Origin of the sequence: Kitasatospora sp. NPDC052868 (genome assembly GCF_044547105.1) — a bacterium.
GTDB lineage: Bacteria > Actinomycetota > Actinomycetes > Streptomycetales > Streptomycetaceae > Kitasatospora.
Window position 1 is genome coordinate 1 of sequence record NZ_JBITZW010000026.1, and the last position, 52,140, is coordinate 52,140.

Here is a 52,140-nt window from a genome sequence, read left to right on the forward strand (position 1 = left end):
CCCGCCCGGCCGGGCGGGACATCGAGGCCGTCATCACGGGCGCCACCGCGCGCGAGACCACCGTGCCCCTGTGCCTCGCAGGCGCTCTCCAAGGCGAGTACGAGGCCCTGGAGCGCCAGCTCACCGACTCCGCGAGCCTGGTCGGCGAGTCCCTCGCCGGCAGCCCGCGAGTGCAGGTCGCCTCCCGCATGGAGGAGCTGCGCGCCGAGATGGCCGGACACCTGGTGTCGTTCCGGCTGCGGGCGATGGAGCCTGAGGCCTGGTCCGACCTCCTCGCCGCCCACCCCGGCGCCAACGGCAAGCTGTTCGACCCGGCGACCTTCGGGCCTGCCGCAGTCGCTGCGTGCGCACTGGACCCGGCCATGACGGTCGAGCAGTACCAGCGCCTGGAGAAGCGGCTCAGCCACGGCCAGCGCGAGGTCCTTCTCGACGCCGTGTGGAACCTCAACACGGCGGCGGCTCAGTCCGTCCCTTTCTCGTTGCTCGCCTCCGCGACCGCCGCGGGCCGCACCGGCGAGAGCTAGAGGCGGCCCGTGCCTGGGGCGTCCCCCGTTCCGTCTTCCTCGGCCGGGCCCCGGCGCCCGGGGAGCCGCTGTGGACGGATACGGATCGCGCGTGGGCCCTCGCCCTGCTCCAGGTCGAGGACGAGACCTGCCGCGGGTGCGGCCAGCCGCTCAGCGAGTCCACCGACCCCGACACCGAGGAAGCGTGGACGGCCGAGGTGATCCGCTGCCACGCCTGCACCACCGCCCAGCAGCACAGCGACCGGTTCCAGAAGGACGGCGGCGAACCGGGCGGCGTCCACATCCACGTCCACCGCAGGGAGGCGCGCCGTGACTGAACGCACCGTCAACGTCCGCCTGGACCTGTCCACCACCGGGTTCCGCCGAGGAGCCCAGCAGGCCGAACAGGACAGCCGGCGCATCGCCGCGACCGCCACGTCGGCGGCCGAGCAGACGGAGCGCTCGTTCAACTCCGCGTTCACCGGCACGGCGGCCGCGGCGACCGAGGCCATGCGCGTCCAGCAGGGTGCGTTCGAGCGCGGCGCGCAGACCGCGGTGGCAGCCGGCCGCACGGTCGCGGAGGCCGGCCAGGCCGCGGCTGCCTCCACCGAGCGCATCGCTGCCGCGGCGGCGGACATCCCCGCGACGTTCCGGGCCGCCGGTGCGTCCGCGGCGTCGTCCCTGACGGAGATCTCCAGCTCGGCGCTCGGCGCTTCGCAGGCTCTGTCCCGAACCGGCGCCACCACCGTCTCGATGTCCTCCGCCGCCAGCGAGGCCCTGGCCCGCCTCGCCGGCGCGGCGGGCGGCAGCCTCGGCGAAGTGACGGCCGCGTCCGGCGAGGCGGCGGCCTCGACCCGCTTCGTGGCTACCGCAGCAACCGACATCCCGCCCGCGTTCCGTGCGGCCGCCACCGCGGCCGCCGCCTCCATGACGGAGATCGCGGCGGCGAGCACCCGCTCCTCCTTCGCCATCGGCCAGACCACCACCGCCCTCACCTCCTCCAGCCTCGCCGCCGCGACCGGCGTCGAGCGGCTCTCCCTCGCCTCGCGCCTCGCCCTGTCCGAGACGGCCGCGGCGGCCGGCGTCGTCACCGCCGAGGTCGCCGCCGCGCAGTCCACGATCTGGGGCCGCGCCGGCATGGCGGTCACCGGTTGGGCTGCCGCCACCCGCGCCGGCGTGGGATCCACCGCCAGCGCGATGGTCACTGCCAGCGAGCGCGGCGAGAAGGCGTTCGGGGCCCTGCGCACCGCGGGCCTGGTCATGATCGGCGTGTTCGCCGCGGCCAGCCTCACCGCCGCCAAGTTCGAGAAGTCGATGAGCGGTGTCGCGGCAGTCGCGGACGCCACCGCCGAGCAGATGGGCCAGCTGAGGACCGCCGCGCTGGAGGCGGGTCGGGACACCGCCTACAGCGCCAGCCAGGCCGCGAACGCCGAGGGCGAGCTCGCCAAGGCGGGCGTGAGCGTCGACGACATCCTCGGCGGCGCCCTGCGCGGCAGCCTCGCGCTGGCGGCAGCCGGACAGCTGGACCTCGCCGAGGCCGCCACCATCTCCGCCCAGTCCATGAACACGTTCGGCCTGAAGGGCAAGGACGTCGGACACATCGCCGACGTATTGGCGTCAGGTGCAAACAAGTCGGCGGCCGACGTCCACGGGCTGGGCGAGTCCCTGCGCATGGGCGGCCTGCTCGCCCACCAGACCGGCCTGTCCCTGGAGGACACCGTCGGCACGCTGTCCGCTTTTGCCGATCACGCGTTGATCGGCAGTGATGCTGGGACCAGCCTCAAGACGATGCTGCAGAGGCTCGTCCCGCAAAGTGATGAAGCGCTCCGCATGATGCAGAAGCTGGGCTTCTCCGCCTACGACACCAGCGGCAATTTCGTCGGCCTGACCCAGCTCGCGGGCAACCTGAAGAGCAGCTTCTCGAACCTCACCCCCGAGGCCCGCAACGCGGCCTTCGCCACAATTTTCGGCTCGGACGCGGTGAGGTCCGCGACGATCTTGTACGAGCTCGGCGCCGACGGCATCGACAAGTACCGGACGGCCGTGGACGATTCGGGAGCCGCCTCCCGCATGGCCGCGACTCAGATGGACAACCTGGCCGGCGACCTCGAAGCGCTCAAGGGCTCGCTGGAGGTCGCGCTGATCAACGGCGGCACCGCCGCCAACGACGTCCTGCGCGACATGGTCAAGTGGGTCACCGACCTGGTGAACGCCTACAGCGGGCTGCCCCCGTGGCTGCAGACGACCACCGGCGCCGTGCTGGCCGTCGGGGGCGCCATCACCATCCTGACCGGCAGCCTGATGCTGGCCCTGCCGCGGCTGGTGGCGTTCAAGGCCAGCATCACCGCACTGGCGGAGACGATGCCGCGCATGGCCGCCGCAGCGTCCACCACCATGACCATGCTCGGAGGGATCGGCCTCATCGCGGCGGTCGCCGGCGCCGCCCTGGCCATCTACAGCAGCCACAACCAGAACGCCAAGCAGACCGTCGAAGCCCTGACCGAGGCGGTCAAGAGCGACAGCAACGCCATCGGTGAGAACACCCGCAAGTGGGTGGTCCACAAGCTAGAGACCGACGGTGCCCTCGCGGCAGCCCGGTCGCTCGGCATCAGCACGACGGACCTGACCGACGCCGTCCTCGGCAACGCCGATGCGATGGCGCGCGTGACCGCCGCCTACGAGCCGCTCAAGGAGAAGGCCCTGGCGGCCGCCAAGTCGATGGACGCCAACAAAGTGGCCGGGGAGGGCTGGCTCCAGAACACCCAGAAGGTCGGCGCCGCGATCAACCAGCTGAGCGGCGACGTCCAAAAGGGCGCCGAGGCCGCCCACCGGGAGGCCGAGGCCGCGGGATCCGCAGCGGGCAACACCACCAAGCTCGGCGACGCGGCCAAGGTCACGGCCGGCGACATCGCCGACACCCGCACCGAGGTCGAGAAGCTCAACGACAGCCTCAACTCGCTGAACGGCGCCAACATCAGCGCGACCAAGGCGGCCATCGGCATGCAGTCATCGCTGGCCGACCTCAAGAAGGAGATCAAAGACAACGGCCGAAACCTGGACATCACCACCGCGAAGGGCCGCGAGGTCAAGGGAGCGTTCCTCGACGCGGCGTCGGCCGCCCAGGCCCACGCCGAGGCGGTGATGAAGCAGACCGGCTCGACCGAGCAGGCGATGATCGTCCTGGGCCAGGACGTCGACGCCCTCAAGAAGGTGATGGAGCAAGCCGGCTTCACCAAGGATCAGATCGACAGCCTCACCTCCGCCTACGCCCAAGTCCCGGCAGCCAAGACGACACAGATCACCGACCCGGGCGCCCTGCAGACCATCAAGGACCTGCAGGACGTCAAAGCGAAGATCGAGGACGTCCCGCCCGGCAAGACGATCACCGTGAAGGCGCCGTCCTCAGCTGCCATCCAGGACCTGGCGGCTATCGGGTTCACCGTCGAGGCGATCCCGGGCAGCAAGGACGTCAAGGTCACCGTCCCGGCCAACGACGCGGTGAACGGCTCCACCCGGATCCAGCAGCTCATCAACGGGATCCAGGGCAAAGCCGTGACCGTGGACGTCAACTACCGCTTCCCGGCAGGCCTGCACCGCGCCGGCGACCTGCTGAGCGAGCAGGCCGAGGGCAGCGTCACCCGGTACGCCGCCGGCGGCATCCGGGCAGCCGCCGACGGCTTGTCCACCCGGCAAGCCGGGATCAGCGACCGCGCGATCCTGTGGGCGGAGGCCGGAAGGGAGGCCTACATCCCGCTCGACCCATCCCGGCGGCGGCGCTCCATGATGCTGCTCGGCGAGGTCGCCTCGATCTTCGGCCAGCAGCTCATCCCGGTCGGGCCGACCGCCCGGGACCTGATCCCGGCCCGGTCCCTGAGCACTCCGACTGCCCCGGCGACCGGAGTCGGCGGGGGCCGCGGCGACACCACCATCCACCTCCACGGCGCCCGCCAGTCCAGCGAGGAGCAACTCGCCGACCTGGCGCGCAACCTGCAGTTCGTCACCTGAGAGGAGGTGGGCAGTGGCAGGCTACGTCCCGGGGCAGGCCCTCGGCCGCGCAGTCACGCTCGGCACGCTGCAGCTGGGCCGGGTAGACGCGGCCGGCGTCGCCTGGACGGTCGCCAAGGACGGCCTGCGCGGCTGGGCTGGCGCCGCGGTGCGCACCCAGTACACGGAGCGGGAGGGCGGCCACGGCGTCTGGGCGGGCCCCACCTACCTCGGGGCCCGGGTCATCACCCTGGCCGGCACGATCACCGCGCCGTCCCTCGCAGCCCTCGACGCGGCCGCCGAGCAGCTGTACGCGGCCGTGTCGCTGACCGACACCACCCTGAGCGTCGCCGAGACGATCCCGAAACAGGCCACCGTGCGGAGGTCGGGCGAGCCGCTGGTCGACTACGAGACCGACCGGATCGCCCGGTACTCGGTGATGCTGACGGCCGAGGACCCGCGCCGGTACGCCCTCAACGAGCAGGGCGGGAACACCAAACTGCCGGTCAGCTCGGGCGGGTTGACGCTACCGCTCACCCTGCCGCTGACCATCGCCGCAGGCAGCAGCTCCGGCACGGTCACCCTCCAGAACCTGGGCACGATCACCACGCCCCCCAGATTCATCGTTGGCGGGCCGCTGCCCGGTTTCACGATCCTCGTGCAGTACCCCGACAGCACGGTCCGCCAGCTCACCTACACCGACACCGTGGGCGCGGCCGATGTCCTCGTCATCGACACCGGCGCCCGCACCGTGGTCCTCAACGGCACGGTGAGCCGCCGCCGTTACCTGTCCGGCCAGTGGCCGGACATCCCGCCCGGCCAGACGGTCACGGTCCAGTGGTTCTCCGCCGGGTCCGACCCTGCCGCCCTCCTGTGGGCGTTCGCCCGCTCCGCCTGGATATAGGGAGGACCGACTCCATGGTCTCCACCGACCCGCTCTGGCAGCCCACGCTCACCTACGACGAGGGCGAGCTCCGCCGAATGGACTCGGCCCTGGTCATGGCCGACGGGACCGCGCTCGGGTCCCGCCCCGGTATCCGTCCGGGTGACCCGGGACTCGCCGTCAGCCTGGCCGGTACAGCGGTCAACGTCTCGGCGGGCACGGCCGCCCTGTACCGCTCGGGCCAGGGCGTGTACCGGGCCCAGCTGGCCGCCACGTCACCGGGCTCGCTGGCCGCCGCCAACGCCTCATTCAGCCGCATCGACCTGGTGTACCTGCGGGTCTGGGACACCAGCATCGACGCCAGCGGCTTCCGCAAGGCGGACACCGTGCTGCTCACCGGGACGGCGTCGGCGAGCCCTGCCGTGCCGACGCCTGGCGGCACCGAGATCTTCATCCCGCTGGCCACGATCAACGTGCCGTCAACGGGCGGCGGCGGCACGGGTGCGGCCACCGTCTCCAGCACGATCCGGCAGGTCACCGTCGCCCCGGGCGGGATCCTGCCCGTCTCCAGCGCCGCGGACCTGGCGCTGCCCGGCGTCTATGGCGGCCAGGCCCGCTGGAACGGCAGCCGCTCCGTGGTCGAGTACTGGAATGGTTCGGTGTGGATCGCCCCCGGTGACGCGATCGCCTACACGCCGACCTGGACCGCGGTCACCACCAACCCCACCCTCGGCAACGGGACGTTGGCCGCGACGTACACCAAGGTCGGCGGTCTGGTCACCTACCAGGGCAGCCTCGTCCTCGGCTCGACCTCAAACGGGGGCACCGGCATCTGGGCGATGTCATTGCCGCTCCCGCCGGTCACCGGCGTGGCCGGCGTCCGGGGCGTCGCCAGCTACACCAAGCCGGGGGACAACGAGTACGTAGGCGTGTCGGTCATCACGCCGGCCAGCACCGTCCTGGGGTTCGTCGTCAAGACTCAGAGCACCTACTTCTTCTCCGACGTGAGCAACACCGGCCCGGTCGCCGCCGCGAGCGGCAACACGTTGCTGTGGACGATCCAGTACTGGACGACCAGCTGATGGCGGCCGGGCCGTACGTCCTGAGCTGGTATGCCTGCGACCTGCGGACCGGCGCCGTGGTGGAGGAGCTCCCCGCGCTCGCGCCGACGCAGCCGCTCCAGCGCAGGCTCGGCGCGCCCACCAGCTGCGCCCTCGCCCTCGCGTTGGCCGGTGCGCCGCTGGAGTGGGAGTCGGCCACGGACCAGGGCCGCACCATGCTGGTCGCGACCGATACGACGAGCGGCCAGCCCGTCTGGCCCGGCCTCACCCTCGTGCGCGACGGTGGCTCCGACCCCGTCCTCGACCTGGCGGCCGCCAGCCCCGAGGCCTACCTTGACCGGCGCTACCCCGGCGACTACACCGCCACCGCGACGGACGCCACCACGGTGATGGCCGCTCTCGCCGCGCCGCTCCTCAGCGGCGGCCCCCCGATCAGCATGGACACCGCCCCGTCCGGCCTGCTGATCGACTACGCCATCGCCGACACGGAGGACAAGTCCGTCCTGTCCTGTCTGCAGGAGATCGCGGCGATGGCCGGCGCCCCGGAGTGGACGATCGACGCCGTGTGGGCGGACGCCGCGCAGACCCGGTTCCAGCTGGTCCTGCGCATCCGCCCGACGATCGGCGTGCAGAGCACCAACCCTGGGGCGGTTTTCGACATGCCCGGCTGCATCAGCCGCTACCGGCTCACCGAGTCCTACGAGCGGGGCCGCGGCGCGACCCGGGTCATCGCGCGCGGCGAGCAGACCGCGGGCGGGCGGGCGACCAGCAGCGTGCACACCGACACCGTGCTGACCGCCGCGGGGTGGCCGGTATGGGAGCACCGGTGGACCCCGGCCGCAGGCCTGGCCGACGTCAACCAGCTCGAGCGGCACGCGGCCGAGGCCCTCGCCCTGATGGGCACCGGCTCCCGCGCCTGGTCCCTCGAGGCGGCCGCATCCAGGGCGCCGCGCCTGGGCGCCGACTGGGGCCTGGGCGACAGCGTGCACGTGCTGATCGACTCCTCGCCGCGGCACCCGCGCGGCGCCGAGGCCGTCGCCCGGGCGTACGCCTGGACGCTCGACCCGGGCGCGGACCGAATCTCGCCGATCCTGCTGGAGGACTGATGACGACCCGTCGCGACCAGCTGCCCGACGGGCCGGCTGACCTCGCCCGCAGGATCGGCGTCCTCGAGCGGCGGATCTCCGAGCTCCGCGCCCAGCCCGTCGACCTCACGGCCGCCGACGCCCTGCTGCCGCCGCTGGACGCGGACACCACCCGCTGGCCGCAGACCACGTCCGGCGCGTACACCACGATCTCCCGCTGCTACCAGCTGCGGTGGGGCTCGCAGCTGAGGCTGTGGCTGGCCACCGCGGTCGGCGGCGGCACCACCGGTACCGTCCGCGTCCTCATCGACGGCACCACTCAGTTCGGCCCGGTCGTCGTCGCCGGCCAGGCCTTCGATTACACCGGCCCGCTGCCGTCTTCCATTCCCATCGGCGGCCAGTACCAGATCAGCGTCCAGGCGATCCGCTCCTCCGGGGGCGGGATCGTCAGCGCCCAGGCCCAGCTCATCCGCTCGATCATCTGAGGAGACTCCTTGCGTACCGTCGCCACCCTGTCCGCCCCCGACGTTCCCACCCTGGTCCCGTTCCTGGATGGCTACGCGCGGGACGAGTACCGCGCTGGCCGGGCCGGCGCGATGTCGCCCGACCTGTGGGGGACCTTCGGCGAGCTGTGGCTCCTCGCCGTCGCCCGGCCGCTGCGGGACAGCCCGACCATCGAGTGGGTCGTCTACGCGATCACCAGCGAGGAGGACATCCCGGGCTGGCCGTCCCGCGAGGACGACTACAGCGGCGGCATCCGGGAGGCCCGCGACATCGCCCAGCCCCTCGCCGACGCAGGCTGCACCGTGGTGCTCCGCCACTACGCCAACCTCGGCCTGGCCGCGACCATCACCAACGTCGCCCTCGCCTGAAGGCAGGACCGCCCCGACACGCCCCCGCGCCGCTCGGCCGGGGGCTCTCGCACACCTGGAGACCTGATGCCCCATGCCCGCGGCTACGACCTGTCGGACTACCAGTCAGGCCTGCCGGCGGATGCCGAGTTCGTGTTTGTCAAGGCCAGCGAGGGCGCCCGGACTGAGCAGTCCGGGTACGCGGCGAAGGTGGCGGAGGCCCGGCGGCGCGGGATCCCCCTGGGGCACTACCACTTCCTGCACGCCGAGAACCCGGTCGCCGGTGAGGTCGACCACTTCTGCCGGGTCGTCGGCAGCGTCCCGCCCGGCGAGCTGCTGGTGCTCGACTTCGAGCCGTACGGCCAGCCGGTGTCCGACGCCCAGGCCACCGCGGCCAAGAACACGTGGCTCACCGCGGTGAAGGCCCGCTACCCCGCCAACAGGGTGGGGCTGTACACCAACACCGACTGGTGGCGCCGCACGGACGACAACGCAGGCGACTTCCTGTGGATCGCCGACTACAACGCGCAGGCCGGCTCCCCGCGGATCCAGGCGCCCTGGCGGTTCCACCAGTATGCGGACAGCCCGATCGACACCAACGTCTACAACGGCACGGCCGACGACCTCCGGGCCTGGGCTGGATCGACCACCCCGACAGCCGGGCCCGCGGCCCCCTCCGCTTGGCCCGGCCTGCAGCTGGTCACCCGCGCGCAGTGGGGCGCCCGGCCGTGGCGCGAGCCGAACGGCTCCATCCCGTACTCCCGGCCCCGCGCGGGGGTGAAGGTCCACTACCTCGGTGACGCCTACACGGTCGGGGACCACTCGACCTGCCCGGCCTACGTGCGGAAGCTGCAGGCGTCCCACATGGACGGCAACGGCTGGTCCGACATCGGCTACAGCTTCGTCGTCTGCGAGCACGGCCTCGTCTTCGAGGGCCGCGGACTGTCCCGTCTCAACGGCGCCAACGGCAACACCGACCTGAACCAAATGCACTACGCCGTGTGCCTGCTCGTCGGATCCTCAGGATCCACCGAACCCACCCCCGAGCAGCTCAACGGCGCACGCGACGCCATCGAGTACTGCCAACAGCGCGGCCCCGCCGGACCCGAGATCAGGGGCCACCGCGACGGCTACCCCACCGACTGCCCCGGCGGACCCATCTACGCCTGGGTACAGCACGGCGCCCCCCGACCGAACACCACCACGGCGCCCACGGCGCCCGCACCCGAGGACGACGACGTGCCCTTCAGCGAAGAGGACCTCAGGAAGATCATCCGCGAGGAGGTCGCCCAGACCGTCACCAGCCAGCCGGTGCGCGACAGCATCGGCTACGCAGCCTGGTACCAGCTCCACCCCGAACTCCAGGCCATTCCGGACGCGGTGTGGCAACGCGGACTTCCGCAGGTCGACGGCGACTGGCGGCAGGACCCGGCCGCACCGACCGTGCCCGCCGAGTGGCTGCTCGCCGGCCTGCGGGTGGCACTGATCCGGCAGGCCGCCCAGGACGCCGCCCTCCAGGCGATCACCACCGCCACGGCCGGCATCGACACCGCGGCCGTCGAGGCAGCCGTGAACCAGGCCGTCGGCAGGGTCGAACAGGCCATGGCCGCAGGCGTCGAGATCCACATCACCACCCCCACCACCCCGAAGGAGACCAGCTGATGCCCAAGATCCTCGGCCGCGAGCCCGCCCTTCTCCTGGCCCTGATAGCAGCCATCGTCAACGGCGCACCCGCATTCAACATCAACCTCACCGCCGGCCAGCAGGCCGCCATCAACAGCGTGGCGGCCATGGCCGTCGGCATCGCCGTCGCCGTCATCGTCCACGACGGCCTCGGCGCAGCACTCCTCGGCCTGATCCAGGCCGGCGGTTCACTGATGATCGGCTTCGGCCTCCACTGGAACACCGGACAGCAGGCCGCCGTCATGCTCGTCGCCACCGCCGCAGTCGCCATGTGGACCCGCACCCAGGTCACCGCCCCCCTACCGCCCAAGGCACCCGCCATCACAGCCGGATGAGGTGCGCACCGCTGCGCCGCGGCCGCAAGCGTCTCGGCCGCCGCGGCGCAGCCCTCTCGATCCTCGGCCTCGGCCAGATCTCCTTCGGCGCCGGATACCTCGTCCAGCCGCCCTCCGGAACCGGCCTGGGCCTGCTCCTTGGCCTCGCCCCGATCAACACGTGGGCATGGCTCTGGATCCTCGCCGGCTCCACCACGGTCGTCAGCGCCTGGTTACGGATCGGCCGGGACTGGGCCGGGTTCTTCACGGCCTGCGTGCCGCCGCTGCTGTGGGCCACCGCCTACGGCGTGGCGGCCGCCACCGGCGAGTACGAGCGCGGCATCTGGATCGTGGCCTGGTACCTGACGAACCACGTCGGTATCACCCTGTGGGCGGCGGGCGTGCCGGAGCACTCCCTGCCACGCCGCCGCACCCGACGAACCGGTGGTGATCAATGAGCAGTAGTGACCTGTGGGGCCTGGCCGGGGCCCTCGCGGGCGGGACGACGATGGTCCTCGCAGCCGTTGCCACCGCCCGGGCCACCCGCCACGCCGCCGCGGCCACCGCCGAGGCGCAGCGTGCCGCCGCGCAGGTCGCGGCGGAGCCCGCCCAGCGCCAGGCCGACCTGGAGGCCTTCAAGGCGATCAGGGACGACATGCAGCAGGAGATCGCCGAGCTGCGCAGCAACCAGACCAACCTCACCACGCTGGTGCGCGGCTTCGTTCTCTACGTCTCCGACCTCACCAGCGTGATGCGCCGTCACGGCCTTGAGCCGCCGGCGCCGCCCGACCGGGTGGACGAGTACAACCGAACTGGAGTGTGAATCGTCCGGCCGTGAAACCACCGCGCCCCCGCCCAGCCCGTGCTGGCGGGGGCGGTTTCGCGTGCCCTCAACCCCACAGGCCTGCCTGGTCGTCGGATCAGGGCCTACATCCGGTACAGCAGGGAGCCCCCGTCGCCCCGCACCACGGTGCGCTCCACGTGCACGGGCCGGGCGCCGTCGTCGAAGTAGGTCCGGGTGGCCTCGAGGACCGGTGCGCCGGTCCCGCCGCCGAGCAGCTTCCCCTCCTCGGCCGCGGCCGGGCGCGCCACGACCTCCTCCTCGACGCTGCCGATCGCGATGCCGAGCTCCGCCATCCGCTCCACCACGCCCCGTCCGGCCAGCGGGCCGTCCTCGGGCAGCATCACGGCCGTCTCCCCGACCACCGTGTACGGCTCCCAGCACGTCGTCAGCCGCACCAGCGCCCCGCCCGCCCGGTACTGGTAGAGGCTCTCCACCACCCGCTCGCCGGGCTCGATCCGCAGCGCCGTGGCGACGACCCGTTCAGCGAGGACGGGCTGGCTGCGCACGGCCCAGTCCCCCAGCCGCCCGGCCGACCGCTCCTGGTCGCGTAGCAGCACCATCTGCGCCCCGCCGTCGCCCCGGTCGACGCGGGCGATCCGCCGGCGGTCCGTGGTGCGGCGCACGAACATCCCCGCGCCGGGGTGGCTCTCGAGGAGCCCCTCGCCGATGAGGATGCGGCGGGCGGCGTGCAGGACGCTGTCGGAGGCGCCGTAGTGGGCGCACAGCTCCTTGTGACCGGGGATCCGCTGGCCGGGGAGCCACTCGAGGTCGTCGACGATGCGGTGACGCAGGTCTGCGGCGATCTCCACGTACCGATGAGAGGACGGTCGCTCGATCGGCACAGGCAGCCCCCTACATCCTGCGATGTCCCTCAAGTGGGGACAGTTTTCCCATGTAGTTGGACAGCATCACCGCTGGTGCGAGAAGCTGCAAAGCGTTGCGCAACAGCTCACACCTTGTGATGATCTCGTGTGCTCAGTGTCGGCTCTGGAGTCCCAGCCCAGACACCGGCCGCAAGGTAGCCGGGTGATCGTATCGGAGGGGGCCGGTGGACACAGGGGACGTCGCTGAGGAGCTGCTGCTGCAGTGCACGGCGGAGTCGGTGCGCCTCGCCCGGGAGTTCGTCCGCCACTGCCTGGCCGTCCTGCGCCCGGCGACACCTGCGGAGAAGGTCTACGACGCCGGGCTGGTGGCCTCGGAGCTCGTCACGAACGCGCTGCGCCACCGGCCGCGTTCCATGGCGATCCGCGTGGTGATCTCGGCCTCGAGATGCCGCATCGAGGTGGCTGACGACGGGCGCAGCGCCGCCTCGCCGCCGGAGGCCAGGGTCCGGAGGGAGCCGCGGCTGGGGTTCGCGGTGATGGCCGGGCTCGGCACCCTGGGGCACGCCCTGGACGCCGACGGCACCGTGTCGTGGGTGGACCTCGCACTGGGCGGCGGCCGGACTACTTTGACGAATGCCGGGCCTACGTCAAAGTAATGTCTTGCTCTTGATCGCTAAGCGGCTCGACGCCGCGTGCAGTCCCTGCCGAACCTCTTGAGCCAGGCCTCGCCGTGCTGCCGCGCCCGCCTTCTTCCTCAACTACAAGCCCTTCTCCTGTTGTTCGGCTCGCCTGAGTGCCGCGTAGACGGTCGGTCGGCTGACGCCGAGCGACGCGGCGACCGCGGTGAGGGTCTCGCCCTGGTCCAGGCGGCGGTGGATGTCGGCGGCGTCCTCGTTGGTGAGTGCCCGCTGGCCGGTGGCCGGCTCGGTGCCGCGGGCGATCGCGCCGCCGCGGCCGAGCCCCTGGAGGGTGGTGGGCACGGGCCAGCCCTGCTGCCCGCGGTGCTGGGCGTTGAGGCGCCGGGACCAGGTGGCGTAGCTCAGTTCCAGGCCCCTGCGGGTGATGCGCATGCCCGGCGGGATGAGCCGGGAGCCCTCGGGGAGGTCTGCGGTGGTGGGGTGGAGCGTGATGAGGAGGGCCTGGTTGGCGGCCGCGTCCGCGCCGGCGCTGAGGTGTTCCTGGATGACGGCCCGGCGGACGGGTAGCCAGAGACCGAGCGCCGCGCGGACGTTCTCGGAGAGCGGGAACGTCTCGGTCCACGCCTCGGTGCGCCCGGGCAGGTTGATGGTGAGGGTGATGGCGCGGTGGTCGTCGGCGAGGTCGGTGGTGTCGGCTGCGGCCAGGCCCTCGCACGTGGAGCCGGTGGCCCAGAGCAGCTCCACTGCGAGCAGGTTGCGGAGCCTGAAGGGCTCCCAGCGCGGGTGGGAGGCCGGGTCGCCGAGGGCGCGGCGCAGGACGGTGTGGCCCGTCTGGTCGAGGGGGGTGCGGGTGTGCTTGGTCCAGGGCTTCTTCCCGCGCTCCTGCCACCAGTACGGGGGGTGGCCGGCGATGCGGTTGACCTCGGCAAGGCCGTCCATGAGGTGGCGCTGGGTAGCGGTGGTGAGGGGCCGGCCGTAGGGGGCGCTGGTGCGGTAGGCGCCTGTGACGGCGCGCCCGAGGACCGTGTCCGGCTGGTCGGGGTGGCCGATGACGTCGGGTGCCATCAGGGCTTGCAGGCTGCGGAGTTGGGCCGGGGTGCAGTCCCGGCCCGCCCGCTTGAGCAGGCTGATCACGGTGCCGACGCGGTTGATCCGGGTCAGCGAGGTGGCGACGGTCGGATCCTGGGCGGCCCTGCGGTGGAGGGCGTCCAGGTCGGCCAGGATCGGGTCGGGTACCTTCGTCGTCATGCCCACCAGGGTAGGCCCGGGGTCTCAGCCAGCGTGCTGCCGAGCGCGGACGTAGCGCTCCCTGGCCTCCTGGAAGTCTTCACTCGTCCCACCCCGGTCGGGGTGGGCATCAGCCATGGCCCGCTTGAGTTCGCACAGGTCGTCCGGCTGCTCCCCGATGCGCTCCGGCAGGGGAGGCGGATTGAGGTGGAGGCGGAAGTCGTCCTCCCACCAACCGCGGCTGCGGTTGGCCACCTCCCCCGCCGATTCGATCGCCTGCCGGTCGACGTAGCGGAGGCGGTCGCGCCGGTCGAGGTAGTAGATCCGCCGGTCGGTCTTCTTGGTGATCGCGAAGCTGACCAGCTTCTGCTCGCCGTCGCGCAGGACCAAGGCGTACAGGAACTCCCGTACCGCGCCCGGCCCGGCCTTCCCGGGGCGCTGCTCGCGCTTCGCCGTGTTGATGCGGCGCAGGGCGTCCGAAGCGACACCCTCGACGCGGAACGCGAGGGTCGGGCCTTCGGATGCGAGGGCCGCGGCGGCCGCCCGGGCGGCAGCCACAGCACGGTCCTCGGTGTCCTCCCACCCGTGGGCCGGGTCCTCCTGGCCGAAGGCCTTCGCCGCCCAGAACCAGCGCTTCCCGCTTCGGCACCGACCCCAATGGATCAGCTCCCAGGCGTCGTTGGCGTGCGCCGCGCACTCCGGATCCCGCTCGTGTCCGCGGGGGTGATCCCAGCAGATCATCGCGCCCGCCCGGGGTTCTGTGGTGGCCATGGTCAGCTTTCGTCGGTGAGGCGGTAGACGGCGCGGTCGGGGTCGGTTTTGACGATGAAGCCGGTGGCGGCGATCCGCCGCAGCACGGCGCGGGTGCGCTTCTTGTCGACGTGGTGCTGGCTGGCGCTGTGGAAGGCCTTCATCGCGCGGTCGGCGTCCCAGGTGCCGCCTTCACTGTCGATGGCTTCGGTCAGAGCGGCCTGCTGGGTGGCGTCGACTATCGCTTCTTCGAAGACCTCGATGAGGTCGGCGGGCATGGTGTAGCCGGCGACCTGGCCGAAGCCTGGGCCTTGGGCTTCGATGGGGGGCTGGATGGTGTCGGGCCACCAGCCGAGCCGGATGCCGCGTTCGAGGGCGGTGCGCAGGGGGCCGCTGTGGCCGCGCAGTCCCTTGCCGTCTTCGCGGAGGAGGCTGGCGGGGACGGTGCCCATGTGGAGGACGGCCTCGCGGACGATCTTCTGGGCGCGCGGCGGCAGGATGTTCCAGTACTTCTCGGCGCGCTCCAGGGTCCAGGTGTTGTCGACGTGGACCTCGACGTGGGTGTGGTGGTTGGCGAGGAGGGCGAGGAGATCCTCGCGGAACTCGGGGGTGGGGTCTTCGACGATAAGCCTCACGAGCGCTCCCGTTACATCAGACGTGTATAGACGGCGGACAGACGTTAGCGCGCTGACCCCACGTCAGTCCACGTCTATCACTCGTTTGTGTAGACCGGCAGGGCCAGCCTGCCTGTAGGAATCCACAAAGACTGCGTCGTGTATCGAATCGATACACGTGAGGGTGTACCGTTTCGACAATCAGAAATCTGACGTGGGAGGGGCGGAATGGAGCACGACGGCGACGTCATCGAGGCGGAGTTGACGGACCACGAGCACCGGGTCGGCGGGGAGGTCGCGGCCCGGCCGGTCGCCGACGTCCACCGGGCGGCCGCCGAGCACTTCAGCGACCAGCGCGAGCGGGACATCTACGGCGAGCAGGGCCACGCCCGCAACCAGGAGCACGCCCGGCGCGCCGAGAACCGCCGCAGGCTCCTCGTGCCGGCCAACACCACGGCGGCCTACGCCCAGGGCGTGGCCGCGTGGAACCGCTTCGCCGAGGCGGAGGACCTGCCCGCGTCCACGGCGGCCTGGCCCAAGCAGGCGACGCTGGCTCTGTACGTGGACTGGCTGCTCGACCACGGCCGCATCCTGCCCGGCCGAAACGGCACCACGGGATACAGCGCCGAGACCGCGTCGAGCCTGCTGTCCGGCGCGATCCACGGCCTCACGGAGTCGGGCCGCGCCGTCGGCTACCGGCCGGAGACCAAGCCCGCGTGGAAGCACCTTGCGCAGCGCACCGCCGCCACGCCGGACGGCGACGACGAGGTGAAGCCCGTCGCTCCCGGCCGGGGGCAGGCGAAGGCCATCTCCGAGGCGGCCATGCGGGAGGCGTTCGAGCAGCTGGACGCCACCACGGTCACGGGGCGCCGGGACCGGGCGATCCTCGCGGTGGGGTGGTGCGTGTTCGCCCGGTCGGTGGAGCTGGCCGGCATGCGGGTGCGGGACATCCAGCTCGGAGAGATGGACGGCTCCGTCACCCTGGGAGTCCACATCCGCACCGGCAAGACCCGGTTGTCCGTGCGCGACGTCCTGCTGGAGCCGTGGACCCACCCGGTGGAGCGTCTGGCCATCGAGGCCTGGGCCGCCTACCGCCACGACCTGGCGGCCGCCGGCCCCGCGCCGGACAGCCACGCCTTCCGCGGGCTCTACCGGGGCACCGGCCTCACCCGGTCCGGCATCTCCTCCGAAACGATCAGCAACGTCGTGGAGGCGGCGTGCGGCACCACCCAGCACGGTATCCGCGCCGGGGCGGCCACCGCCTACTACGCGGACGGGATGGAGCGCGAGGAACTGGCCCGGCGGGGCGGATGGACGGTCAACTCCGCCGAGATGGCCAAGTACATCCGCCAGGCCGACATCCTCACCCGGATGCGGGCCAGCCGCGCGGCCGCCCAGCAGACTGGTACCGACCAGAACCAGTAGGGGGACCAGCCATGGCCGGTGCACACGAAGAGGCCGCAGCGGCCTGGTACGAAGGCCGAGCGCCTTGAGTACCTGTTTCTGACCATCAGAAGCAGGCCATGACCCACCATCAACCACATCGAGGGGAACCGATGACGACCTACCAGACCACCGCCGTCCCGGGGAAGCTCCAGCCGGCCGCGCCGCTCGACCCGGCCGCGCTGCGGGAGCTGTCCCGGCACGCGAGCGAGGTGCTCTCGCCCGCGGGGCTGATGGAGGACGCGCCGCCGCTGGCCGAGGCGGGCGCGCACCTGTCGATCGCGCTCAGCGCGTTCAACGCGCTGCTCACGCCTCGCGCGGACGCGAACCGGCTTGCTGACGCCGAACACGCGCTGGACCACCTGCACCGGACCACCAACCACGTGCGCGAGCACCTGGTGGAGAGCGTGCCCGAGGTGAAGCGCGAGGCCCGGCACCAGGGGAGGGTCAACTCCTGCCGCGAGGAGGGCCTGGCAGTCGTCGCCTCTCTCACCGCGGAGTTGGTACTCGGCCCCGGGCGCCGGATCACGGTTCGCCTGACCGACGGCGATGCCTACCAGAGCGTGCGGATCGAGGAGGAGGGGCAGCCAGTACGGACATGGCGGCTGTCCGGCCGGGACCGGCTGGAGCTGCACCACGGCATGCACGAGATCGGCCGGATCGTCCGGCTGATGCTGCGGGCGGAGGAGGGCCGGTGAACGCCTGCTCCTGAACCCCCGGCGCAGTTCCGTTCGGCGTACGTATGCCCGGCCCGCAACCGCCCCTTTCGACCCGTTCGTCGCGGTGCGGCGGCCCGACGGCTGGGGCTCTATGCCTCGTCAGCAGGCGGGTCGAGCGGCTGGGCAGCCGCCCAACGCCGGACGAACTCGTTGCCGACCGGGGTGAACCGGAAGACCTCCAAGGCCTCGACGGGCCCGAACGACATTTGCCGCCAGGGAACCTGCTCGAGATAGCCGTCCTGGAGCAGGTACATCAGGTGGAACGTCGACCCGGGCCCGAGCGCGAAGGCGGGCGGATCGGCAGGATCAGGGACGGAGCCAATACGCAGGCCCCGGGCATGAACCTCGATGAGGCGCCGTTCCAGATCACCGTAGCGGCTGTTGAGGATGGCGAGGTTCGCCTTGTACTGACGCAGGGACCTTCGGTCGATCTGGTCGGGACCGTTGCCCTTGCGACGGTGGCACGTTGGGCAGAGCGCGATGAGGTTCTCGAAGCGGTGTTCCTGCACCTTGGCCCAGTCGTCGATGTGCTCGATGTCGACAGGGTGCTGGCGGCAGGAGGGTATGGCGCAGCGGTGGCCGGCTTCGACGAGGACCCGGCGGCGGAGTTCTGCGGGGATGGCGGGGCGTCCTTCGGGCATGGCGGAAGCCTACGGTCCGTGGGCGTGTACGGGGGGGCCGAACGCTTAGGCGTCCGACTCTCAGCGCCGGCTTGTCCGGGGGCCTGGATGGCGTTGCTGGCCAGGGTCCTCTGCGCGGTCGAGATCTTGACTGTGCTGCGGGCTGGACGGATGCTTGGCGTCCCCCGATGCGCTGGAGGGCATATGCCGCAGAAGTTGTTCACGTTTCTGACGAGCGCCGAGGCGGAGTGCGGGCGCTGCCAGGGCGCTGTGCTGCTTGCCGTGTCGGTACCGGTCGGTGACGGGGTGGAGCTGAGGCTGTGCGCCGGCTGCGATGCCGGAGCCGGCGCGGGCGGGGAACTCGTTGCCTACTACCTGGCCGAGGACTTCTCCGATGGCCGGCTGGGCCCGTTGACCGTGGCGTGGATGTGCGAGGCGATGGCTGCTCAGGGTTGGCGCCAGATCCCGCACTCGGCGCCGTCTCTTAACTGATCCCGATCGGGACGCCGAGGAAATCGCCGCTGCGCAGCATATGGACTCCAACGTTCCGCAGGCGTAGCGTTCGGCGCCATGAGGGTGGTCGCCCCGGCGTCAGGCTGTTGGGGTCGGGTCCCGCAGGTGGCCGGTGCGCCCGCCGGCCACCATGGTGCCCCGCCGTGTCCCAAGCGTGGCGGGGCATCTTCATGTGCGTGCTGATCTGCAGGTTTCCGGCTACAGGGGCCTTGTGGGGCGTGGCCGGTTCGGCCTAGGGTCTCGACCATTCCGGTTGTCCTCCCACGGCTGCGCCCCCACCGTCGTGCCGGTGGGGGCGCAGCAGCCAAGGCCGTGGCCGCCCGTTCTTCCGGCTCCGCTCCCCTGTCGACTGCTGTCCCTTACTTGGCGAGGTGGTCCAGGGCGAGGTGCAGCAGGGGGCGGTGTGCGGTGTAGAGGGTGCGTCCGGCGGCGGTGATCGCGGCGTCGAGCTGGTCGAGGGAGCCGAACGGCCACCAGGCCGCGCCGACGGCGTCGTCGGCGGCCACCGCTGTTACCTGGGCGGGCAGCTGGTACGGCTTCGGGGGGCGCACACCGACTTTCCTTGTTTGTCAGGCTCAGCCTGACAAAGGGGGGTAGCGTAGAGACATGACCGACACGAAGCCTGCGACGCCCCAGCTGTCTCCCCACGACGAGGCGGTGGTGGCCGTGGCCGAGTCCGCCCGCGTCGTCGCCGAACTCGCCCGCGGCTTGGTGCCCGCGGTCTACGAGGAGCGCCGCTCCGACCCGGCCTGCTACCTGCGTGACGTCCTGACGATCCGCGACCAGTTCCTCCCCACCCTGCTCGCGCGCGCGGTGGTCGCCAGCCGCGAGTGCGGAGCGACCTGGGAGCAGATCGCTGAAGCGGCCGGGATGAAGCGCCAGTCGGCGCACGAGAAGTGGGCGCCGGAAGAGGCGGCGTGGGTGGAAGGCGGCCGACGGGGGCACAGCCGGGGCGAACCCGTGGACGCGCTGTGGACCGCGGCCCGGTTGGACGAGTGGTACGCCCGCGGCCGCGACGGCGGTGACGGCATCGTCACCGGCCCGCGCGGGGTGCGCGCGGTCACCGATGGCCTGGACGCCACGGACCGGCCGGAGCGGGAATGGGAGGAGGATCGCCCCGAGCGTCCGGCGACCGTGGCCGCGATGCGCGCCGCACTCGCCCACTACAGCGACCACGAGTGGGGCGACCGGCCTCTGCGGTACCTGCTCGCGTACCCGCCGGCGGATCTGCTGGCCGACGCGATGGAGTGGGGGTGGTCGGATCCGCGCGTCCGCGACCACCTCGCCGACGCCCTCGCCCGGCACCTGACGTACGGGCGGCACGGGTGGCCTGTCGATGGGGACGACATCGCCCGAGACCAGGTGCTCGCGGAGATGATCGCGGGCGACCGCAGGCACCCCTAGTTCTCCTACTCGTCGGGTTCGTCGCCGTTCCCGGCCTCGGCCGGGTCGCGCAGCGGACGCAGGCTGCCGCCGGCCGGGGCGGAGTGCCGCAGCGGGGAGAGGCGGGCGACGTCCTCGTCCGGCACCGGGTGCTCGCGCTGGTCAGCGGGCAGGGTCAGATGTACGGGGTGATGGGCGTCGCGGATGGCGTTGGCGACGCTCGCCAGGTTGTCGGTCTGCGGGCGGACGTCGAAGTCGTACGGGTCGCCGTTTGCGGCTGGTGACAGCGCTCCTACCGGCACCCCGGGTTGTCGGCGTGCCGTGCGATGGACTGCGGTTCGCGGGACCGCTCCCCCCTCCACATTCGGGTCTTCCGGTTTGCCGGAGGGTTTGGCTATGCTGGCCGCCTACGTTCGGACCGTCACCTGATCAGGGGTGTCGGTCCTTTCGCGTTTTCGGGCCGGGTAGGGTGCCACCCTACCTATTTGATATTGCTTAAGCAATAGACTTGTGGGATGGTGATGGTCGGCTCCATCCGACCGAACCCCCTTGCTTGAGCAATAGACAGATGGGAGACACTGGCGTGGACACACCCCGCTCGCGCCCGCCCGGCAGGCCCAGGACCCCGGAACGGCGCTCCCCGCCGAATCGAGGACACCACGTGCCCAAGGGCCCGACCGACCCCCGTACCCTGCGCGCGAAGGTCAAGCTGGCCGTCGCCGCCCTGCGGGAGCACGACCAGGACGAGCTGGCCGACGCGGTGGCGGAGTTTCTGCAGCTGAAGACCACCAAGCCGCAGGACAAGCCGAACCTGCCGATGTACATGTCCAGCGCCACGTGGGAGCGGGCGAAGGCCGCCGTGGCCGCCGAGGGCCGCACCATGGAGGACGAGGTCGAGGCCGGCTACACCGCGCTGCTGTCCGGCCGGTGGGTCCCGGACCGCCACCCGCGCGCCCGGCACGGCTCCGGCGCCTCCGCCGCGAAGACCACGAAGAACGTGCGGGTGGCCACCGAGCGCACCGAGCAGGTCGCCGCGTACGTGGCCGCGCACGCCGAGGCATGGGGCTGGTCCCCCTCCCCGGCGCAGGTCGGCGCTGCATGGCTGGAGGCCAAGCACGGCTCGCCCAGCCGGGACTGACCCGCCCGCACCCTACTCAGGGCCCGCACCGAGCTCGTCCCGGTGCGGGCCCTTCGCGTTCCCCGCGACCACCCGCGCCCGTGGAGGTGTCCCATGGCACAACCCCAGCCCGCCGCCGACCCGCGCCCCTCCCCCGGCCCGCGGCGCCGCCGCCCCAGGCCGGCCGACACCCGGTCCGCCCGCCCGGCGCCCGACCCGCAGCAGCAGGCGCTCGCCCGGCTGCGCGCCCCGTTCCCGCCCGCCGAGGTCTCCCAGCGGCCCGAGATCACCTGCGACGCCTGCCGCGCCGCCCGCTACCGGGTGTGCCCGCGCCACGAACGCACCCACTGCGGCACCTGCAACGCCCTGCTGACGGCCGCCCACACCCACCTCGACTACGTCGGCCACGCCGCCGCGACCGCCCGCCTCCTGGACGTCGACCCGCTGTGGGACTGGGAACCCCTCGCCTACACCGAGGACGGCCTGCCCAGGATCGACCGCTTCGGCGGGCTGTGGATCCGCCTGACCGTGTGCGGCATCAGCCGGCTCGGCTACGGCGACGCCACCGGCCGGCCCGCAGGGACCCGCGCCGTCAAGGAGCTCGTGGGCGATGCGATCCGCAACGCCGGAATGCGCTTCGGCATGGCCCTGAACCTGTGGGCCGGCGCCGCACCGCGCTACCAGGAGGAGCCGTCCCCCGGGGACATCCTGGCCGCCCGCCTCGGCGACGACCCCCGCCTGTGGCGCTCGGTGCGCGGCCTGACCCGGCTGCGCACCGAAGCCCAGGAGCAGGGCCTGCTCGGCCACGTCGTCGCCGAGTACGACTGGCGCGCCCTCGGCGAGATCGTCGACACCCAGATCGAACTCCTCAGCGCACCCCCGGCCGCAGCCGCCCGGCCAGCTGCACCGGACCCGCGCGCCCTGCCGCCGTCGCTGCGCCCGCTGCCCACCCCGGCCGCGGGCGCGCCGTCGTCCGGCCCCGGCTCCCCGGGCGGCGCCGAGGACGCCCTGGCGGCGTTCCTCGCCCGGATGCGCAACGGCTGGTGGCAGCTGGAGCCCACCCGGATGGCCCTCGCCGAGGCCAAGGCGAAGGCCCTGCTGGACGAGACGGTCCCGCACCCGGCCAACCCGCAGCAGCACGGCCGCGTCGAGGACCTCCTCACCGACCAGATCCAGCTCCTCACCGACCGCCGCCAGGCACTGCAGGAGGAGGCGTGATGGACGACGCCACCGTCTGCCGGCTCGTCACCGCCGGCGCCCTGGCCGTCGTCGCCGCCATGGCCGCGGCCACGGTCGCGTTCTGCCTGCTGTGCCGGGCCTGGCGCGCCCTCGCCCGCGGGGACGCCGCCTGCCGCACCGCCCTCGACGCCTGGGCCCGCGAAGAGCTGCTCCTCCTCGAGCAGAAGGCCCTCGGCATCGACCCGGCGCCCGACCCCGCACCGCCGGCCAGGTACGCGCCGCTGCTCCCCGAGGAGCGCTACGCCCACTTCCAGGTCGTCCGCGAGGCGTGCGCCGTCGTCGAGGACCTCCTGCCGCTCGTCGGCCCGCTCTACCTCCACGGCGAGCGGCTCATGGCCGCCGACGACCGCTGACCACCCCGGCGCCCGGGCGCCGCCGACCGCCGACAGGAGGAACGCCGTGCGCCTGACCGCCGCGCTGCTGGCCGTCCTCCTCGCGGGCACCACCCTGCTGTGGCGCTGGGAACGCGAGCGCTGGCGCCGCGCCCTGACCACCGAACAGCTCCACCGCGCCCGCGAGCGCCTCACCGCCCAGGCCCAGGCAGCCGAACTGCACCGGGCCATGGACGAGTGGGCGACCGCCGCGAGCGACGCCATCGAAGCGCACCGGCGCCCCGGGGAAGGCCCCGACCTGGAGCGGCTGCACCTGCTGCTGTGGGAGCGCCAGAACGGATGGGAGGACCCCAAGTGACCCACCACACCCACACCCACGCCGGCCCCGGCGGCAGCAGCGACCAGGACCAGGGCGTCCCGCCCGACCTGCCGGAGCTGGCCGAGGTCGACCGGGCGGGCCGGCGGCTGCTCGTCGGCTCCGCCCAGATCCTCGCCGGCCTCATGACCGCGGGCCTGCTGGAGCACGTGCGCACCCCCGACGCCCTGACCGACGTCCTCGCCCCCCACGTCCCGGCCGGACCCGAGCGCGACCGCCTCGTGTTCACCGCCGGCGCCGCCGCCGGACTGTGGGCCGGACAGCGACGGCGCCGCGGCCACTGGGACCCCGACGAGCTCCAGCACGCGGCCGACGACCTGTACGCCAGCGGCTGGGCGGCGATGGGGCTGCTCGCCGCCGACGCCGCGCACCTCGCCGGCGGCGGCCGGTGACCCCCGCCGGCCAGCCGCCCGCGCGCCGCGGCCAGCCGCCCAAGCTCACCGCGGCCCGGCGCCGCACCCTCCTCGACGCCCTGGCCGGCGGCTCCACCCTCACCGCGGCGGCCGCCGCCGCCGGCGTCACCCGCGCCACCGTCCACAACACCCGCCGCCGCGACCCGCTGTTCGACGCCGCCGTCACCGAGGCCACCGCCCGCGCCCGGCGCGCCGCCCAGCCACCCCGGCCCGCCTGTCCGGCCTGCACCGAACCCGCCCTGGAACTCACCCCCGGCGGCGCCGCCTGCCGCAGCTGCCACACCGACTTCCACCTCGTCCCCGCCCGGCGCCTCCCGGCCCCGAGCGGGATCTGGCCCGCCCTCACCACCGCGCCGCTGGCCCACGCCGGCTGAAACGGAGACCCCTCATGCACACCGCCCCGCACCGCCGCCCGACACCGGTGCCCGCCCCGGACCCGGCACGCGACTACGACCTCCTCGTACGCCGGCTCCTCTCCCTCGCCGACGACCTCGAACGCCATGCCGGCCACGGCGCCCAGTGGCAGGCCAACATCAGCGCCGCCACCCGCATCCGCCACCTCGCCGCCCCCGACCGCGAACACCGCCAGCCCAGCCTGCGCGACGCCATGGTCGCCGCCCTCACCACCACGACCACCCACACCACCGGGCAGGCCGCCGCATGACCGCCACCGGCCCCACCGTGCCGGACCCCTGGCCATGCCCGACGATCCGCGCGATCGACGGCGCCGTCGGCGAGCCGCTCCCGCTCACCACACCGCCCGGCTTCACCATCGAGGACCCCGCCGAGCGGCTCCTCGTCGAGCAGATGACCGCCCTTCGCCCCGGACTGCGCCCCGAACAGGCCTGCGCCGCCCTCCAGGCGCTGCGCACCCTCCCCTACACGCTCCACCCCGCCGCGCAGCCCTGCACCGCGGCCCCGACCGATCCGGCACCCGGGTGCTGCCCGGCCACCACCAGCGGCCCCTGGGCCGCGACCCTGTGCTGCACCCTGTCCCCGCAGCACACCGGGCCCTGGCACGACAGCGGCGGCAACACCACCTGGCGCGTCGACGAGACGGGCACCCTCAACCTCGTCATCGACGACACCTGCCGCCACGACCGATGAGCGCCCTGCGCGGTCCGGCGGCCGTCCTGCACGACACGCTCGCCGACATCTGCCGCACCGCCACCGGCGCCCGCTGGCACCCCGGCGCCGAATACGAGATCTGGCGCCTCGCCCACCACCCCGCCGCCCACTGGGGCCCCGCCCGCGCCACCGACCTCGGCCCGCCGCTGCTCCTCGCCCGCACCCTCGCCGCCCAGGCCGGCCTCTGGATCACCACCCGCAACGGGCGCCCGGCCGAGATCACGCTACCGCTGTGGCTGCACCGCTACCGCGCCTGGGAGACCACACCAAGGGGGACCGCATGACCGACCACCAGGAACCCGGCGCGCCGCCCTGCGCCTGCTGCCACCGTCTCCTCGACGACGACGAGACCCTCACCGGCCGCACCACCTGCCACCGCTGCCAGAGCGCCATCGCCGCCCTGCTCCGCGAAGTCGCCGCCCTGTGGCGCCGCCTGCCCGCCGCCGCCCACACCCCCCACCGCCCCACCGGCGGCGGATCGGGCGCGCACCCCACCGGGTCCGCCGCGCCCGGCAACCTCTCCGCGATCAGCCTCCTCGCCGGCGACGCCACCGCCCGCCTGCAGGTCCACGAGGACGACTGGCGCCGCGCCCTGCACCTGCCCATCGCCACCTTCCGCGGCGACCCCGGCCAGACCCTCACCGCCGTGCAGTACTTCCTCACCTCCTGGCTGCACTGGGCGTGCTCCACCCACCAGGCCGACACCCGCACCCTCCACCAGGACCTGCGCCGCCTCACCGCCGAGATGACCACCGCCGTCACCGGCGAACGCGACCCCCGCGTCACCGTCCCCTACCCGTGCCCCGCCCCCGCACCCGGCTGGGACGACGACGACCCCGACGCACCGCCCTGCGGCGCCGTCATGCGCATGGACCCCCGGATCCCCGAGATCCGCTGCGCCGGCTGCCGCCGCACCGTCCCCCGCCACCGCTGGCACGAGCTCGGCCTCACCGTCGGCTCCATCACCCTCCCCACGGCACCCACCGCCGACCCGGCCGCCCACGCCGCCTGACCCCCGCTCACGGAAGGACCCGCACCCCATGACCACCGCCCTGCTCCCCGCCCCGCCCGCCGACACCCCCGTCCCGGACACGGAGCCGCCGGCACTCGCCGCCGTCCTCACCGGCCACACCCCGACCGCCGGACCCGACACCGGCCAGACCCCCACCCGCTGCGCCCGCTGCACCGTCGACGCCGGCACCCCCATCCCCTGGCCCTGCACCGCCGTATACGAAGTCGCCGACGTCGAGACCCGACCCCAGGGCTGGGAGCTACGCCCCCACGAGGCCCCGTAGCCCACCGTGCCGACCCGCACGGTGTCGGGCCCTCCCCCGCAGGAGGCCGGGTCCGGTGTGTCGGAGCCGCCCGGCGATCATGACGTCTGCATTACTTTGACCTCCGCTGAACGGGCGTCAAAGTAATCGGTCCCGCCCTGCCGGGACCGGGCGGCCGAACGGTAGGGGCGACCGGGCGAAGTACGGTCAGAACCGGATGAAACGTCAACCCTCGCGGGCGCGCGGCGAGGAGTGTGCACTCTGCCGGTCAAAACCGATAGGCTGACGCCAACGGAAGGCTCTTCACAATCTGTGACGCCTTGCGCAATACTCCAACTGGACATGGAAACGGGGCCCTGTATCCCCTCCGGCGCTGCAACGCCGTGATGGAGGAGAACGGACCCCTTGGACAACCGTGACAAAGGACGGTCGTCGTGAACGATGGTACCCGTGCACCCCGGTGCACGGCTAGGCGGACCCACCAGCCCGGCGTGAACACCACACCGCCGGTCGACGGTGGGTCCTGGCGTACCGTCAGCCCGACACCTCCCGCAGCCCCCCGCCTCGCGCCCGGCCCCCTGGATGTAAACCCGGTTTACCCCGGCCCGCCCGACGCGGGCCTCGGGTTTCACGACCGTCAAGCCGGCCGCCGGGCAGCTCCGATTTTCCATGGAAAATCCGGCGGACGATCCCGGCCCCCGGCCGCAGGCACCCAGACTTCCCGCCGCCCGTCCCGGGCCGCGGGCATTCCGCATACCCCTCAGGGAGTGGTCATGACGTAGGAGTCACTGGGCGGGGCCGCCTCTTCGTCGTACGAGGTTCCTGCCGCCCGGCCGTCCAGCTGCACCCGGTGCTACCAACACCGAGCGCCTGACGGCCCTCGTTCCATCCGCTGCCAGTCCCCCTGGGCTACCAACCCGGAGGGCTTCCGCGGAGTCCCGCCAGGCCCGGTAACCAGCCGGCCCCTACGGGACGCATTCACCGCCCAGCAACGGGCGGGTTCTTTCAGTTCGCAACTGACACCCCAAGAGGGGCCGAAGCCCCGAGGGGCCCCTTCGTGCGTCCGCCTTCGCAGTCGGACGAGCTAGGAGTAATGATGCACGCTGCCGTGCCGCCATGCCACACCGACGTGGCTCCACGCGCCGTTTTGACCCCGAATGTGTCTCAGACCACACCCCCCGGGGCCGTTCCCGCGCCCCAGCAGTGGGTCTCCACGACGCCCGGACGGATCGTCACCGACACCTACAGCTGGCTCCAGGCCGTCCACTGGGTGCACGGCGCCGGCATCGCCCCGGTGCCGCCGAAGGGCCCGAAGTTCGGACTGACCACCGTCCGCATCGCCCAGGAGCTGACCAAGCTCACCGAGGTGCGGCCCGGCGTCGCCTACCTGATGCAGGTGCTGAAGCTCGGCGAGCGGACCGTGCAGTACCACCTGGCGCACCTTCGGGCCACGGGCCTGCTCGCCTACATCGAGGCGGGCACCCGGCTGCCCCGCACCGAGGACCGCACCTGGGTCGCCCGCCGCACCTCGCACTTCGCGCTGACGGTCCCCCAGGCCTACGACCAGGCGCTCGGCATCCGCACCACGGGCAAGGGCCCGACCCGGCGCATGACCGGGATCGCCGAGGCCGGCCGCCAGACGATCGCCCGGCTCGGCAAGCTCGCCTCCAAGGCGGTCCGCCGCCGACGGAAGAAGGCCACCGCATCGAGGACGCGTTGCACCCCAATGGTGGGTGGTACCGCTACTGCTTCAGATCCCGACGTACCTCCCGCTGGCCCTCTAGAGGGGAACGCCCCGAATCGCACCCGCCAGCAGCAGACCAGCAAGACCCGGAAGGGCAACAAGATCACCCGCCGGTTCCGGCTCGCCGCCCAGCTGAAGGAGCGGGTCCTGTGGTTGTCCGGCACGACCGTGGCCCGGATGTCCTGGGTACTGTCGGAGGTCTCCGACGCGGGCTGGACCGTCGACGAGGTCCAGGCCTGGCTGGCGCTGCGCGACGCCCCGCACGATCTGCGGCGAGGCTCCGGCCTGCTCGCCTCCCGGCTGGTCGGCGCAACCGTCGTGTGGCCGACCCCGGCCGCACGCAGGCGGGCCGTCGAAGCCAGCCGGGACCTGGTCGCCGCGAACTCCCGGACAGCCGCCCGGGTCGACGAGAACTTCCTGTCCGCCCCGGAACACCGCCCCTCCCTGGGCCTCCAGATCATCACCGGGCTGCGCCAGGGCCGGGCCCTGCAGTCCACCAGCTTCCGCTCCCGGGGCCTCGACGACCTCTCAGGCCACCTGCCCGCCCAGCCCACACCCACCGACGACCAGGCCGCCGAGCTGGTCGCCGCCTTCCTCGGGAGGACTATCCAGTGAGCAGCACACCCAGCGGTATCGACCTCGCCCGCCAGGCCCTCGCTGCCGCCCGGGCCAACTCCAAGAACCTGCCCCGCCAGGAGACGACCGGCCCCGCCCGCAAGTCGCTACGCACCCGCCCCAAGGACGCAGGCCGCGAACCCGTCAGCCTCGCAGGCGCACTCGAAGGCCTCCTCAGGATCGCCGGCTGGGACACCGGCGTCGCCGGCGGCGACCTCGTCGCCGACTGGCCCGTCCTCGCACCTGAACTTGCGGGCGGTGCCGTCGCCGAGCACTTCGACGAGCGCACCGGAACCCTGCACCTGCGGCCGATCAGCCGGGCCTGGGGCACCCAGCTCCGCTACGCCGAACGCCAGATCGTCACCGGCATCAACCGCACCCTCAAGCGAGACCTGCTCAGCCACCTCCGCATCCTGGAACCCGGCCCGAGCCGGACGCCCCAATCCGGCCCGGCCCCGAACCCACAACCGGCGGCAGCCGAAGCCACAGGTCCGGCCCGAGGCCCGCACGCCGAAGCCGCAACAGCGCTGGACACCTGGCGCCGCAACCTCGCCACCGCGCACGCGGCCGCCCAGACCGAGAACGACCAGCGGATCGCCGCCGTCCGGGCCCGGCTGCGCCCCTTCGGCCCGGACCTTCGCGAACCCGAGACCGACCCGACCTGGACCCGCGTGCGCGACCAGGCGGCCGAGACAGCCGGCCCCGAGTCCCGCAACTGGTCGCGTGAACCGGAGGACGACCCCGCCTGGACCAGCATCCGCGACTAGGCCGCCCTCCAAGCCGAGAGCCTGCGCAGGCACGAAGCCGCCCTCGTTACCGCCCGCACGGCCTCCCGCCCCGGCGAACCCGCGCCCCTGTTCACCCCGACCCGGGCGGCTTAAGCACCCCGGATCTTTACGGCCGTAAAGATCCGGGGTGCTGGCAGGGGTTGTCAGAGCCCGGGAGGACCCTGGGCGACAGGCACGCACCAGCACGCCGACCACCGCCCCGGGAGCAGGCATGACCGCGATGACCGACCGACTGAACACCCTCGTCGTACTCCAGCCGGGCTGGCTCGACGGCACCGGCCACCGGCCCACCGCGGCCGCACTCGGCCTCGCCGCCCTGCTCGCCGAACCCCTCGCCACGACCGCCACCGGCCCCCTGCACGCCTATCCGACCGAGGACGGCGGCGTCGAACTTGAATGGCACCAGGACCAGCTGACCCACAGCGCCCGGATCGGCCCCCACGGCCAGCTGCACCTGCTCACCCTCGACCCGGCCGACGCCGACGACCCCCCACAGCACGGCCACCACCAGGCCGCCGCAGCGCTGCGCACCGAAGCCGCCGCGATGGACCGGCTCACCGAACAGGTCGCATGGCCCGTCCTCCCCCACCCCGAGCCCCAGGTCGACTCCGCGACCCTGCGGGCCGTAGCCGCTCTCCTCGACACCCTGGAGGCCGAATGACCCGATCCCGCACACCGCGCATGTGCCTGCTCCACGCCGACTACCACCCCCTCGACGACGACTGCCTCGCCGCCGTCGTCGACCACACCCGACGCCACCCGCAGCCGTTCAGCCGCGCCGCGCACGACGACTACCAGCAGGCGGTCGAACGCGGCATCCTCGACCGCCACATCCGCCAGCACCTCGAGCACCAGGAGGACCCCGTGCCCGCATACGACCCCGACGGCGAACCCGCGCCCGCCCCGCAGGGCGAAGAACTCGAGCAAGCAGCATGACCACCCAGGCACAGGAACCCCGGGCCGCCGACCCCCGCATCGGCCCGCTCCTCGACCTCGTCCAGGGCGTCCTCGCCGGCTACGGCGAACTGGCCACCACGTTCGCCGAGAACGTCCCCGACCCCGAGGCGCGCCAGCGCCTGCTGCGCCACACCCAGAACCTGATCATCGATGCCCGCACCCGCTACAGCGCCATCGCCATCGCCACCGGACAATGAGGCTCGGCCACCTCACCCGCGGGATCAATACGACGGGCGCCACGACGGCAGGTCACGGTGAAACCGTCTGCCGATCTGCACGCCGTGAGCACGATGGGGGTGTCGGCGATTTTCCATGGAAAATCGCCGACACCCCCCGACAGCTGGCGGCACCCGCCCCACCCCGGCACCGGGCAGCATGCGTCCCGTTGGGCGAATGAAGCGGTGGGCGGCACCGATTTTCCATGGAAAATCCGGTGGCTCACCAGTGGCGGCGGGTCGGTTGGTTCGTTGGCCTGCGGATCTGGCATTCTGGCGCCCAGTCCTGCGCCCGGGAGAATCCCCCGAGCACGGGCATCCGCAGTACCGGGCAAGAGGCCCGGGAAATCAACGGACAGAACGGAACATCATGTCCTCTGTGCTTGTCGTGTCCACAGACCCTCAAGGGTCCGCCGTCGTCTGGGCCAAGCGCGTCGGAGCGAAGCTGCCCTTCGACTTCATGGCCGCCCACGACCAGGCCGACCAGCTGTTCAGGCTCAAGGACACCGGCGCCCGGATCCACGTCGTCGCCAACCAGAAGGGCGGCGTCGGCAAGACCACCTTCGCCGTTAACCTGGCGGCCTGCGCCAACGCCGTCCTCGGAGCAAGCGAGAACTACCGGCACATCTTCATCGACACCCCTGGCACCCTCGCGGACGAACACATCCTGCGCAAGGCTCTCGAGATCGCCGACGACGTCGTGGTGCCGATGATCACCGAGCCGCTGTGCTTCGACCCGACGGCACGGACCGTGCAGACGCTCGTAGAGCCGATGGGGAAGAAGTTCACCGTGGTGATCAACAACTGGGACCCGCGCGACGGCGAGCCCGACCGGGACGACACCATCAAGTACATCGGCAAGAAGAAGTGGCCGCGGGCCAACACCGTGGTGCGCCGCTACAAGATCCACTCCCGGGCCAGCGCCGAGGGTCAGGTCGTCACCCAGTACAAGCCCAGCGCCACCGCCTACAAGGCTCGCGAGGACTTCATGAAGCTCGCGCTCGAGCTCGGATACGGAGGCTGACCGTCATGGGCAAGCAGGTCAGCTTCGCCAGCATGGCAGACGACCCGGTCGAGCCCGTTCCCGGCGTCGACCCCAGCAACCGCGTTGACGCCGGGCCAGCCCGGTGGATTCCCACCGAGAACTGCCGCTACAACCCGCGCAACCCGCGGGACCTCGGCGACCTCAGCAACCTCGACAGCATCGACGTCAGCGACCTCGCAAGCATCGCTGAGAAGCAGCTGCAGAGCTGCCTTGCCGTCACGCTCCAGGCCTACCTGAAGCTCTGGCCGGAGGATGAGGACGACCTCGACCTCACGAGCCGGGACGACGTCATCGTCATCAACGGCAACCGGCGCCTGGCGGCCGCGAACAAGTACGGCCAGCCCCGGCTGATCGTCGTCGTGGACGATTCCCACGCCGCGTCGAAGGCCAAGCTGTTGCGTGCCGCACTCGACGAGAACATGAGCCGCAAGGACTTCGACCCGATCGAGGAAGCCCGCGGTGTCATGCTCCTCGTAGCCGAGTACCCGACGGCGAAGGACGCGGCCGAGGGTGAGGGATGGTCCGGGCCCTGGATCAGCCAGCGCAAGAACCTCCTGAAGCTCCACCCCGACCTGCAGGAGCTCGTGCGGTCCAAGGCTCGCGGCGGCGAGGGTATCGCCATCCGCCACGCTCGGGCCGTCGCCCAGACAAAGGGCATCGAGGACATGCCGGCCGCACAGCAGATGGTGCTTCTGAACCAGCTGCTCGAGCTGGAGGCCGAGGCAGCCCTCAAGAAGAAGATGGACCGTCAGGAGGCGAAAGCGGAGCGGAAGCGGCTTGCCGCTTCCGGCCCGGGCACTGCGCCGCGTGCGCACCCGAGGCCGGATGAGCGCTCGCTCGCTGAGGGCGCGAACAGCGGGCCCGGCGGATTTTCCATGGAAAATCCGCCGCCCCGTGAGGTGGACGGCGCCGGGCCCATGGAGTCCACCGGCTCCGCGGAGGTGGACCCCGGCACCGGCTCCCCGACAGGGGGCGATCCGGTGGTCGTCGGCCACGACGGATTTTCCATGGAAAATCCGTCCGAGGTGCCGAGCCCCCGCGAGGCCGACGCCAGGCTCGAGCACGGCTCCGACGAACCTGTCTCCGACGGTACCCGGAGCACCGGGGCCAGCATCCCGGACTGGCGGGACCTCGACGGGGTCGCGGCATGGCTCGTCAGGTACCTGCAGCCCGCAGAGGCCAGGACCGTCGCCCACGCCGTGCTCGACAAGGTCGGCCTGATCGAGCAGCCACCCGTCGTCTAGCGGGCCCCTACACCGACAGAGCGCCCGGGCGCGGTGGAGGCGCCGTCCTCCACCGCGCCCTCGGCAGCACCTGCACGTTCCGATGGGTGGCACCGACCCGGCTGATCGGTGACCGGATCTATCGGTCTGCCGGAGGTCGTGTCTACAATCGCCGCACGGTCGGACCACGGTCAGGCCGTCGCAGGACACCGGTGTCCTCCGCTGTACGGCGCCTCCGGACCCGCTGAGATCGGGGCCGGCCGACGATCACCCCGTACGGTGGGGGACACGGGCGTTTCAGTCACTGAACAGCGCCCGCAGGACACAACGGGACCACGATCACGGCGGCTTCGCCCGGATGAGTGGTGGCCGGGATTGTGATTTGGCACGCTGATCAACCACGGGCAGGCGCCTCCGGCGGCGCCGGCCCCGTCGCCCCCCTCCCGCCGGACGAGCGGAGACCGCCATGCCCGCCAGTGCGCACCCCGACGAGGTCGAGCCCGCCCGGGGCCCGGCTCCTGCCACTGTCATCGATCTGGCCTCCCGTCGTCGCAGCGACCGGCCGCGCGCGGACGTCCCGGAGCAGGAGGTGCCGGTGCTCGAGGATGCTGCGCTGGTGGCCCTGTTCGAGGAGCAGGGCGGAGGAGGCGGGGCGGTGCAGGCTTCGATGATCGCTGCCGCGTGGGAGCGGGCCGTTGGCGAGCAGGGCTCCTCGCTTCGGGATCCGGCCGCGGCTGCGGCGGTGCGCGGGGTGGCGCTGTTGATGGAGCGGATGCTGTACGGGGGGATGGCGGTGCGTCACGGGGACCCGGTGCGGGGGATCGAGGCGAATCCGGCGGACGGCATCGACGAGGTCGGTGCGCAGATGATGCTGGACCTGGTGCACGGCCTGCGGGAGGCCGCCGACTTCTTCTCCCCGGAGTGCCGGGAGCGCATGTAGCCGGGGTTCCGGCTGTGGTGACGGCGTGCCATAGGTCACGGCCGGGTTACAACTGGTGCGCAATGCTACGCATCGCGTGGGAACATCTTGCCCTGTGTGGCCGGCGTGCCATGATGAGGCACCCACGCCGACACCACCGAGTCCCCGTATAGCGGCTGACAACCCGCCGCGTACCGGGGCTGGGAACGGGGACCCTCATGAGCAGCGCCGTGCCGAGTCGTACCTCCCGGTTGATAGCCGCCCTGACGGACGGTCGGGCCGGCGGTGCGTCGGGGGAGGTGCGGCGGGGGGTGGAACTGGCGGACCGTCGGGCGACGCGGGCCGAGGCGTCGGCGCCTTCGCGGCTGGACCTCCTCGCGGCGGCGCAGGACCACGAGGCGAACGTGGCGGCGTACGTGGCGCGGCACGGCGGGCCGATGCGGTCGGGTGTGCGGGACCGCAGTGAGCTGTTCGAGCAGGCGGGGGCGATCGCCGAGGGTGATGAGGCGGCGGCCGTGGAGCTGCAGGCGATCGACCTGGCGGACTGGATGCGGGCGGCGCTGTCGGATGTGCGGACGCAGGAGTCGGGGCGGCGGTCGGTGACCGCGGTGTCGTGCCCGCAGTGCCGGTGCTGGAGTCTGCTGGCGGTGCCGGCGGCGCGGGGCGGGTGGATGGCGGCGTGCCGCAACGTGGTGTGCGGGTCGACGCAGGGGCCGCGGACGTTCGCGCTGCTGGCGGTGGCGCGCCATCAGCTGTGGGAGTCGGCCGCGCGGGCGTCCTGAGCGAGGCAGGGTCTCGGCTGTCTGCCCTGTGGGCGCAATCGCGCGTGATACGCGTGATTGCGGCGGTTGTCCGGCCGCCCGTGCGGGTGCGGCCGTCGGGTGCAACGAGGGGAAGCGATCGTCATGAGTGTGCCTGCCTCTCCCGGGGCGCCGGGGTCTGCGGGCCGGACCGCCGGTGCGGCGGGTCCGTGCTGGACGCGGGTGTACTACTCGACGCCGCCGCAGGACCTGGTGACGTGGGCGGCCGCGGCGGCCGAGCTGGCGGACGGTCCGCATCCGATGTCGGAGCGGGACCTGAGGCGCCGCTACAAGGAGGACGGGCGCCGCAGGACCTGGCGGGTTCCCGGGCAGCGGGCGGAGCACGTGTCGATGTCGGACGTGTGGACGTTCCACCGCAACCTCCACCGGGGGTGGCTGGCCGGCCCGTCCTGACGGGCTGGGGGCCGGTCGGCCTGTCGGTGTCGTGCGGGGCGGTGTGCAGGGGGTGAGCCCCCGTCCGGGGTTCCGGGCGGGGGCTTCCTTCATCCCCGACAAGTTCTCTATTGCTGTAGCAATAGAGAAGGCGTAGTGTGGACACCACGGACCCCGCCCCACCCGGCGGACCCCGAGCCCGGCCGGGCGCAGCAGTGACCGCCTGCCCTGCGCGCCCGGCCGTACCACCCCCTGTCCCGTGATCGGAGCACCGTCATGCCTCTCGCCGGAGACCCCGCCCCCGACTCCTCCTCCCTGACCGTCGCCTCCCTCGCCGCCGAACTCGGCCTGTCCGTCCGCGCGGTGTCGGCCCGGGTGACCGGGCTGTGCCGGGCCTTCGGGCCGGAGGCGGTGGTGCACACCGCGGCGTCGAGCAACGGGGCGACGCTGCTGTACGCGGACGCCGCTGCCGCGATCCGCGCCGGCCGGGTCCAGGCCGCCGGGGTGGAGGGCGACCTGCTGCGCGTCGCCGAGGTCCTTGCCGCCCGCGGCGTGTGGGCCGGGGGCGGGTCGTTCGGCGCGGACACCGGCTACGGGCCGGTCGACCCGTCGGGTGCGGCGTGGATCGCGGTGTACGGCCTGCTCCCGGCGGTGTTCACCAGCAGCGCGCCGGGGGCGGCTTCGGCGGCCGCCGAGCTGGTCCTGCGGGACGAGCGGGTGCTGCGGCTGGTGGAGTTCATGGCGGCGAACGCCGACTCGGACCTGGCGGACCAGGCGCCGATCGAGCGCCTCGCGGACTGGGCGGCGCACACCCCCGAGGGCGAGGTGATCGGGCGGATCGCGCGCCTGGCGCAGCCCGGTGCCGGGCTGGCGGCCTGAGCGGACCCCCTGGCCGGCGGCATGCACCGATGGGGTGCGTGCCGCTCCCTGGAGGCCCGGACAGTTCCGCCCGGACCGTGATGACGGAGGAGACCGTCATGTCCACCACCGCGCACCAGCCCTCCACCACCAGCCCCTCCCCCGCCGCCGGCCCGACCGGCGCCAGGTCGGCCGACGAGCGCGAGCACGCCGTCGTCGAGCACCTCCTCGTCGAGGCCTACGCCGCCGACACCGAGCAGGCCTTCGCCGACCTCGCCGCCCGCCACGCCCCCGCCGCCGACCCCCAGCGGTACGCGGCGTTCGAGGCCGAGCTCGCCGACCGGGCCGCCGCCCGCACCCCGCACGCCGCCTGACCCGCGGCGCCACAGACTCCACCCCGCTTTTTCCCCTCACGCCCCGGTCCCTGACGCCGACACAGGAGCAGCCATGAGCACCGACATCCCCTCCCAGCGTCCCGCCCCGGCCACCGCGATCGCCTTCCCCCGCCAGCGCAGCATCGCCCGCGACGAGGGCCGCGACGACGCCTTCGACGAGCCGCGCTGGCTGATCGCCGCCCGTATCGCCGACATGCGCGACTGCGCGACCGCCTACGAGGACGGCGCCGCGCTGCGCTTCGCCGAGGACTACGCGGCCGGCGCCCTCACCACCTGGACCGCCATCGACGCCCTCCACCGGGCCCTTGGCGCCATCGAGGAGCGGTGATGTCCCGCAGATCCCGGCCCCGGCCCCGGGGCTACCTGGCGCTGGCCGTGCGCGTCGAACTGCTGCGGCTGCGCCTGGCCCGCACCAGCGGCGAGCTCGAGCAGGTGCTGGCCGACGCCGAGCACGACGCCCCCGTCGTGTCCGGCTGGAAGGTGGACCTTGACGAGGCCGCCGCCCGCTGCGAGGCGCTGTCCGAGGAGAACCGGGCGCTGCGCCTTCGGGTCTCCGAGCTCGAGCAGGAGCGGGGCGGGGCCCCGGCGGCGGGCGCGGGCCGGTTGGAAGTGTCGCCGCCCGCCGTGCGCGCCGAGGTGTTTGCCCGGCTCGCCGACGCGGCGCCGTCGCCCGCAGGCCTTCCCCAGGCCGTTGTTCCGCTGTGGGACAAGGACACCCGCAGGAACGCGTCGTGACCGCGGCCGCCGCCCCGCCCGCCGGCGGGGCGGCCCCCGCCCGGGAGCCGGCGCTGACGGTCACCGTGTACGGCGACCCGGCCGCACAGGGCAGCAAGGCCTACAAGGGCCACCGCACCAGCCGGGTGACCGGCCGCCAGGTGGCGGTCCTGGCGGAGCAGTCGAAGATGGTCAAGCCCTGGCGGGCGCTCGTGACCGCTGCCGCCGTCCGGGCGATCGCCGGGACCCGGGCGGCTGCCCGTGCCGACGCGGCGCCCGGATCCGGCTCGCCGCCGGCCGCTCCCCTTGCCGGTCCGCTGGCCGTCGCGGTCGTGTTCACGATGCCCCGCCCCGGGCGGATCCCCGGCGACCGGCTCGGCTGGCCCGCCGTCAGACCGGACGGCGACAAGCTGCTGCGCGCCGTCTTCGACGGCCTGACCGACGCCCGCGCGTGGGGCGACGACGGGCAGGTCGTGCAGTGGTCGGGCATCAAGGTCTACCCCGGCCTGCACCCCCTCGCCCTGCCCGTCCCGGGCGCCCACATCCGAATCTGGCAGGTCGCCGCGACCCCGGCGACGCACACCCCCGGAGGCGAACAATGACTTCCCGACCCGACGGGCACGATCTGCCCGCCACCCTTCAGGCCCTCCTCGGCGCCCGCGTCGAGGAGGGCGGCGACGGCCACCTGCTGTGGACCGGCCCCATGGACCGCACCTGCCCCTACATCAAGGTCCAGCGGACCCGCTACGCGGTGCGCCGCCTGATCCTGCAGGAGGCCTGGGGCCGCGGCCTCCAGGGCGAGGTTGCCGCCTCCTGCGGCACGGCGCGGTGCGTCGCCCCCGCCCACCTCCTCGACGAGGTCGGCCGCCGCAACACCGCCGCTCTGGACGTGATGCTCCGCGCACTCGACCAGGCCATGCCCGCCCTCCTCCAGCGTGCGGCCGCCACCCGGGCGGTGGCCGCATGAGCGCCCGCACCGCGCCGCGGACCCGCCGCTACCGCACCGGCCTCGACACCCGCCGCGACATCCCCGACAAGGTCGTGCGGCAGTACCGCGGCCACCTGCGCGGCGTCGGCGAGCACCTGCTGTGGCAGGGCCCGGCCGACCACGCCGGCACCCCGTTCATCGGTCACGACTACGCCAAGTACTCCGTCCTGCGGATCGCCTGGCTCCTCCACCATGACACTGCTCCGGACGGCCACATCCGTGTCGGCTGCGGTGTGCGCGGATGCGTCGCCGGCCGGTGCCTCACCGACCGGACGCTGCGTCAGCGCGAGCAGCTGCTCCTGGCCGCCGTCCACCGTATCGACATGAGCGGCACCTGCGCGGCCGGCCACGCGCACGCCGAACACGGCAGCGTCCGCACCAACGGCAAGATCGAGTGCCGGACCTGCGACGCCGCCCGCCGCCGCGCCCAGCGCGCCGCCGACAAGGCGGTGGCGTGATGGCGAAGGCGAAGAGGAGCCCGGACCACGGAACCTATGCCCGCGCGCACGGCACCGCCTCCCGGCCCGCATGCAACTGCTCCCAGTGCGTGTACCGGCGGACCCGCTACGACAAGGAGCTGCGCCTGGACCACGCCCGGGGTCGGCGCAGGACCGCCCCGGCGGACCCCGTTCGGGCGAGGCTTCGCGAGCTCCGGGCGACCGGCGCGACCTGGCGGCAGATCTCGGAGGCGACCGGGGTTGCCCACACCCGGCTGATGCAGCTGGCCGGCGAGGTTCGGCCGGTCCTGTGGACGAGCACCGCCGAGAAGATCCTCGCGGTCCGGCCCGAACGGCTGGGACTCGTCCCGGCGCGCTGCCCGGCCCTCGGCGCCGTGCGGCGGATCCAGGCGCTGATGGCCATCGGGCACTACGGCAAGACGATCGCCGCTGCGTCCGGGCTGTGCCCGCAGACGCTCTCGGAGATCCTCAACGGCCGGTACAAGTCGATCTCCTCGGCCCACCACGAGGCCGTGGCTACGGCGTACAACGCCCTCTGGTCGGTGCCCGGCTCGTCGGTGCGCTCGCTGATACGCGCCCGGGCCGGAGGATGGGCCGGACCCCTGCAGTGGGACGACGAGGCCCTGGACGACCCGGCAGGAACCCCGGACTGGACGGGGCACTGCGGGTCGGGCAGCGGCTGGCTGCTCCACGCCGCAGTCGCCCAGCCCCCGTGCGGGGCGTGCGGGGCGTTCGCACTGAACGGAGCGGACCTGGGCCCCGACGGCGCCCGCGCGTTGGCGTCCGCCGCCTCGGCGGCGCTGCTCGTCCTGGGGCGCAGGCGGTGCGGATGGCGCGGCATCGGCCGCCTCCTGGGCATGCCCGAGAGCCGCGTCCTCGACGCCTACGAGCTCGCGAAGCAGGCCGAGTCGCAGCAGCAGTCCGCACAGATCGAAGGATGGAGGCTGGCCTCGTGAGCGGGCAGGACCTCAGCGCGTTGGAGCGGTTGCTCATGGAGGAGCTGCCGACGGGGCGGGTCGAGGACTGGAACCCCCGCCGGCCCGAAGTCAGCGAGTTGGAGGCCGCACGCCACCGTGCGGTGCTCGAGGCGGCCGTGTGCCGGACGACAAGGCGGAGGAGAGCGGCCTGATGGCTGGGGAAACGCAGATCACGATCGTGGGGAACCTGGTCGACGACCCGGAGCTGAGGTTCACCCCGTCCGGAGTGGCGGTGGCGAAGTTCCGGGTGGCGTCGACACCGAAGACCTACGACCGGGCGGCCGGAGAGTGGAAGGACGGCGAGAGCCTGTTCCTGGCGTGCCAAGTGTGGCGGCAGGCGGCGGAGAACGCCGCGGAGTCCCTGCAGCGCGGCATGCGGGTGATCGTGCAGGGCGCACTGCGCCAGCGCTCGTACGAGACGCGCGACGGCGAGAAGCGCACCGTGTTCGAGGTCGAGGTGGAGGAGGTCGGGCCGAGTCTGCGCTTCGCGTCCGCGCAGGTGGCGCGCAACACGCCGGGCCGGGGGCAGAACGGCGGCTGGGGGCCGGCCCGGCAGGACGGCGCGGGTGCGCCGTCCCGGCCCGGGGGCTCCGGCGCGCCGGCCGGTGCCGATGCCGGGTGGGGCGCCGGGAAGGGCGAGTACACGCAGGAGCCGCCGTTCTGACGGAACGCCGATCTGCGGCAGGGGCCCGGTCTCGATGAGGCCGGGCCCTTCGCTTCCCCACCAGACTTTCCTATTGCTTAAGCAATGGGAAAGCTGTAGTGTTTGGGCACGCCACGACGCACCGCCCCAGGCGCCCGCGGCGCACACCGACAGGCGTACAACCGCACCCCCGGAGGCCCCCGTGACCGCCCTGCACCTCGCCGCCATCACCGCCGCCGGCCTCAGCCTCATCACCGACCCGAACGGACCCGCCTACCAGGACCCCGACGTCACCGCCGACCTCGCCCGCATCCAGCGCATCACCGACTGGCTGCCCCACTGGCCCGCCGCCGGCACGCACGTCCTGGAGCGCAACCTCCACGAGAGGAACCGCGCCGAGGACCGCCTCCTCGCCGCCCACGGCTACCCCGTCCCCGATGACGACGAGCGCTACCGCGCCCGCCTCGCGATCAGCGCGACCGCCGCAGCCGTACAGGCTGCCGCCGACCTTGCGCACCCCCCGGCCGACTGCACCCGCTGCAACGGCTGGGAGGACTGCGCCGACGCCGACCTGGCCTTCCGCCACGCGCTCCACGCCGACTGGGTCGACCGCTGGGCCGTCGACGCCCGGCAGCCCGCCCGCCGCGCCGCCTGACCCGACCACCCCGCCCCCTCAACACCCCTGGAGTGCCGACGATGAGCACCGACACCCCGATCCGGGCCGCCGTGAACGTCCGCGAACTGCGCCGGATCCTCTCCCAGGTCGAACCCCACATGAACCGCGCCGACTGGCTGCCCGCCATCGCCGGCGTCCACCTGGAGAGCGACGGCACACACCTGATCGCCATCGCCACCGACCGCCACACCATGGCCATCTCCCGCACCCCGCTCCGCAGCGACGACGGGCCCTGGCAGGCCACCATCCCCGGCTCCCGGATCAAGAGCCTGCGCCAGTGGCTCAAGGCCCACGACAGCGAGGCGAACATCCGCATCGGCACGACCGGGAAGACCATCACCCTCGAGGGGCCGACGGACGAGATCCACCTCACCGCCACGGGCGGCGACTTCCCGAAGTGGCGCGCCATGGTCGCCACCCTGCTGGCCGATGCCCCGCAGCCCGTGCCGCTGACCGCGCTCACCGCCGAATACCTCGGCCGCTGGGCCACCGCCGGCTGCATCCTCAACGCCAGCCAGGCGGCCCCCGGCAAGCCGCTCATCCTCTTCGGCGACGACTTCCTCGGCCTCCAGATGCCCGTACGCCTACAGGAAGGCCACACCCGCGCGAAGGCCGCCGCCGAATGGAGCGCCACCCTCGGCGCCGCCGATGCCGCCCCGGCCGACACCCACGAACCCGAGACGGACGGCATCGCCGCAACGGTGACCGAGCGCCTCCTCTACCGAATCGCCGTCGCGACAGCGGACGCCATGGAACTCCCGCACCCGGCCGACCCCCACCTTCTGGGCACGTACGCCATCACCAGCAGCAACGCCTGGACCGCCTACCGGCTGCTCGAGGGGATGCGGAACCTCAGCCCCGCCCGCACGGCGAAGCTGCTCACCAGGATCGAAGCCGAACTCGAGGCCGGCGACTTCTCCGAAGCCGCCTGGGAGTACGCCATGGCAGCCGGCCACGACCCGGAGAAGTGGGTCGACGAGCACCAGGCGGAGCGCAAGAAGCACGCCGAGAAGGCCGCTGCCGAGGCGCCGCCCGCCGGCTGACGCCCGCCATGGGTGTCCCGGGGCCGGCGTCCACACCCCCGCCCCGGGACACCCGCGGCTGAATCCCCGTTCCAGCCCCGCCGCCTGAACCCGGAGACCGCCATGACCACCGCCTTCGTCATCCGCGGCACCACCCGCTACCACGCCGACGCCGCCTGCCAGGCCCTCGACACCGCCCGCCTCAACCACGGCGGCGCCGTCCTCCAGACCACCGACACCACCGGCCACACGCCGTGCACCCTGTGCGCCGACACCAACCGCACCGAGTGGACCGTCGGCCCGGCCAACCTCGGCGAACTGTGGGAACTCATCGGCCCGTCGAAGCTCCACTTCGTCGCCGACCCGTTCACCAACCGGGTCGAGGCCGACGGCCTCACGATCCTCGAACACGACGGCCTCCCCCGAGCCCTGGCCAAGTTCGGCGACACCATCACCCGCCAGCCCGACGGCACCTACACCGTCCAGCCCGCCGCCTGACCGGACCCGCCCCGACCCGCGCCCAGGAGAACCCATGACCCAGCCCTACCCGCACCGTCTGCGCCTCCACGGCGGCCGCAACACCCACGCCGCGAAGCCCGTTCGGCTCCCCTCCGGCGAGACCGCCCTCCTCACCGCCTGCGGCTACCGCAACGGGCCGAAGGACGAACTCAAGCCCGACGACGCGTCCGTCACCTGCCGTGCTACCGCCTGCCAGATCGCCTCCAAGGAGACCAGCCGATGAGCACCCAGCAGTCTGCCCGTGACCTCCTGCTCGGCGTCATCAGCGTCCCCGAGTGCGCCAACAACGGCAGGACTCCGGAGGGCCTCCTCGACGCCTACCGCAAGGAGGTACTTGCCACGGAGGCCGCCCGGCAGCGGGCCGCCGCAGACATCCTCCCCGAACACCTCGCCGCCGTTCGCCCGCTGATCGGCACCGTGGCTGACCTGATCGACCCGGACGCCCTCGTCTGGTTCGCCCCGGCCCGCATTCGTGACGCCGCGACCGACCTGCTCGCCATCACCGAGGAGAACAGCCGGCTGACGGCCCGGGTCCGGGACCTGGAGGCCGCCCTCGCCACCGCCCGCAGCGACGCGTACACCGAGGCCGCCCGAACCCTGGAGCACGCCGGCCGGGACGACGACGCCGTCAACCTCCTCGACCTCCTCGCCGCCGGCATCAAGCACGACGCCACCGGCTGCACCGGCTGCAGCCAGGCCTCCGCGCTCAACCCGGAGCCCGCCCCCGGCGGCCCGCAGGCGCCCGCCTGACAACCCCGCAGTGCCGGACCAGACCCGTCGGCCACCGCCCGCCCGTAAGGCCGCCACACGCCCGCACAGCCCCGCCACACCCGCCACGGAGGCCCGCCATGACCACCGCCCGCGAACAGCTGCTCGACATCCGCCCACAGTCCGAGCAGGTAATGATCCACCTCCTCGACGCCTACCAGGCCGAGATCTGCGAGCAGATCGCCCAGGAGATCGACGCCGCGAGTCTGCGGAACCTCCGCATGCACCCGGGCGACGACGCCATGGTCATGCGCCGGCTCGGGCTCTCGCAGGCCGCCCGCATCGCCCGCGTTGCTGGCGGCGACCGGTGACCGCCACCCCGCCGCCGGCCAACCTCCACGACCGCATCGCCCACAGCCTGCTCGCAGCCGCCTACTCCTGCGACGGCACCGACTGCCGCGCCACCGAGGACGAGTGCGAGGCCGCCCACCCCGTCCGCCGGCCCGCACCGTGGCGGTGGGTCGTCCGGATCGAAGGCAGCCCCGAGGGCCTGGCCGCCGCTGTGCTGCCGATCGTCGAGGCCGAGCTGGCCGCCCGCGACGCCGAGAACACCCGCCTCCGCGCCGAGTTGGACGCCGCCCGCGCGGCCGGCATGCGGGAGGGCGCCGCGATGCTCCGCCGCCACTGCCCCAAGCACGACGTCCACGCCGACGGCGGCTCGTTCATCAGCTGCCACTGCCCGGCCGCCGACGAGATCGACCGCGACGCCGACGCCCTCGCCGCCCGCACCCCGACCAGCTGACACCAGGAGACCAACTCGTGCTCACCGTGACCGACTTCTTCTGCGGCGCCGGCGGATCCAGCCAGGGCATGCACAACGTCCCCGGCCTCCAGGTCGCCACCGCCGCCAACCACTGGCAGCTCGCCGTCGACACCCACCAACAGAACTTCCCCGACGTCCGCCACGACTGCGCCGACATCTCCCAGATCGACTTCCGCCGCTACCCCCGCACCGACCTCCTCTGGGCCAGTCCCGAGTGCACGAACCACTCGGTGGCGAAGGGCGTCAAGCGAGGATCCGACATGCAGCCCGACCTGTTCGGCGAGGTCCTCCCCGAGGAAGCCGCCGTCCGCTCCCGCGCCACGATGTGGGACGTCCCCCGCTACCTCGAAGCCATGGCCCTGCGCGGCCGACCCGTCCTCGGCGGCGTCGTCGAGAACGTCGTCGACGCCCGCAACTGGGCCCTGTTCGACTCCTGGTGCATGGCCCTGCGCGCCCTCGACTACGACATGCGGCTGGTCTACCTCAACTCCATGCACGCCAGGCCGCGCTTCGGCACCCCCCTCGCCCCGCAGTCCCGCGACCGCATGTACGTCGTCTACTGGCTCAAGGGCAACCGTGCCCCGCAGATCGAGAAGTGGACCCGCCCCGACGCCATCTGCCCCGAACACGGCCGCGTGCACGCCGTCCAGTCATGGAAGAACCCCGACCGCGGGTGGGGCCGCTACCGCGCCCAGTACATCTACCGCTGCCCCGTGGCCGGCTGCTGGACCCCCGTCGAGCCGTGGGCCCTCCCCGCCGCGGCAGCGATCGACTGGGACACCCCCGGCCAGCGCATCGGCGACCGGGCCAAGCCCCTCGCCGCGAAGACCCTCGCCCGGATCCGCGCGGGCCTCGCCAAGTACGCCCGCCCGCTCGCCGTCCCCGTCGAGGGCCGCGACGGCAAGGCCGCAGCACCCGCCGACGACCCGCTGCGGACCATGACCACCCGCAACGAGACCGGCGTGGCATGGTTCGAGCCCTTCGTCGCCGAGCTCCGTGGCGGCGGCTCCGACCACCGACCGGCTTCCGACCCGCTCGCCACCGTGTGCGCGTCGGGCAACCACCACGGCCTGGTCGCCCCGCCCATGCTCGTCCCCGCCGGCGGCACCTGGAACGAGGAAGCCCGGCCCGTGGGCGAGCCGTTCAGGGCCCGCACCACCCGGGAGACCGAGGCGCTGCTCGTCCCGTACTACGGCAACGGCACCGCTCGGCCGACCGGCCAGCCCGCGCCCACCGTGACGAGCGTCGACCGGCACGCCCTGGTGACGGCGGAGATGGCGGTCGAGGAGTGCCTGTTCCGGATGCTCAGCCCGACCGAGATCGGCGCCGCGATGGCGTTCGGCCGGGACTACACGGTGCTCGGCAACAAGCGGGAGCAGGTCCGCCAGTACGGCAACGCGGTCACCCCGCCTGCCGCCGAGGTCCTGATGTCCGCCCTCGTCGAGTCCATCACCGGCGAGGACCTCCAGCCGGCCGCCTGACCAACCGTCCCGTCGCCGCCCACCCCGGGCGGCGGCCCCACCCACCCGAGGAGCGCCCGTGCCCGACCAGCCCGCCGCCCTGCTCACCGCCGCCGCCCGCCGCCTGCGCGCCGCGGCCACCCTGCACGGCGACCCCGGCCCGTGGGTCGTCCACCAGGCGAACGGCTTCCTCCGCGTCGGCCCGATCGTCAAGCCCCGCAAGGGATGGACGTCGCACCCCGGCGCCGACCTCCCCGAGGAACGCCACGACACCGCCGAGTACATCGCTCTGATGCACCCCGGCGTCGGTCTCGCCGTCGCGGCCTGGCTGGCACAGGCCGCCCGCACGCACCGGGCGGCCGAGTCCGCGGCACGGCGGGTCTGGCGGGAGGACGGCGACGACGAGGCCCGGGCCACGTTCATCGCGGAGCGCACCGACCATCACGCCCTGGCGGTGGCCCGTGCGGTGCTCGGCCAGGACGGCGGCCAGCAGTGACCGCCCCCGAGCCGCGCGTGCAGGCCACCCGCTACACCGTCAACTGCATGCCCGAGGACTCCAGCCCCGACGCCCACGTCTTCGAGATCGCCGTTGAGTACCGCGGTCGCGACCTGTGGGCCGTCACCCGGCACCACCAGTCGCTCGGCACCGATGGCCAGTGGTCCTGGGGCCCCGAGTGGCCGCCCGGCAAGCCCGGCAGCCGCGAACCCGAGAACGACACCGAGTGGGACGCCTACCACGCCGCCCGCGACGAGTGGACGGCCAATCACCGGCACGACCTCGACACCGCGCTGAAGCTCGCACAGGAGGCGGCCCGGCACGTCACGGTAAACGGCCTCACTGTGCAGGCCGCGCTCGACCGGATCGCCCGTCTGCGGGCAGCCGAGTGACGACCGCGCACCTGCTGCTCGTGGCCGGCGCCATCCTCGGCGCCGGCTCCGGCCTCACCCTCATCGCCTGCTGCCACGGCACAGCCCGCAGCAACCAGCCGCCCGGGCCCGCCCAGCCCGACCCCGTACGTCAGGCCGCCGAGACCAGCGGCCTCATCCCCCGCCCCGAAGGCACATCGTGACCCGCTTTCGTAAGCGCCCCGTCGAGATCGACGCCATCCAGTTCACCCGTGACTCGTTCCGCGCCGCCGTCCGCTTCGTGCCCATCGAGCAGTTCTCCGCCGCAGGGGAGGACGAGCAGGGCCTGTTCCTCACCATCGACACCCTGGAGGGCTCGATGCGCGCCTCCGAGGGCGACTGGATCATCCGAGGCGTGCAGGGCGAGCACTACCCGTGCAAGCCGGGCATCTTCGCCGCCACGTACGAGCCCGTCACCGAGGAGCCGCAGCCGTGACCCGCGAGCCGATCCCCACCGACTTCGACGGGTGCGCGCGAGCCTGCCGTCAGGCCATTACGCACACCTACGCATGGGGTGACTGCGCCTACGCCCCCGAGTCCGCCCGCCCTGAGCCGCGCATCAGCATCCCGCGCACGTTCCGCGACACCGACGGGAAGATGTCGATCGGGTTCGACACGTACACGGCGGCCGAGCTGGCTGCCCGGATCGAACGGTCCTTGCGCACCGTCGATGTCCGGCTCGGCCAGAACTCGGTCGCGATTCTCCAGCGGGGTGGGACCGTCGGCCTGTCCGGTGGGGAGTACGCGGCGATGGCCCTTGCTGTCGCCATGGACCTCGTTGAGGAGCCGCAGCCGTGACCGTCCACGCCCGCGCCGACGACCCCCTCAACCCCAACGAGGTCGACGTCCTGGCCCTCCTCGCCGACAACTACACCCCGCACGAGATCGCCACCGAACTCGGCATCGGCTACGACGCCGTCAATAGCCGACTCTCCTGCATCCGCCGCAAGCTCGGCGCCCGCACCAACCCAAGCGCCATCGTCCTCGCCTACCGCACCGGCCAGCTACACCTCGGCCCAGTCAGGAGCGCCGCATGATCCCCGAGCAGGAGACCTACCAGCAGCAGCTCACGCGCCAACGCGACGACGCGCTCACCCGCGCCACCAAGGCCGAGACCGACCTGCGCGCCGCCGAGGACGAGCTCGCCGCGTGGCGCCGGCCGGGCCGCCGCGCCGACCGCTACCGGGCCGCCTGGCAGTCCGCCCGCCGTCGCGCCACCTACGCCCGCCGCGCCTGGCAGTCCACCATCCTGGAGGCCCGCCGCCAGCAGGCTCGGGCCGCCGACGCCGCGCGCACCGTCGACATCCTCCAGGCCCGCCTCGCCGAGGCCGAGGCCAACCGGGACGGCGCCTACCGCGAGCGCGCCCACCTCACCGCCTGGCTCGCCGCCATCCACCCCGCCGTCATCACCCCCGCCACCGACATCGCCGACCCCGGCTGGCAGATCCTCTACCTCACCGCCGGTGGCCGCCAGATGTCCTGGCACATCGCACCCCGCGACGCCGAGCTGTACCACCACGTCGAGCACGTCGACCCGACCGACCCGCGGGCCCAGTGGGACGGACACACCACCGACCAGAAGTACGAGGCGATCCGGGAGCTCACGTCCGGCGAGCTCCGGGGCGCCGCCCGCGCCGGGCAGGCCGAGGCCAGGCTGCGTGAGCTGGAGGGTGCCCTCGACTGGCAGACGTCCTGCCTGTCCTGCGCGCGGGTCCTGGACTCCAGCTACGCGGAGACGGCCCGCGCTGAGCAGGCCGAGGCCCGCCTCGCCGCCGTCCGGGCGCTGCACTTCACCCGCGGCCGCAACTGCCATGGCGACCCCGTGTGCAACGAGTGCTCTCCGCTCCAAGCAGTGCCGTGTCCCACCGTGCGCGCCCTCGACGGGGCCACCACCAACACGGCGGCCGAGGTTCGGCCGTGAGCTGCGACTTCGACACCTGGTGGGACGGCGCCACCCCGGAGGAGCGCGCCGACCTCCTCGACGACAGCGTCGACCTTCCCGACGCCGACCCCGCCTACCCGCCCTGGTGGCGCAAGCCGTGGCCCGTCTGGCTCGAGACCGACGACCTCATCCCCACCACCCCCGACCTCGACAACTACCCGCCCGAACCCACCGCCTGAGGAGACCCGGATGTTCGCCGATCTGTTCGTTCTGCTGCTCACCGGCCACTGGCTCGCCGACTATCCCGGCCAGACGGACCGACAAGCCGCCCGCAAGGCCGGCTGGACCGAAGGCGAGGACGGCCCGAACCCCGGCCGCCACCACCACGGCTGGGGCGAGAACCTGCTCCACGCCGCCACCCACGTCGCCATCACCGCGGTGCTCCTCCTCGGGGCGTTCGCCCTCGACCTCCACCCGAGTACCGCCGGCCTGGCCGCCGGCCTCGCGTGGATCGGCGCCAGCCACAGCTTCATCGACCGCCGGTGGGCGGTCCGGTGGTGGATGGAGCGCACCGGGCAGGCCGAGTTCCTCGCCCAGGGCGGGGCCGCCTATGTCGACCAGGCCGCGCACGTCGGCCTCGGCCTGCTCCCCGCCGCGCTCGCCATCACCCTGCTGTAGCCCCGCCACCTGCGCCCGCCCCGCTGCGCTCGGCCTGCCGGCCGGGCGCTTTCGCTTTCCCGACCGAGGAGACCCCGCATGGCCGACACCGTCCGGTCCGTCGACAACGACCCCCGGAACCCGAGGATCGTCGTCACGACGACGGTCGACATCGTCTTCGTCCTGCTCGAAGCCCACCCGGTCCTGCCGCGGATCGACACCGTGGTGCGGCACGGCGACACCGTCAGCGTCGTCAACGGCGTCCCCGCGGCCGACCCGGTGGCGCCGCGGCTGCCGGAGGCCCTGCAGGTCGTCGCGAGCGTCTGGGTCCCGCCCATGTACCGGGGGGCGCCGTACGTCCTGGAGCCCGCCGGGGAACCGAAGCGGCTCTGACCCGGCGGCCCGGCGGGCCGGGTCCGCCTACGGGCCCGGCGTGCCCGGGTGCTCGACGGGCCGGTCATCGCCCCGCAGGTTGGCGAGGCCGTCGGCGATCAGCCACGCGAGGGGCTCGGCCTGCTCGAGGGGGATGTGTCCGACGGCCTGCCCGTCGATCACCCACTTCAGGAACACGACGGCGCGCGGCCGGGCCGCCTGCGACAGGCCCGCCTGGACCCAGCCCCTCTCCCCGCGGACCTCCGCCTCCAGGTTGAGCGGCACCAGCACGGAGCGGTGCGCGCCACCGCGGGCACCGAGCGGCCGGTCGTCGGGGACGTCGCAGTGCGCGGGATCGCACCAGGTCGGATGGAGGATCGGGGACACACCGACCACCCTAGCCCCGGGCCCCGGCCCCCGGTCGGGCCGGTCAGCCGGCGGCGCGGATCGCCCCGGCCGTCTCCCGCGCGACGGCACTGCCCGCGAAGCGGGGCTCCTCCAGCAGCGCGGCCAGGCGGCCCATGCGCTTGACGATCCAGGAGATCCGCATGTCCTCGGGCAGGCCGAGGACCGGCCCGAGGGCCGCGGCCGCGGCGTCGACGTCACCGAGCTGCGCCCGGGCGGTCGCCAGGTAGACGTGCGCGAGGTGCTCGTCGTCCAGGGACCGCTCGACCGCGCCCTTCTCACCCCACAGGGCGATCGCCGCCTCGGCCTCGCGGGCGGCCCGCTGCGCGTCCGGCCCGCCGTCGAGCCAGATGAGGCTGCTGCCCGCGTAGTAGCGCTGCTTCGCGAGGGAGAACCCGAACAGGCCGCCCAGAAAGTCCGCGCCGGCACGGTCTCGGGCGTCCTCGGCGGCGTTCAGGGCCGCGTTCGCCCCCGCCGAGTCGTGCAGGTTCGCCAGGCACTGCGCCTGCCCGCACAGCAGCCGTGCCAGGCCCGTGCCCCGCCCGGGGGCCGCGTACCGCAGCCCGTCGGTGATGAACTCCAGCGCGGCCGCGTAGTCGGACCGGAAGCGGGCGATCAGCGACTGCGTGCCGCGCACCCACACCCGCAGCTCGTCGTCGCCCGCGAAGTCCGCGCACCGCCACGCGGCCTGGGCGTGGTCGGCGGCGATACCGGCATGGCCCAGGTCCAGGGCCGCATACGCCAGGATCCCGGACAGGTGCCCGGCCGCCCGGTACAGCTCGGTGCGCTCCGCCGGCCGGTGGTGGCGGGTCTGCAGGCGTGCGAGGACCTCCTGGCGGACGGTGTGCGCATCGTGGAGCATCGGCCCCGGGGGCGAGGCCAGGTAGGCGGTCGCCAGGTCGGCGACGTCCGCGCCCAGGTCGTCGGTGTCCTGCCCGGCTATGGCGGCGAGGGTGCGCGATCCGGCCGCGGAGGCGCGCAGGAGCCGCTCGAGGCGCGGGTCCCCGCCGCCGGCGGCGTTCTGCTCCTGGTGCCAGCGGTGGGTGAGGAGGCCGCCGGTGTCGAGGGCGGTGTCCGCGGCGCGGGTGAAGTCCTCGTTCGCCGCGCGCTTGCCGCTCTCGACGTTGTGGACGTGGCCGCGCGAGTAGTGCATGCGGGCGGCGAGGTCGGCGAGGGTGAGCTCGGCGTTGACGCGGAGCATCCGCAGGAGGCGTCCGACGGTGAGGTCGCTCATGTCGTCGAGTGTGCCCACGCGTCCGCCCCCGCCCGGTCCCGGCCTGTATTCACCCACCCTACGGGCCGGCGGTGAAGACGATGCGGTGCTTCCGGCGGGAAGCACCACGGCGGCACAGTGATCAACACCTCGGCCGCCGTACGAAAGGGGACGCCGTGGACACGCCTGCCGCGCCGCAACCGGAGCCCGCACCACACCGGGTTGAGCCCGGCCGCCCGCCCTCCACAACGAGCGGCGCGGCAGGCAACCCCCAACCCGACACCCCCACGGCCCCGGCCGCCGGGACGGCGCCGGACCCGGGCCCGGGCCCGGCGGCGGACCCCGCCGGCGCCACCGCCGCGGACCCCGACACGACCAGCGAGCCGGCCACCGCCACCACGGACACCACCGCACCGGACACCGGCACCGCGCTGTGCACCCTGCGCCCCACCCTGCGACTCCTCGAAGCCGCCGGCACCGACATGGCCGCCCTCCACCGCGACGCCCGCCGCCTACGCACCGAACGACCCCGCCACCGCACCACCCCGACAACCCCGGCGCTGCGCCCGGCCGTCGGAGGCGAGCGGTGAGCTACGCGGGTTCGTCGGGCCGGGCGCCCAACCAGCACCAATCAGACATGCCGGACGTGAATCGCGTCCTTCGGCAGGCCCGTCTCGGCAACGAGCGCGGTGATGTCGTTGACGTCACTGGTCAGGATCACGATTGGCGGGGCCTGCAGCGCGGCGGTCGCGACGACGACCGCATCGACTGTGCACCGGCCATCCAGCCCGGCCTTCGCCAACAGCTTCCCGGCGGCTCGGCCGATCTCTGCGGTGACAGGTACGACTTCACCGGATGCGGCGATCGCCCGGTTGATGTTGGCGTCCCGACGGTCCCCACGTACGACCTCGGAGAGGGTCACAGCGGACAGCACCATACGCGCGCCGTTCAGCCTGGCGACACGCATGATCGCATGCACATCGCGGTCGCCTTCGGCGAGCTTCGACAGACCTTCGCTGTCCAAGAACAGGGTGCCGCTTCGGACGGCCGGGGCTACTCGGCGCGCGGCCACAATGCCTCCGCCCGCGCAAGTGAATCCTCCGGGATCGGACCGTGCTCCTGCTCGAGCCATGCGTCCAGGCCCGCCAGCCGGTCCTGCTCCAACTGCCGGCGCACCGCCTCCGCCACATACTCCGCGGACGTCACCCCCTTGTCGGCGGCGACCTCCGCGACCTCGGCGCCGACCTCTTCCGGCAGCTCGAACCCCAAAACCGGCAGCCATCCCTTGGGGGCCCGAGGGCGAGCTGGCGGGAGGACCATGCGATCCTCTCGGACGAGAGAAACAGGAGCCTCCACGTCGGCCTGCTTCCGCCCGCCCACTGCTTCCGACTGCTTTCCGGATTCGCTATCCGGCAGATTCCGGTATGCCCGCCTCCGAGCACGCTGTGCTGCGTTCGGCAGGGCCTCGGTGCTGCTGTGCCACGGACCGGACGGCGCCGCCGACTCGTGGTACACCACTCCTTCCGCGGACATGGCAGCCCAATCCCGGGACCGGAGTGCCGCGATCGGGACGAGGTCAGGCGGCAGACTCTCCTCGTACTCCTCCAAGGCGATCGCAGCGGCCCGATATATGGAAAGCGCCTCGTCGGACCAGCCGCCGCTGGACACCGACCTGATCCACGCTGTCAGCGCGGCCAGCGCTCGATCCACCCCAGGCCACGCCTCCTTCGGCGCGGCGCGGTACAGAGTCGTCAACGCCTTGTCCAGCTCGGCACGCTCAGCACGGGGCCCGGTCGGTACCCGGGCACCCGGCGCTGTCTCGGCATGTGCAGCCATACTGCGATGCTATGCCCTGACCGGTCCCCAACGGCAAGCCAACGGGGAACACGGATGCGAGATGTCAGCACAGCGCCCGGCCGGCCGCGATCACCTTGCCGATGTCCTTCT

78 protein-coding genes (1 of these 78 only partly in view) are annotated in these 52,140 nt (G+C 73.0%); 66 read left to right on the forward strand and 12 right to left on the reverse strand.

The genetic code is table 11. The annotated features are described in order from the left end of the window. From ACIGZJ_RS30635 to ACIGZJ_RS30685, 11 genes are all read left to right on the forward strand, one after another. The coding region (locus ACIGZJ_RS30635; RefSeq protein ID WP_396460291.1) for a hypothetical protein at window positions 1-524 on the forward strand (524 nt) is incomplete at its 5' end. 309 nt (window positions 525-833) lie between these two features. Further along, entirely contained in the window at window positions 834-4,508 is a 3,675-nt protein-coding gene (locus ACIGZJ_RS30640) for a phage tail tape measure protein (protein WP_396460292.1), read from the forward strand. Between the two features lie 13 nt (window positions 4,509-4,521). Next, complete coding sequence (locus tag ACIGZJ_RS30645) at window positions 4,522-5,391, forward strand: hypothetical protein (RefSeq protein WP_396460293.1); 870 nt, start codon at window positions 4,522-4,524, stop codon at window positions 5,389-5,391. Window positions 5,392-5,405: 14 nt separating this feature from the next. Then, window positions 5,406-6,452 carry a hypothetical protein gene (locus ACIGZJ_RS30650; RefSeq protein WP_396460294.1) on the forward strand — a complete coding sequence of 349 codons (1,047 nt, stop codon included), beginning with the start codon at window positions 5,406-5,408 and terminating at the stop codon, window positions 6,450-6,452. After that, window positions 6,422-7,537, forward strand: a complete 1,116-nt coding sequence (locus ACIGZJ_RS30655) for a hypothetical protein (protein WP_396460295.1) — start codon at window positions 6,422-6,424, stop codon at window positions 7,535-7,537. The genes ACIGZJ_RS30650 and ACIGZJ_RS30655 overlap by 31 nt, the downstream gene beginning before the upstream one ends. Further along, window positions 7,537-8,001: a hypothetical protein gene (locus ACIGZJ_RS30660; RefSeq protein ID WP_396460296.1), complete on the forward strand. Its 465-nt coding sequence runs from the start codon at window positions 7,537-7,539 to the stop codon at window positions 7,999-8,001. The genes ACIGZJ_RS30655 and ACIGZJ_RS30660 overlap by 1 nt, the downstream gene beginning before the upstream one ends. A 9-nt stretch (window positions 8,002-8,010) precedes the next feature. Further along, the gene (locus tag ACIGZJ_RS30665; RefSeq protein ID WP_396460297.1) at window positions 8,011-8,388 is read left to right on the forward strand and encodes a hypothetical protein; all 378 of its coding nucleotides are present in this window, start codon (window positions 8,011-8,013) and stop codon (window positions 8,386-8,388) included. Window positions 8,389-8,454: 66 nt separating this feature from the next. Next, window positions 8,455-10,029, forward strand: a complete 1,575-nt coding sequence (locus ACIGZJ_RS30670; protein ID WP_396460298.1) for a GH25 family lysozyme — start codon at window positions 8,455-8,457, stop codon at window positions 10,027-10,029. Then, window positions 10,029-10,385 (forward strand): hypothetical protein, encoded by a 357-nt coding sequence (locus tag ACIGZJ_RS30675; protein WP_396460299.1) that lies wholly within the window; start codon window positions 10,029-10,031, stop codon window positions 10,383-10,385. The genes ACIGZJ_RS30670 and ACIGZJ_RS30675 overlap by 1 nt, the downstream gene beginning before the upstream one ends. Continuing rightward, window positions 10,382-10,822 (forward strand): hypothetical protein, encoded by a 441-nt coding sequence (locus tag ACIGZJ_RS30680; RefSeq protein WP_396460300.1) that lies wholly within the window; start codon window positions 10,382-10,384, stop codon window positions 10,820-10,822. The genes ACIGZJ_RS30675 and ACIGZJ_RS30680 overlap by 4 nt, the downstream gene beginning before the upstream one ends. Beyond that, entirely contained in the window at window positions 10,819-11,187 is a 369-nt protein-coding gene (locus tag ACIGZJ_RS30685; protein ID WP_396460301.1) for a hypothetical protein, read from the forward strand. The genes ACIGZJ_RS30680 and ACIGZJ_RS30685 overlap by 4 nt, the downstream gene beginning before the upstream one ends. Before the next feature lie 104 nt (window positions 11,188-11,291). Here the strand turns inward: ACIGZJ_RS30685 and ACIGZJ_RS30690 are convergent, their stop codons facing one another. Continuing rightward, complete coding sequence (locus ACIGZJ_RS30690; protein ID WP_396460302.1) at window positions 11,292-12,017, reverse strand: GntR family transcriptional regulator; 726 nt, start codon at window positions 12,015-12,017, stop codon at window positions 11,292-11,294. 239 nt (window positions 12,018-12,256) lie between these two features. Between ACIGZJ_RS30690 and ACIGZJ_RS30695 the strand changes: the two genes are divergently transcribed. Continuing rightward, window positions 12,257-12,688 (forward strand): ATP-binding protein, encoded by a 432-nt coding sequence (locus ACIGZJ_RS30695; protein ID WP_396460303.1) that lies wholly within the window; start codon window positions 12,257-12,259, stop codon window positions 12,686-12,688. A 102-nt stretch (window positions 12,689-12,790) separates the two neighbouring features. Here ACIGZJ_RS30695 and ACIGZJ_RS30700 read toward each other — a convergent pair whose 3' ends face one another. From ACIGZJ_RS30700 to ACIGZJ_RS30710, 3 genes are read right to left on the reverse strand one after another with little or no spacing between them, the layout of a single operon-like run. Continuing rightward, the gene (locus ACIGZJ_RS30700; protein WP_396460304.1) at window positions 12,791-13,918 is read right to left on the reverse strand and encodes a helix-turn-helix domain-containing protein; all 1,128 of its coding nucleotides are present in this window, start codon (window positions 13,916-13,918) and stop codon (window positions 12,791-12,793) included. A gap of 24 nt (window positions 13,919-13,942) precedes the next feature. Further along, window positions 13,943-14,668 (reverse strand): hypothetical protein, encoded by a 726-nt coding sequence (locus ACIGZJ_RS30705; RefSeq protein ID WP_396460305.1) that lies wholly within the window; start codon window positions 14,666-14,668, stop codon window positions 13,943-13,945. A 2-nt stretch (window positions 14,669-14,670) separates the two neighbouring features. Further along, the gene (locus ACIGZJ_RS30710) at window positions 14,671-15,282 is read right to left on the reverse strand and encodes a hypothetical protein (protein ID WP_396460306.1); all 612 of its coding nucleotides are present in this window, start codon (window positions 15,280-15,282) and stop codon (window positions 14,671-14,673) included. Between the two features lie 207 nt (window positions 15,283-15,489). On the opposite strand from ACIGZJ_RS30710, the gene ACIGZJ_RS30715 reads away from it, so the two are divergent. Further along, on the forward strand, window positions 15,490-16,686 hold the full coding sequence (locus ACIGZJ_RS30715) for a hypothetical protein (protein WP_396460307.1): 1,197 nt from the start codon (window positions 15,490-15,492) through the stop codon (window positions 16,684-16,686). 131 nt (window positions 16,687-16,817) lie between these two features. Further along, window positions 16,818-17,402, forward strand: coding sequence for a hypothetical protein (locus ACIGZJ_RS30720; protein ID WP_396460308.1), 585 nt, complete (start codon window positions 16,818-16,820; stop codon window positions 17,400-17,402). 110 nt (window positions 17,403-17,512) lie between these two features. Here the strand turns inward: ACIGZJ_RS30720 and ACIGZJ_RS30725 are convergent, their stop codons facing one another. Beyond that, entirely contained in the window at window positions 17,513-18,064 is a 552-nt protein-coding gene (locus ACIGZJ_RS30725) for an HNH endonuclease (RefSeq protein ID WP_396460309.1), read from the reverse strand. Between the two features lie 183 nt (window positions 18,065-18,247). Between ACIGZJ_RS30725 and ACIGZJ_RS30730 the strand changes: the two genes are divergently transcribed. Further along, window positions 18,248-18,535 (forward strand): DUF6300 family protein, encoded by a 288-nt coding sequence (locus tag ACIGZJ_RS30730; protein WP_396460310.1) that lies wholly within the window; start codon window positions 18,248-18,250, stop codon window positions 18,533-18,535. A gap of 380 nt (window positions 18,536-18,915) precedes the next feature. On the opposite strand, the gene ACIGZJ_RS30735 is transcribed toward ACIGZJ_RS30730, so the two are convergent. Beyond that, window positions 18,916-19,107, reverse strand: a complete 192-nt coding sequence (locus tag ACIGZJ_RS30735) for a hypothetical protein (protein ID WP_396460312.1) — start codon at window positions 19,105-19,107, stop codon at window positions 18,916-18,918. Window positions 19,108-19,162: 55 nt separating this feature from the next. Here ACIGZJ_RS30735 and ACIGZJ_RS30740 point away from each other — a divergent pair, with 55 nt between their 5' ends. After that, a complete protein-coding gene (locus ACIGZJ_RS30740; protein ID WP_396460313.1) occupies window positions 19,163-19,960 on the forward strand; it encodes a hypothetical protein in 798 nt (265 codons plus the stop codon). A 5-nt stretch (window positions 19,961-19,965) separates the two neighbouring features. Here ACIGZJ_RS30740 and ACIGZJ_RS30745 read toward each other — a convergent pair whose 3' ends face one another. After that, on the reverse strand, window positions 19,966-20,241 hold the full coding sequence (locus tag ACIGZJ_RS30745; protein ID WP_396460431.1) for a hypothetical protein: 276 nt from the start codon (window positions 20,239-20,241) through the stop codon (window positions 19,966-19,968). Between the two features lie 359 nt (window positions 20,242-20,600). Between ACIGZJ_RS30745 and ACIGZJ_RS30750 the strand changes: the two genes are divergently transcribed. The 49 genes from ACIGZJ_RS30750 (at window position 20,601) to ACIGZJ_RS30990 (ending at window position 48,596) form a co-directional block, all read left to right on the forward strand. Beyond that, window positions 20,601-21,077 (forward strand): hypothetical protein, encoded by a 477-nt coding sequence (locus tag ACIGZJ_RS30750; RefSeq protein ID WP_396460314.1) that lies wholly within the window; start codon window positions 20,601-20,603, stop codon window positions 21,075-21,077. Between the two features lie 93 nt (window positions 21,078-21,170). After that, entirely contained in the window at window positions 21,171-22,274 is a 1,104-nt protein-coding gene (locus ACIGZJ_RS30755) for a hypothetical protein (protein ID WP_396460315.1), read from the forward strand. Beyond that, window positions 22,274-22,648, forward strand: a complete 375-nt coding sequence (locus ACIGZJ_RS30760) for a hypothetical protein (RefSeq protein ID WP_396460316.1) — start codon at window positions 22,274-22,276, stop codon at window positions 22,646-22,648. The genes ACIGZJ_RS30755 and ACIGZJ_RS30760 overlap by 1 nt, the downstream gene beginning before the upstream one ends. A gap of 46 nt (window positions 22,649-22,694) precedes the next feature. Next, a complete protein-coding gene (locus ACIGZJ_RS30765; protein WP_396460317.1) occupies window positions 22,695-22,985 on the forward strand; it encodes a hypothetical protein in 291 nt (96 codons plus the stop codon). Continuing rightward, window positions 22,982-23,395 (forward strand): hypothetical protein, encoded by a 414-nt coding sequence (locus tag ACIGZJ_RS30770; RefSeq protein WP_396460318.1) that lies wholly within the window; start codon window positions 22,982-22,984, stop codon window positions 23,393-23,395. The genes ACIGZJ_RS30765 and ACIGZJ_RS30770 overlap by 4 nt, the downstream gene beginning before the upstream one ends. Next, entirely contained in the window at window positions 23,392-23,790 is a 399-nt protein-coding gene (locus tag ACIGZJ_RS30775; protein ID WP_396460319.1) for a hypothetical protein, read from the forward strand. Before ACIGZJ_RS30770 ends, ACIGZJ_RS30775 begins: the two co-directional genes overlap by 4 nt. A 14-nt stretch (window positions 23,791-23,804) precedes the next feature. Beyond that, on the forward strand, window positions 23,805-24,080 hold the full coding sequence (locus tag ACIGZJ_RS30780; RefSeq protein WP_396460320.1) for a hypothetical protein: 276 nt from the start codon (window positions 23,805-23,807) through the stop codon (window positions 24,078-24,080). Continuing rightward, the gene (locus tag ACIGZJ_RS30785; protein ID WP_396460321.1) at window positions 24,077-24,523 is read left to right on the forward strand and encodes a hypothetical protein; all 447 of its coding nucleotides are present in this window, start codon (window positions 24,077-24,079) and stop codon (window positions 24,521-24,523) included. Before ACIGZJ_RS30780 ends, ACIGZJ_RS30785 begins: the two co-directional genes overlap by 4 nt. After that, on the forward strand, window positions 24,520-24,828 hold the full coding sequence (locus ACIGZJ_RS30790) for a hypothetical protein (RefSeq protein ID WP_396460322.1): 309 nt from the start codon (window positions 24,520-24,522) through the stop codon (window positions 24,826-24,828). Before ACIGZJ_RS30785 ends, ACIGZJ_RS30790 begins: the two co-directional genes overlap by 4 nt. Continuing rightward, window positions 24,825-25,556, forward strand: coding sequence for a hypothetical protein (locus ACIGZJ_RS30795; RefSeq protein ID WP_396460323.1), 732 nt, complete (start codon window positions 24,825-24,827; stop codon window positions 25,554-25,556). The genes ACIGZJ_RS30790 and ACIGZJ_RS30795 overlap by 4 nt, the downstream gene beginning before the upstream one ends. A 28-nt stretch (window positions 25,557-25,584) precedes the next feature. After that, window positions 25,585-25,839, forward strand: coding sequence for a hypothetical protein (locus ACIGZJ_RS30800; RefSeq protein ID WP_396460324.1), 255 nt, complete (start codon window positions 25,585-25,587; stop codon window positions 25,837-25,839). Window positions 25,840-26,977: 1,138 nt separating this feature from the next. Then, entirely contained in the window at window positions 26,978-28,177 is a 1,200-nt protein-coding gene (locus tag ACIGZJ_RS30805) for a hypothetical protein (RefSeq protein ID WP_396460325.1), read from the forward strand. Continuing rightward, on the forward strand, window positions 28,174-28,944 hold the full coding sequence (locus ACIGZJ_RS30810) for a DciA family protein (protein ID WP_396460326.1): 771 nt from the start codon (window positions 28,174-28,176) through the stop codon (window positions 28,942-28,944). Before ACIGZJ_RS30805 ends, ACIGZJ_RS30810 begins: the two co-directional genes overlap by 4 nt. Before the next feature lie 232 nt (window positions 28,945-29,176). Next, window positions 29,177-29,626, forward strand: a complete 450-nt coding sequence (locus ACIGZJ_RS30815; RefSeq protein ID WP_396460327.1) for a hypothetical protein — start codon at window positions 29,177-29,179, stop codon at window positions 29,624-29,626. Beyond that, the gene (locus ACIGZJ_RS30820) at window positions 29,623-29,901 is read left to right on the forward strand and encodes a hypothetical protein (RefSeq protein ID WP_396460328.1); all 279 of its coding nucleotides are present in this window, start codon (window positions 29,623-29,625) and stop codon (window positions 29,899-29,901) included. The genes ACIGZJ_RS30815 and ACIGZJ_RS30820 overlap by 4 nt, the downstream gene beginning before the upstream one ends. Continuing rightward, window positions 29,898-30,119 carry a hypothetical protein gene (locus tag ACIGZJ_RS30825; protein WP_396460329.1) on the forward strand — a complete coding sequence of 74 codons (222 nt, stop codon included), beginning with the start codon at window positions 29,898-29,900 and terminating at the stop codon, window positions 30,117-30,119. Before ACIGZJ_RS30820 ends, ACIGZJ_RS30825 begins: the two co-directional genes overlap by 4 nt. Before the next feature lie 406 nt (window positions 30,120-30,525). Continuing rightward, window positions 30,526-31,161: a ParA family protein gene (locus tag ACIGZJ_RS30830; protein ID WP_396460330.1), complete on the forward strand. Its 636-nt coding sequence runs from the start codon at window positions 30,526-30,528 to the stop codon at window positions 31,159-31,161. A 5-nt stretch (window positions 31,162-31,166) separates the two neighbouring features. Further along, window positions 31,167-32,426: a ParB/RepB/Spo0J family partition protein gene (locus ACIGZJ_RS30835; protein ID WP_396460331.1), complete on the forward strand. Its 1,260-nt coding sequence runs from the start codon at window positions 31,167-31,169 to the stop codon at window positions 32,424-32,426. A 445-nt stretch (window positions 32,427-32,871) separates the two neighbouring features. Next, window positions 32,872-33,345, forward strand: coding sequence for a hypothetical protein (locus tag ACIGZJ_RS30840; protein WP_396460332.1), 474 nt, complete (start codon window positions 32,872-32,874; stop codon window positions 33,343-33,345). 290 nt (window positions 33,346-33,635) lie between these two features. Beyond that, a complete protein-coding gene (locus tag ACIGZJ_RS30845) occupies window positions 33,636-34,106 on the forward strand; it encodes a hypothetical protein (RefSeq protein ID WP_396460333.1) in 471 nt (156 codons plus the stop codon). Between the two features lie 201 nt (window positions 34,107-34,307). Then, on the forward strand, window positions 34,308-34,538 hold the full coding sequence (locus ACIGZJ_RS30850) for a hypothetical protein (protein ID WP_396460334.1): 231 nt from the start codon (window positions 34,308-34,310) through the stop codon (window positions 34,536-34,538). A 255-nt stretch (window positions 34,539-34,793) separates the two neighbouring features. Further along, window positions 34,794-35,396, forward strand: coding sequence for a hypothetical protein (locus ACIGZJ_RS30855; protein WP_396460336.1), 603 nt, complete (start codon window positions 34,794-34,796; stop codon window positions 35,394-35,396). A gap of 98 nt (window positions 35,397-35,494) precedes the next feature. Further along, complete coding sequence (locus ACIGZJ_RS30860) at window positions 35,495-35,749, forward strand: hypothetical protein (protein WP_396460337.1); 255 nt, start codon at window positions 35,495-35,497, stop codon at window positions 35,747-35,749. Window positions 35,750-35,822: 73 nt separating this feature from the next. Continuing rightward, complete coding sequence (locus tag ACIGZJ_RS30865; RefSeq protein ID WP_396460338.1) at window positions 35,823-36,098, forward strand: hypothetical protein; 276 nt, start codon at window positions 35,823-35,825, stop codon at window positions 36,096-36,098. Then, a complete protein-coding gene (locus ACIGZJ_RS30870; protein ID WP_396460339.1) occupies window positions 36,098-36,505 on the forward strand; it encodes a hypothetical protein in 408 nt (135 codons plus the stop codon). The genes ACIGZJ_RS30865 and ACIGZJ_RS30870 overlap by 1 nt, the downstream gene beginning before the upstream one ends. Then, the gene (locus ACIGZJ_RS30875) at window positions 36,502-37,086 is read left to right on the forward strand and encodes a RusA family crossover junction endodeoxyribonuclease (RefSeq protein ID WP_396460340.1); all 585 of its coding nucleotides are present in this window, start codon (window positions 36,502-36,504) and stop codon (window positions 37,084-37,086) included. Before ACIGZJ_RS30870 ends, ACIGZJ_RS30875 begins: the two co-directional genes overlap by 4 nt. Beyond that, a complete protein-coding gene (locus tag ACIGZJ_RS30880; protein WP_396460341.1) occupies window positions 37,083-37,451 on the forward strand; it encodes a hypothetical protein in 369 nt (122 codons plus the stop codon). The genes ACIGZJ_RS30875 and ACIGZJ_RS30880 overlap by 4 nt, the downstream gene beginning before the upstream one ends. Continuing rightward, on the forward strand, window positions 37,448-37,930 hold the full coding sequence (locus tag ACIGZJ_RS30885; RefSeq protein WP_396460342.1) for a hypothetical protein: 483 nt from the start codon (window positions 37,448-37,450) through the stop codon (window positions 37,928-37,930). The genes ACIGZJ_RS30880 and ACIGZJ_RS30885 overlap by 4 nt, the downstream gene beginning before the upstream one ends. An 89-nt stretch (window positions 37,931-38,019) precedes the next feature. After that, window positions 38,020-38,886, forward strand: a complete 867-nt coding sequence (locus tag ACIGZJ_RS30890) for a hypothetical protein (RefSeq protein WP_396460343.1) — start codon at window positions 38,020-38,022, stop codon at window positions 38,884-38,886. Further along, window positions 38,883-39,059, forward strand: coding sequence for a hypothetical protein (locus ACIGZJ_RS30895; protein ID WP_396460344.1), 177 nt, complete (start codon window positions 38,883-38,885; stop codon window positions 39,057-39,059). The genes ACIGZJ_RS30890 and ACIGZJ_RS30895 overlap by 4 nt, the downstream gene beginning before the upstream one ends. Next, a complete protein-coding gene (locus ACIGZJ_RS30900; RefSeq protein WP_396460345.1) occupies window positions 39,059-39,571 on the forward strand; it encodes a single-stranded DNA-binding protein in 513 nt (170 codons plus the stop codon). Before ACIGZJ_RS30895 ends, ACIGZJ_RS30900 begins: the two co-directional genes overlap by 1 nt. 181 nt (window positions 39,572-39,752) lie before the next feature. Further along, entirely contained in the window at window positions 39,753-40,205 is a 453-nt protein-coding gene (locus tag ACIGZJ_RS30905) for a hypothetical protein (protein ID WP_396460346.1), read from the forward strand. A 41-nt stretch (window positions 40,206-40,246) separates the two neighbouring features. Further along, on the forward strand, window positions 40,247-41,269 hold the full coding sequence (locus ACIGZJ_RS30910; RefSeq protein ID WP_396460347.1) for a hypothetical protein: 1,023 nt from the start codon (window positions 40,247-40,249) through the stop codon (window positions 41,267-41,269). Between the two features lie 102 nt (window positions 41,270-41,371). After that, window positions 41,372-41,746: a hypothetical protein gene (locus tag ACIGZJ_RS30915; RefSeq protein WP_396460348.1), complete on the forward strand. Its 375-nt coding sequence runs from the start codon at window positions 41,372-41,374 to the stop codon at window positions 41,744-41,746. A 34-nt stretch (window positions 41,747-41,780) separates the two neighbouring features. Then, the gene (locus ACIGZJ_RS30920) at window positions 41,781-41,990 is read left to right on the forward strand and encodes a hypothetical protein (RefSeq protein ID WP_396460349.1); all 210 of its coding nucleotides are present in this window, start codon (window positions 41,781-41,783) and stop codon (window positions 41,988-41,990) included. Continuing rightward, complete coding sequence (locus ACIGZJ_RS30925) at window positions 41,987-42,517, forward strand: hypothetical protein (protein ID WP_396460350.1); 531 nt, start codon at window positions 41,987-41,989, stop codon at window positions 42,515-42,517. The genes ACIGZJ_RS30920 and ACIGZJ_RS30925 overlap by 4 nt, the downstream gene beginning before the upstream one ends. Window positions 42,518-42,615: 98 nt before the next feature. Further along, window positions 42,616-42,846: a hypothetical protein gene (locus tag ACIGZJ_RS30930; RefSeq protein ID WP_396460351.1), complete on the forward strand. Its 231-nt coding sequence runs from the start codon at window positions 42,616-42,618 to the stop codon at window positions 42,844-42,846. Beyond that, on the forward strand, window positions 42,843-43,277 hold the full coding sequence (locus ACIGZJ_RS30935; protein WP_396460352.1) for a hypothetical protein: 435 nt from the start codon (window positions 42,843-42,845) through the stop codon (window positions 43,275-43,277). The genes ACIGZJ_RS30930 and ACIGZJ_RS30935 overlap by 4 nt, the downstream gene beginning before the upstream one ends. A gap of 17 nt (window positions 43,278-43,294) precedes the next feature. Beyond that, on the forward strand, window positions 43,295-44,779 hold the full coding sequence (locus tag ACIGZJ_RS30940) for a DNA cytosine methyltransferase (RefSeq protein WP_396460353.1): 1,485 nt from the start codon (window positions 43,295-43,297) through the stop codon (window positions 44,777-44,779). A 58-nt stretch (window positions 44,780-44,837) separates the two neighbouring features. After that, complete coding sequence (locus ACIGZJ_RS30945; RefSeq protein ID WP_396460354.1) at window positions 44,838-45,254, forward strand: hypothetical protein; 417 nt, start codon at window positions 44,838-44,840, stop codon at window positions 45,252-45,254. After that, entirely contained in the window at window positions 45,251-45,646 is a 396-nt protein-coding gene (locus ACIGZJ_RS30950; protein WP_396460355.1) for a hypothetical protein, read from the forward strand. Before ACIGZJ_RS30945 ends, ACIGZJ_RS30950 begins: the two co-directional genes overlap by 4 nt. Then, the gene (locus tag ACIGZJ_RS30955) at window positions 45,643-45,828 is read left to right on the forward strand and encodes a hypothetical protein (RefSeq protein WP_396460356.1); all 186 of its coding nucleotides are present in this window, start codon (window positions 45,643-45,645) and stop codon (window positions 45,826-45,828) included. The genes ACIGZJ_RS30950 and ACIGZJ_RS30955 overlap by 4 nt, the downstream gene beginning before the upstream one ends. Next, the gene (locus ACIGZJ_RS30960) at window positions 45,825-46,100 is read left to right on the forward strand and encodes a hypothetical protein (RefSeq protein WP_396460357.1); all 276 of its coding nucleotides are present in this window, start codon (window positions 45,825-45,827) and stop codon (window positions 46,098-46,100) included. Before ACIGZJ_RS30955 ends, ACIGZJ_RS30960 begins: the two co-directional genes overlap by 4 nt. Then, window positions 46,097-46,462 carry a hypothetical protein gene (locus tag ACIGZJ_RS30965; protein WP_396460358.1) on the forward strand — a complete coding sequence of 122 codons (366 nt, stop codon included), beginning with the start codon at window positions 46,097-46,099 and terminating at the stop codon, window positions 46,460-46,462. Before ACIGZJ_RS30960 ends, ACIGZJ_RS30965 begins: the two co-directional genes overlap by 4 nt. Next, window positions 46,459-46,701 carry a LuxR C-terminal-related transcriptional regulator gene (locus ACIGZJ_RS30970; RefSeq protein WP_396460359.1) on the forward strand — a complete coding sequence of 81 codons (243 nt, stop codon included), beginning with the start codon at window positions 46,459-46,461 and terminating at the stop codon, window positions 46,699-46,701. Before ACIGZJ_RS30965 ends, ACIGZJ_RS30970 begins: the two co-directional genes overlap by 4 nt. Next, the gene (locus ACIGZJ_RS30975) at window positions 46,698-47,585 is read left to right on the forward strand and encodes a hypothetical protein (RefSeq protein WP_396460360.1); all 888 of its coding nucleotides are present in this window, start codon (window positions 46,698-46,700) and stop codon (window positions 47,583-47,585) included. Before ACIGZJ_RS30970 ends, ACIGZJ_RS30975 begins: the two co-directional genes overlap by 4 nt. Further along, on the forward strand, window positions 47,582-47,785 hold the full coding sequence (locus tag ACIGZJ_RS30980) for a hypothetical protein (protein WP_396460361.1): 204 nt from the start codon (window positions 47,582-47,584) through the stop codon (window positions 47,783-47,785). Before ACIGZJ_RS30975 ends, ACIGZJ_RS30980 begins: the two co-directional genes overlap by 4 nt. A 10-nt stretch (window positions 47,786-47,795) precedes the next feature. Next, window positions 47,796-48,224: a DUF3307 domain-containing protein gene (locus ACIGZJ_RS30985; RefSeq protein WP_396460362.1), complete on the forward strand. Its 429-nt coding sequence runs from the start codon at window positions 47,796-47,798 to the stop codon at window positions 48,222-48,224. A gap of 78 nt (window positions 48,225-48,302) precedes the next feature. Further along, window positions 48,303-48,596, forward strand: a complete 294-nt coding sequence (locus tag ACIGZJ_RS30990) for a hypothetical protein (protein ID WP_396460364.1) — start codon at window positions 48,303-48,305, stop codon at window positions 48,594-48,596. A 27-nt stretch (window positions 48,597-48,623) separates the two neighbouring features. Here the strand turns inward: ACIGZJ_RS30990 and ACIGZJ_RS30995 are convergent, their stop codons facing one another. After that, window positions 48,624-48,962 (reverse strand): hypothetical protein, encoded by a 339-nt coding sequence (locus ACIGZJ_RS30995; RefSeq protein WP_396460365.1) that lies wholly within the window; start codon window positions 48,960-48,962, stop codon window positions 48,624-48,626. A gap of 43 nt (window positions 48,963-49,005) precedes the next feature. Then, a complete protein-coding gene (locus ACIGZJ_RS31000) occupies window positions 49,006-50,214 on the reverse strand; it encodes a helix-turn-helix domain-containing protein (protein WP_396460366.1) in 1,209 nt (402 codons plus the stop codon). A 155-nt stretch (window positions 50,215-50,369) separates the two neighbouring features. Between ACIGZJ_RS31000 and ACIGZJ_RS31005 the strand changes: the two genes are divergently transcribed. Continuing rightward, the gene (locus tag ACIGZJ_RS31005) at window positions 50,370-50,783 is read left to right on the forward strand and encodes a hypothetical protein (RefSeq protein ID WP_396460367.1); all 414 of its coding nucleotides are present in this window, start codon (window positions 50,370-50,372) and stop codon (window positions 50,781-50,783) included. A 41-nt stretch (window positions 50,784-50,824) separates the two neighbouring features. Here ACIGZJ_RS31005 and ACIGZJ_RS31010 read toward each other — a convergent pair whose 3' ends face one another. The 3 genes from ACIGZJ_RS31010 to ACIGZJ_RS31020 all read right to left on the reverse strand — a co-directional run. Next, complete coding sequence (locus ACIGZJ_RS31010; protein WP_396460368.1) at window positions 50,825-51,217, reverse strand: PIN domain-containing protein; 393 nt, start codon at window positions 51,215-51,217, stop codon at window positions 50,825-50,827. 29 nt (window positions 51,218-51,246) lie between these two features. Then, a complete protein-coding gene (locus tag ACIGZJ_RS31015) occupies window positions 51,247-52,029 on the reverse strand; it encodes a hypothetical protein (protein ID WP_396460369.1) in 783 nt (260 codons plus the stop codon). A 64-nt stretch (window positions 52,030-52,093) separates the two neighbouring features. After that, on the reverse strand, window positions 52,094-52,140 hold the 3' portion of the coding sequence (locus tag ACIGZJ_RS31020; RefSeq protein ID WP_396460371.1) for a DUF2511 domain-containing protein. The gene runs 343 nt beyond the window's last position; the window shows 47 of its 390 coding nt (coding positions 344-390); its start codon lies off the right edge, out of view; its stop codon occupies window positions 52,094-52,096.

Coding starts and splice junctions, on each gene's coding strand:
- ACIGZJ_RS30985 (WP_396460362.1), top strand. CDS start 47,796: ATGTTCGCCGATCTGTTCGTTCTGCTGCTCACCGGCCACTGGCTCGCC.
- ACIGZJ_RS30675 (WP_396460299.1), top strand. CDS start 10,029: ATGCCCAAGATCCTCGGCCGCGAGCCCGCCCTTCTCCTGGCCCTGATA.
- ACIGZJ_RS30925 (WP_396460350.1), top strand. CDS start 41,987: ATGAGCACCCAGCAGTCTGCCCGTGACCTCCTGCTCGGCGTCATCAGC.
- ACIGZJ_RS30670 (WP_396460298.1), top strand. CDS start 8,455: ATGCCCCATGCCCGCGGCTACGACCTGTCGGACTACCAGTCAGGCCTG.
- ACIGZJ_RS30920 (WP_396460349.1), top strand. CDS start 41,781: ATGACCCAGCCCTACCCGCACCGTCTGCGCCTCCACGGCGGCCGCAAC.
- ACIGZJ_RS30815 (WP_396460327.1), top strand. CDS start 29,177: ATGACCGCGATGACCGACCGACTGAACACCCTCGTCGTACTCCAGCCG.
- ACIGZJ_RS30660 (WP_396460296.1), top strand. CDS start 7,537: ATGACGACCCGTCGCGACCAGCTGCCCGACGGGCCGGCTGACCTCGCC.
- ACIGZJ_RS30730 (WP_396460310.1), top strand. CDS start 18,248: ATGCCGCAGAAGTTGTTCACGTTTCTGACGAGCGCCGAGGCGGAGTGC.
- ACIGZJ_RS30880 (WP_396460341.1), top strand. CDS start 37,083: ATGACTTCCCGACCCGACGGGCACGATCTGCCCGCCACCCTTCAGGCC.
- ACIGZJ_RS31015 (WP_396460369.1), bottom strand. CDS start 52,029: ATGGCTGCACATGCCGAGACAGCGCCGGGTGCCCGGGTACCGACCGGG.
- ACIGZJ_RS30855 (WP_396460336.1), top strand. CDS start 34,794: ATGCCTCTCGCCGGAGACCCCGCCCCCGACTCCTCCTCCCTGACCGTC.
- ACIGZJ_RS30715 (WP_396460307.1), top strand. CDS start 15,490: ATGGAGCACGACGGCGACGTCATCGAGGCGGAGTTGACGGACCACGAG.
- ACIGZJ_RS30795 (WP_396460323.1), top strand. CDS start 24,825: ATGACCGACCACCAGGAACCCGGCGCGCCGCCCTGCGCCTGCTGCCAC.
- ACIGZJ_RS30700 (WP_396460304.1), bottom strand. CDS start 13,918: ATGACGACGAAGGTACCCGACCCGATCCTGGCCGACCTGGACGCCCTC.
- ACIGZJ_RS30705 (WP_396460305.1), bottom strand. CDS start 14,668: ATGGCCACCACAGAACCCCGGGCGGGCGCGATGATCTGCTGGGATCAC.
- ACIGZJ_RS30650 (WP_396460294.1), top strand. CDS start 5,406: ATGGTCTCCACCGACCCGCTCTGGCAGCCCACGCTCACCTACGACGAG.
- ACIGZJ_RS30930 (WP_396460351.1), top strand. CDS start 42,616: ATGACCACCGCCCGCGAACAGCTGCTCGACATCCGCCCACAGTCCGAG.
- ACIGZJ_RS30900 (WP_396460345.1), top strand. CDS start 39,059: ATGGCTGGGGAAACGCAGATCACGATCGTGGGGAACCTGGTCGACGAC.
- ACIGZJ_RS31000 (WP_396460366.1), bottom strand. CDS start 50,214: ATGAGCGACCTCACCGTCGGACGCCTCCTGCGGATGCTCCGCGTCAAC.
- ACIGZJ_RS30865 (WP_396460338.1), top strand. CDS start 35,823: ATGAGCACCGACATCCCCTCCCAGCGTCCCGCCCCGGCCACCGCGATC.
- ACIGZJ_RS30720 (WP_396460308.1), top strand. CDS start 16,818: ATGACGACCTACCAGACCACCGCCGTCCCGGGGAAGCTCCAGCCGGCC.
- ACIGZJ_RS30885 (WP_396460342.1), top strand. CDS start 37,448: ATGAGCGCCCGCACCGCGCCGCGGACCCGCCGCTACCGCACCGGCCTC.
- ACIGZJ_RS30820 (WP_396460328.1), top strand. CDS start 29,623: ATGACCCGATCCCGCACACCGCGCATGTGCCTGCTCCACGCCGACTAC.
- ACIGZJ_RS30785 (WP_396460321.1), top strand. CDS start 24,077: ATGACCGCCACCGGCCCCACCGTGCCGGACCCCTGGCCATGCCCGACG.
- ACIGZJ_RS30915 (WP_396460348.1), top strand. CDS start 41,372: ATGACCACCGCCTTCGTCATCCGCGGCACCACCCGCTACCACGCCGAC.
- ACIGZJ_RS30780 (WP_396460320.1), top strand. CDS start 23,805: ATGCACACCGCCCCGCACCGCCGCCCGACACCGGTGCCCGCCCCGGAC.
- ACIGZJ_RS30755 (WP_396460315.1), top strand. CDS start 21,171: ATGGCACAACCCCAGCCCGCCGCCGACCCGCGCCCCTCCCCCGGCCCG.
- ACIGZJ_RS30975 (WP_396460360.1), top strand. CDS start 46,698: ATGATCCCCGAGCAGGAGACCTACCAGCAGCAGCTCACGCGCCAACGC.
- ACIGZJ_RS30870 (WP_396460339.1), top strand. CDS start 36,098: ATGTCCCGCAGATCCCGGCCCCGGCCCCGGGGCTACCTGGCGCTGGCC.
- ACIGZJ_RS30840 (WP_396460332.1), top strand. CDS start 32,872: ATGCCCGCCAGTGCGCACCCCGACGAGGTCGAGCCCGCCCGGGGCCCG.
- ACIGZJ_RS30685 (WP_396460301.1), top strand. CDS start 10,819: ATGAGCAGTAGTGACCTGTGGGGCCTGGCCGGGGCCCTCGCGGGCGGG.
- ACIGZJ_RS30825 (WP_396460329.1), top strand. CDS start 29,898: ATGACCACCCAGGCACAGGAACCCCGGGCCGCCGACCCCCGCATCGGC.
- ACIGZJ_RS30835 (WP_396460331.1), top strand. CDS start 31,167: ATGGGCAAGCAGGTCAGCTTCGCCAGCATGGCAGACGACCCGGTCGAG.
- ACIGZJ_RS30800 (WP_396460324.1), top strand. CDS start 25,585: ATGACCACCGCCCTGCTCCCCGCCCCGCCCGCCGACACCCCCGTCCCG.
- ACIGZJ_RS30990 (WP_396460364.1), top strand. CDS start 48,303: ATGGCCGACACCGTCCGGTCCGTCGACAACGACCCCCGGAACCCGAGG.
- ACIGZJ_RS30680 (WP_396460300.1), top strand. CDS start 10,382: ATGAGGTGCGCACCGCTGCGCCGCGGCCGCAAGCGTCTCGGCCGCCGC.
- ACIGZJ_RS30725 (WP_396460309.1), bottom strand. CDS start 18,064: ATGCCCGAAGGACGCCCCGCCATCCCCGCAGAACTCCGCCGCCGGGTC.
- ACIGZJ_RS30910 (WP_396460347.1), top strand. CDS start 40,247: ATGAGCACCGACACCCCGATCCGGGCCGCCGTGAACGTCCGCGAACTG.
- ACIGZJ_RS30740 (WP_396460313.1), top strand. CDS start 19,163: ATGACCGACACGAAGCCTGCGACGCCCCAGCTGTCTCCCCACGACGAG.
- ACIGZJ_RS30760 (WP_396460316.1), top strand. CDS start 22,274: ATGGACGACGCCACCGTCTGCCGGCTCGTCACCGCCGGCGCCCTGGCC.
- ACIGZJ_RS30790 (WP_396460322.1), top strand. CDS start 24,520: ATGAGCGCCCTGCGCGGTCCGGCGGCCGTCCTGCACGACACGCTCGCC.
- ACIGZJ_RS30860 (WP_396460337.1), top strand. CDS start 35,495: ATGTCCACCACCGCGCACCAGCCCTCCACCACCAGCCCCTCCCCCGCC.